This window comes from Bacillus sp. 2B09 (assembly GCF_003946835.1).
Taxonomy (GTDB): domain Bacteria; phylum Bacillota; class Bacilli; order Bacillales; family Bacillaceae; genus Bacillus; species Bacillus altitudinis.
Genome location: NZ_RPSG01000001.1, coordinates 799,989 through 857,659, shown reverse-complemented (window position 1 = coordinate 857,659; position 57,671 = coordinate 799,989). Strand labels below are relative to the sequence as shown.

Annotated in this window: 58 protein-coding genes (2 of these 58 cut by a window edge); 32 read left to right on the top strand and 26 right to left on the bottom strand. The window is 40.5% G+C overall.

Annotated elements, in window-relative coordinates:
- From EBQ12_RS04415 to EBQ12_RS04395, 5 genes are all read right to left on the bottom strand, one after another.
- Positions 1-1,038, bottom strand: partial view of an ABC transporter ATP-binding protein gene (locus EBQ12_RS04415; protein ID WP_024719977.1) — the 5' portion only. 69 nt of this gene lie to the left of the window's left edge; only the first 1,038 of its 1,107 coding nucleotides appear in the window; the start codon lies at positions 1,036-1,038; the stop codon falls past the left edge of the window.
- A 139-nt stretch (positions 1,039-1,177) separates the two neighbouring features.
- Positions 1,178-2,053 carry a helix-turn-helix domain-containing protein gene (locus tag EBQ12_RS04410; protein ID WP_017360327.1) on the bottom strand — a complete coding sequence of 292 codons (876 nt, stop codon included), beginning with the start codon at positions 2,051-2,053 and terminating at the stop codon, positions 1,178-1,180.
- 20 nt (positions 2,054-2,073) lie between these two features.
- Complete coding sequence (locus tag EBQ12_RS04405; protein ID WP_008348933.1) at positions 2,074-2,283, bottom strand: YheE family protein; 210 nt, start codon at positions 2,281-2,283, stop codon at positions 2,074-2,076.
- Between the two features lie 145 nt (positions 2,284-2,428).
- Complete coding sequence (locus tag EBQ12_RS04400) at positions 2,429-3,787, bottom strand: YheC/YheD family endospore coat-associated protein (protein WP_125589154.1); 1,359 nt, start codon at positions 3,785-3,787, stop codon at positions 2,429-2,431.
- A complete protein-coding gene (locus EBQ12_RS04395) occupies positions 3,744-4,850 on the bottom strand; it encodes a YheC/YheD family protein (protein WP_125589152.1) in 1,107 nt (368 codons plus the stop codon). Before EBQ12_RS04395 ends, EBQ12_RS04400 begins: the two co-directional genes overlap by 44 nt.
- A 214-nt stretch (positions 4,851-5,064) precedes the next feature.
- Here EBQ12_RS04395 and EBQ12_RS04390 point away from each other — a divergent pair, with 214 nt between their 5' ends.
- The 5 genes from EBQ12_RS04390 (at position 5,065) to EBQ12_RS04370 (ending at position 10,953) form a co-directional block, all read left to right on the top strand.
- Entirely contained in the window at positions 5,065-6,198 is a 1,134-nt protein-coding gene (locus tag EBQ12_RS04390; RefSeq protein WP_017360325.1) for a DUF445 domain-containing protein, read from the top strand.
- 122 nt (positions 6,199-6,320) lie between these two features.
- Complete coding sequence (locus EBQ12_RS04385) at positions 6,321-6,677, top strand: YlbF/YmcA family competence regulator (RefSeq protein WP_007497132.1); 357 nt, start codon at positions 6,321-6,323, stop codon at positions 6,675-6,677.
- 446 nt (positions 6,678-7,123) lie between these two features.
- Positions 7,124-7,990, top strand: coding sequence for a Cof-type HAD-IIB family hydrolase (locus tag EBQ12_RS04380; RefSeq protein ID WP_008348923.1), 867 nt, complete (start codon positions 7,124-7,126; stop codon positions 7,988-7,990).
- A 113-nt stretch (positions 7,991-8,103) separates the two neighbouring features.
- On the top strand, positions 8,104-9,603 hold the full coding sequence (locus EBQ12_RS04375; RefSeq protein ID WP_125589150.1) for a coproporphyrinogen III oxidase: 1,500 nt from the start codon (positions 8,104-8,106) through the stop codon (positions 9,601-9,603).
- 75 nt (positions 9,604-9,678) lie between these two features.
- Positions 9,679-10,953, top strand: a complete 1,275-nt coding sequence (locus EBQ12_RS04370; RefSeq protein WP_125589148.1) for a lysine N(6)-hydroxylase/L-ornithine N(5)-oxygenase family protein — start codon at positions 9,679-9,681, stop codon at positions 10,951-10,953.
- Between the two features lie 36 nt (positions 10,954-10,989).
- Here EBQ12_RS04370 and EBQ12_RS04365 read toward each other — a convergent pair whose 3' ends face one another.
- Positions 10,990-12,213 (bottom strand): cation:proton antiporter, encoded by a 1,224-nt coding sequence (locus EBQ12_RS04365; RefSeq protein WP_048001733.1) that lies wholly within the window; start codon positions 12,211-12,213, stop codon positions 10,990-10,992.
- A 3-nt stretch (positions 12,214-12,216) separates the two neighbouring features.
- Positions 12,217-12,714: a cation:proton antiporter regulatory subunit gene (locus tag EBQ12_RS04360; protein WP_017366937.1), complete on the bottom strand. Its 498-nt coding sequence runs from the start codon at positions 12,712-12,714 to the stop codon at positions 12,217-12,219.
- 573 nt (positions 12,715-13,287) lie between these two features.
- Between EBQ12_RS04360 and EBQ12_RS04350 the strand changes: the two genes are divergently transcribed.
- Positions 13,288-14,055 (top strand): enoyl-CoA hydratase, encoded by a 768-nt coding sequence (locus EBQ12_RS04350; RefSeq protein WP_125589146.1) that lies wholly within the window; start codon positions 13,288-13,290, stop codon positions 14,053-14,055.
- Between the two features lie 35 nt (positions 14,056-14,090).
- On the opposite strand, the gene EBQ12_RS04345 is transcribed toward EBQ12_RS04350, so the two are convergent.
- A complete protein-coding gene (locus EBQ12_RS04345; protein WP_125589144.1) occupies positions 14,091-14,279 on the bottom strand; it encodes a YhzD family protein in 189 nt (62 codons plus the stop codon).
- A gap of 173 nt (positions 14,280-14,452) precedes the next feature.
- Between EBQ12_RS04345 and EBQ12_RS04340 the strand changes: the two genes are divergently transcribed.
- The 4 genes from EBQ12_RS04340 (at position 14,453) to EBQ12_RS04325 (ending at position 19,825) form a co-directional block, all read left to right on the top strand.
- A complete protein-coding gene (locus EBQ12_RS04340; RefSeq protein WP_125589142.1) occupies positions 14,453-15,667 on the top strand; it encodes a metallophosphoesterase family protein in 1,215 nt (404 codons plus the stop codon).
- 16 nt (positions 15,668-15,683) lie between these two features.
- Complete coding sequence (locus EBQ12_RS04335) at positions 15,684-18,470, top strand: ATP-binding protein (RefSeq protein WP_125589140.1); 2,787 nt, start codon at positions 15,684-15,686, stop codon at positions 18,468-18,470.
- A 62-nt stretch (positions 18,471-18,532) separates the two neighbouring features.
- A complete protein-coding gene (yhaM, locus tag EBQ12_RS04330) occupies positions 18,533-19,486 on the top strand; it encodes a 3'-5' exoribonuclease YhaM (protein WP_007497151.1) in 954 nt (317 codons plus the stop codon).
- Positions 19,487-19,594: 108 nt separating this feature from the next.
- Positions 19,595-19,825, top strand: coding sequence for a sporulation YhaL family protein (locus tag EBQ12_RS04325; RefSeq protein ID WP_017360318.1), 231 nt, complete (start codon positions 19,595-19,597; stop codon positions 19,823-19,825).
- A 55-nt stretch (positions 19,826-19,880) separates the two neighbouring features.
- Here EBQ12_RS04325 and EBQ12_RS04320 read toward each other — a convergent pair whose 3' ends face one another.
- Entirely contained in the window at positions 19,881-20,756 is an 876-nt protein-coding gene (locus EBQ12_RS04320) for a peptidylprolyl isomerase (protein ID WP_007497153.1), read from the bottom strand.
- 161 nt (positions 20,757-20,917) lie between these two features.
- On the opposite strand from EBQ12_RS04320, the gene EBQ12_RS04315 reads away from it, so the two are divergent.
- On the top strand, positions 20,918-21,004 hold the full coding sequence (locus tag EBQ12_RS04315) for a YjcZ family sporulation protein (protein WP_008361129.1): 87 nt from the start codon (positions 20,918-20,920) through the stop codon (positions 21,002-21,004).
- Positions 21,005-21,149: 145 nt separating this feature from the next.
- Positions 21,150-21,239, top strand: coding sequence for a YjcZ family sporulation protein (locus tag EBQ12_RS04310; protein WP_017360317.1), 90 nt, complete (start codon positions 21,150-21,152; stop codon positions 21,237-21,239).
- A gap of 53 nt (positions 21,240-21,292) precedes the next feature.
- Here EBQ12_RS04310 and EBQ12_RS19490 read toward each other — a convergent pair whose 3' ends face one another.
- A complete protein-coding gene (locus EBQ12_RS19490; RefSeq protein WP_072368131.1) occupies positions 21,293-21,478 on the bottom strand; it encodes a hypothetical protein in 186 nt (61 codons plus the stop codon).
- Positions 21,479-21,560: 82 nt separating this feature from the next.
- Positions 21,561-22,079, bottom strand: coding sequence for a DUF3267 domain-containing protein (locus tag EBQ12_RS04300; RefSeq protein WP_007497155.1), 519 nt, complete (start codon positions 22,077-22,079; stop codon positions 21,561-21,563).
- A gap of 234 nt (positions 22,080-22,313) precedes the next feature.
- Here EBQ12_RS04300 and EBQ12_RS04295 point away from each other — a divergent pair, with 234 nt between their 5' ends.
- Positions 22,314-22,658 (top strand): YhaI family protein, encoded by a 345-nt coding sequence (locus tag EBQ12_RS04295; protein WP_048002577.1) that lies wholly within the window; start codon positions 22,314-22,316, stop codon positions 22,656-22,658.
- Here EBQ12_RS04295 and EBQ12_RS04290 read toward each other — a convergent pair.
- Positions 22,636-23,250, bottom strand: coding sequence for an HTH-type transcriptional regulator Hpr (locus EBQ12_RS04290; RefSeq protein WP_048002576.1), 615 nt, complete (start codon positions 23,248-23,250; stop codon positions 22,636-22,638). The genes EBQ12_RS04295 and EBQ12_RS04290 overlap by 23 nt on opposite strands.
- A gap of 187 nt (positions 23,251-23,437) precedes the next feature.
- Positions 23,438-23,794, bottom strand: coding sequence for a YtxH domain-containing protein (locus tag EBQ12_RS04285; protein WP_007497160.1), 357 nt, complete (start codon positions 23,792-23,794; stop codon positions 23,438-23,440).
- Positions 23,795-23,922: 128 nt separating this feature from the next.
- Here EBQ12_RS04285 and yhzF point away from each other — a divergent pair, with 128 nt between their 5' ends.
- Positions 23,923-24,114, top strand: coding sequence for a membrane protein YhzF (gene yhzF, locus EBQ12_RS04280; RefSeq protein WP_008348888.1), 192 nt, complete (start codon positions 23,923-23,925; stop codon positions 24,112-24,114).
- Positions 24,115-24,368: 254 nt separating this feature from the next.
- On the opposite strand, the gene EBQ12_RS04270 is transcribed toward yhzF, so the two are convergent.
- The 3 genes from EBQ12_RS04270 to EBQ12_RS04260 all read right to left on the bottom strand — a co-directional run bounded on the left by EBQ12_RS04270 (position 24,369) and on the right by EBQ12_RS04260 (position 26,679).
- Positions 24,369-24,887 carry a tryptophan transporter gene (locus EBQ12_RS04270; protein ID WP_017360314.1) on the bottom strand — a complete coding sequence of 173 codons (519 nt, stop codon included), beginning with the start codon at positions 24,885-24,887 and terminating at the stop codon, positions 24,369-24,371.
- A 125-nt stretch (positions 24,888-25,012) separates the two neighbouring features.
- Complete coding sequence (gene serC / locus EBQ12_RS04265) at positions 25,013-26,092, bottom strand: 3-phosphoserine/phosphohydroxythreonine transaminase (protein WP_007497164.1); 1,080 nt, start codon at positions 26,090-26,092, stop codon at positions 25,013-25,015.
- Positions 26,093-26,250: 158 nt separating this feature from the next.
- Positions 26,251-26,679, bottom strand: coding sequence for an HIT family protein (locus tag EBQ12_RS04260; RefSeq protein WP_008348883.1), 429 nt, complete (start codon positions 26,677-26,679; stop codon positions 26,251-26,253).
- A gap of 487 nt (positions 26,680-27,166) precedes the next feature.
- Between EBQ12_RS04260 and EBQ12_RS04255 the strand changes: the two genes are divergently transcribed.
- The 3 genes from EBQ12_RS04255 to EBQ12_RS04245 are packed head-to-tail and all read left to right on the top strand — an operon-like array spanning position 27,167 to position 29,874.
- The gene (locus EBQ12_RS04255) at positions 27,167-27,907 is read left to right on the top strand and encodes an ABC transporter ATP-binding protein (RefSeq protein WP_008348877.1); all 741 of its coding nucleotides are present in this window, start codon (positions 27,167-27,169) and stop codon (positions 27,905-27,907) included.
- Positions 27,900-29,120 carry an ABC transporter permease gene (locus EBQ12_RS04250; RefSeq protein ID WP_017360312.1) on the top strand — a complete coding sequence of 407 codons (1,221 nt, stop codon included), beginning with the start codon at positions 27,900-27,902 and terminating at the stop codon, positions 29,118-29,120. The genes EBQ12_RS04255 and EBQ12_RS04250 overlap by 8 nt, the downstream gene beginning before the upstream one ends.
- Positions 29,121-29,166: 46 nt before the next feature.
- Positions 29,167-29,874 (top strand): EcsC family protein, encoded by a 708-nt coding sequence (locus tag EBQ12_RS04245; protein ID WP_125589138.1) that lies wholly within the window; start codon positions 29,167-29,169, stop codon positions 29,872-29,874.
- Between the two features lie 32 nt (positions 29,875-29,906).
- On the opposite strand, the gene EBQ12_RS04240 is transcribed toward EBQ12_RS04245, so the two are convergent.
- Positions 29,907-31,091: a M20 family metallopeptidase gene (locus EBQ12_RS04240; protein WP_125589135.1), complete on the bottom strand. Its 1,185-nt coding sequence runs from the start codon at positions 31,089-31,091 to the stop codon at positions 29,907-29,909.
- An 80-nt stretch (positions 31,092-31,171) separates the two neighbouring features.
- Between EBQ12_RS04240 and EBQ12_RS04235 the strand changes: the two genes are divergently transcribed.
- Complete coding sequence (locus tag EBQ12_RS04235) at positions 31,172-31,528, top strand: hypothetical protein (protein WP_125589133.1); 357 nt, start codon at positions 31,172-31,174, stop codon at positions 31,526-31,528.
- A 58-nt stretch (positions 31,529-31,586) separates the two neighbouring features.
- Here EBQ12_RS04235 and EBQ12_RS04230 read toward each other — a convergent pair whose 3' ends face one another.
- Positions 31,587-32,072, bottom strand: coding sequence for an antibiotic biosynthesis monooxygenase family protein (locus tag EBQ12_RS04230; protein WP_125589131.1), 486 nt, complete (start codon positions 32,070-32,072; stop codon positions 31,587-31,589).
- Positions 32,073-32,199: 127 nt separating this feature from the next.
- Here EBQ12_RS04230 and EBQ12_RS04225 point away from each other — a divergent pair, with 127 nt between their 5' ends.
- The 7 genes from EBQ12_RS04225 (at position 32,200) to EBQ12_RS04195 (ending at position 42,246) form a co-directional block, all read left to right on the top strand.
- Entirely contained in the window at positions 32,200-34,335 is a 2,136-nt protein-coding gene (locus tag EBQ12_RS04225) for a transglycosylase domain-containing protein (protein ID WP_125589129.1), read from the top strand.
- 124 nt (positions 34,336-34,459) lie between these two features.
- Positions 34,460-35,518 carry a uroporphyrinogen decarboxylase gene (hemE, locus tag EBQ12_RS04220; RefSeq protein ID WP_007497181.1) on the top strand — a complete coding sequence of 353 codons (1,059 nt, stop codon included), beginning with the start codon at positions 34,460-34,462 and terminating at the stop codon, positions 35,516-35,518.
- 32 nt (positions 35,519-35,550) lie between these two features.
- Complete coding sequence (gene hemH / locus EBQ12_RS04215) at positions 35,551-36,489, top strand: ferrochelatase (RefSeq protein ID WP_017366949.1); 939 nt, start codon at positions 35,551-35,553, stop codon at positions 36,487-36,489.
- Positions 36,490-36,511: 22 nt separating this feature from the next.
- Positions 36,512-37,924: a protoporphyrinogen oxidase gene (hemY, locus tag EBQ12_RS04210; protein WP_125589127.1), complete on the top strand. Its 1,413-nt coding sequence runs from the start codon at positions 36,512-36,514 to the stop codon at positions 37,922-37,924.
- Positions 37,925-38,099: 175 nt separating this feature from the next.
- The gene (locus EBQ12_RS04205) at positions 38,100-38,678 is read left to right on the top strand and encodes a TetR/AcrR family transcriptional regulator (protein ID WP_007497184.1); all 579 of its coding nucleotides are present in this window, start codon (positions 38,100-38,102) and stop codon (positions 38,676-38,678) included.
- A gap of 64 nt (positions 38,679-38,742) precedes the next feature.
- A complete protein-coding gene (locus tag EBQ12_RS04200; protein WP_125589125.1) occupies positions 38,743-41,052 on the top strand; it encodes a YhgE/Pip domain-containing protein in 2,310 nt (769 codons plus the stop codon).
- Positions 41,053-41,196: 144 nt separating this feature from the next.
- Positions 41,197-42,246, top strand: coding sequence for a M42 family metallopeptidase (locus EBQ12_RS04195; RefSeq protein WP_025207042.1), 1,050 nt, complete (start codon positions 41,197-41,199; stop codon positions 42,244-42,246).
- A gap of 32 nt (positions 42,247-42,278) precedes the next feature.
- On the opposite strand, the gene EBQ12_RS04190 is transcribed toward EBQ12_RS04195, so the two are convergent.
- Entirely contained in the window at positions 42,279-43,568 is a 1,290-nt protein-coding gene (locus tag EBQ12_RS04190; RefSeq protein ID WP_113747672.1) for a cation:dicarboxylate symporter family transporter, read from the bottom strand.
- 339 nt (positions 43,569-43,907) lie between these two features.
- Complete coding sequence (gene yhfH / locus EBQ12_RS04185; protein WP_008359029.1) at positions 43,908-44,045, bottom strand: protein YhfH; 138 nt, start codon at positions 44,043-44,045, stop codon at positions 43,908-43,910.
- Between the two features lie 155 nt (positions 44,046-44,200).
- Here yhfH and EBQ12_RS04180 point away from each other — a divergent pair, with 155 nt between their 5' ends.
- From EBQ12_RS04180 to EBQ12_RS04170, 3 genes are all read left to right on the top strand, one after another.
- A complete protein-coding gene (locus tag EBQ12_RS04180; RefSeq protein WP_186366182.1) occupies positions 44,201-44,944 on the top strand; it encodes an MBL fold metallo-hydrolase in 744 nt (247 codons plus the stop codon).
- 2 nt (positions 44,945-44,946) lie between these two features.
- On the top strand, positions 44,947-45,936 hold the full coding sequence (lplA, locus tag EBQ12_RS04175; RefSeq protein WP_125589121.1) for a lipoate--protein ligase: 990 nt from the start codon (positions 44,947-44,949) through the stop codon (positions 45,934-45,936).
- 172 nt (positions 45,937-46,108) lie between these two features.
- Positions 46,109-47,662, top strand: coding sequence for a fatty acid--CoA ligase family protein (locus EBQ12_RS04170; protein ID WP_125589119.1), 1,554 nt, complete (start codon positions 46,109-46,111; stop codon positions 47,660-47,662).
- Between the two features lie 202 nt (positions 47,663-47,864).
- Here the strand turns inward: EBQ12_RS04170 and EBQ12_RS04165 are convergent, their stop codons facing one another.
- Complete coding sequence (locus EBQ12_RS04165) at positions 47,865-48,281, bottom strand: YhfM domain-containing protein (protein WP_007497192.1); 417 nt, start codon at positions 48,279-48,281, stop codon at positions 47,865-47,867.
- 177 nt (positions 48,282-48,458) lie between these two features.
- On the opposite strand from EBQ12_RS04165, the gene EBQ12_RS04160 reads away from it, so the two are divergent.
- Positions 48,459-49,742 carry a M48 family metallopeptidase gene (locus EBQ12_RS04160; protein WP_017360300.1) on the top strand — a complete coding sequence of 428 codons (1,284 nt, stop codon included), beginning with the start codon at positions 48,459-48,461 and terminating at the stop codon, positions 49,740-49,742.
- A 46-nt stretch (positions 49,743-49,788) separates the two neighbouring features.
- On the opposite strand, the gene EBQ12_RS04155 is transcribed toward EBQ12_RS04160, so the two are convergent.
- The 4 genes from EBQ12_RS04155 to EBQ12_RS04140 all read right to left on the bottom strand — a co-directional run bounded on the left by EBQ12_RS04155 (position 49,789) and on the right by EBQ12_RS04140 (position 54,886).
- Complete coding sequence (locus tag EBQ12_RS04155; protein ID WP_026050071.1) at positions 49,789-50,934, bottom strand: serine alkaline protease SapB; 1,146 nt, start codon at positions 50,932-50,934, stop codon at positions 49,789-49,791.
- A 386-nt stretch (positions 50,935-51,320) separates the two neighbouring features.
- Positions 51,321-51,905, bottom strand: a complete 585-nt coding sequence (locus tag EBQ12_RS04150) for a histidine phosphatase family protein (RefSeq protein WP_017360298.1) — start codon at positions 51,903-51,905, stop codon at positions 51,321-51,323.
- 61 nt (positions 51,906-51,966) lie between these two features.
- Positions 51,967-53,328: a globin-coupled sensor protein gene (locus EBQ12_RS04145; RefSeq protein ID WP_370539267.1), complete on the bottom strand. Its 1,362-nt coding sequence runs from the start codon at positions 53,326-53,328 to the stop codon at positions 51,967-51,969.
- 25 nt (positions 53,329-53,353) lie between these two features.
- Positions 53,354-54,886 carry an FAD-dependent oxidoreductase gene (locus EBQ12_RS04140; RefSeq protein WP_125589117.1) on the bottom strand — a complete coding sequence of 511 codons (1,533 nt, stop codon included), beginning with the start codon at positions 54,884-54,886 and terminating at the stop codon, positions 53,354-53,356.
- Between the two features lie 142 nt (positions 54,887-55,028).
- On the opposite strand from EBQ12_RS04140, the gene EBQ12_RS04135 reads away from it, so the two are divergent.
- Positions 55,029-55,889, top strand: a complete 861-nt coding sequence (locus tag EBQ12_RS04135) for an SDR family oxidoreductase (RefSeq protein ID WP_017366957.1) — start codon at positions 55,029-55,031, stop codon at positions 55,887-55,889.
- A gap of 58 nt (positions 55,890-55,947) precedes the next feature.
- Here the strand turns inward: EBQ12_RS04135 and EBQ12_RS04130 are convergent, their stop codons facing one another.
- Positions 55,948-56,184: an IDEAL domain-containing protein gene (locus EBQ12_RS04130; RefSeq protein WP_008348804.1), complete on the bottom strand. Its 237-nt coding sequence runs from the start codon at positions 56,182-56,184 to the stop codon at positions 55,948-55,950.
- 289 nt (positions 56,185-56,473) lie between these two features.
- On the opposite strand from EBQ12_RS04130, the gene EBQ12_RS04125 reads away from it, so the two are divergent.
- Both EBQ12_RS04125 and EBQ12_RS04120 read left to right on the top strand, forming a co-directional pair.
- Complete coding sequence (locus EBQ12_RS04125; RefSeq protein ID WP_017366958.1) at positions 56,474-57,052, top strand: competence protein ComK; 579 nt, start codon at positions 56,474-56,476, stop codon at positions 57,050-57,052.
- A gap of 143 nt (positions 57,053-57,195) precedes the next feature.
- A protein-coding gene (locus EBQ12_RS04120; RefSeq protein ID WP_046526643.1) for a D-TA family PLP-dependent enzyme crosses the window boundary here: on the top strand, positions 57,196-57,671 show its 5' end (the start). It continues 631 nt past the right edge of the window; only the first 476 of its 1,107 coding nucleotides appear in the window; its start codon is at positions 57,196-57,198; its stop codon lies beyond the right edge, outside the window.

The following is a 57,671-nucleotide window of genomic DNA, read 5'->3' as shown; positions in this document are numbered from 1 at the left end:
AAGAGGGATCGTCTGACCTGCCTGAATATCTGTGCGAGAATCAACACGTGCAATAAACGTTTGACCAGCGAGAGAAGAATAAAGCATCGTTTCGGCTCCCATTAATTCAGCCACTTCTACGTTTGCTTCAATTTTTGTTCCTTCAGAAGCCTCTATAAACACAGGTTCATCATGGAAATCTTCTGGCCTGATGCCTAGAATCACATCTTTTCCGATATAGCCCTGACTGCGTAATACTTTCATTTTTCCTTCTGGTACACGAATGTGCGTATTCCCAATGGCAATGGCTCCGTCAGACAGTTTTCCTGTAAAAAAGTTCATCGCTGGAGAGCCAATAAATCCTCCTACAAAGACATTCTCTGGGTTTTCATACACATCCTTTGGTGCGCCAACCTGCTGAATAAAGCCATCTTTCATGACAACAAGCCGAGTAGCCATTGTCATGGCTTCTGTTTGATCGTGTGTGACATAGATGAATGTCGTCTGCAGCCGCTGATGAAGTTTAGAAATTTCGGCACGCATCTGAACTCGAAGTTTAGCATCTAAATTAGAGAGAGGTTCATCCAAAAGAAAGACTTTGGCATCGCGCACAATGGCCCTTCCAAGTGCAACACGCTGTCTTTGACCTCCAGACAATGCCTTAGGTTTTCGATCTAAGTATTGTTCAAGCCCTAATATTTTTGCAGCGTTTCGTACCCGCTCATCAATTTCTGCTTTAGGAAATTTTCGAAGCTTTAATCCAAAAGCCATATTATCGTACACATTCATATGAGGGTATAAGGCATAGTTTTGGAAAACCATCGCAATATCCCGATCTTTTGGTGCCACATCATTCATTCGCTTGCCGTCTAATAGAAAATCCCCTTGTGAAATTTCTTCAAGGCCTGCAATCATGCGGAGGGTTGTTGATTTTCCGCACCCAGATGGACCAACAAACACAATAAATTCTTTATCTTCAATATGTAGATTAAAGTTATCTACTGCTGTTACTTTGTTATCGTACACTTTATAAATTTGATTCAGCATCATTTCAGCCATAGGTGGTAGCCTCCCAGTCCTTTTTTTGAAAGCGCTTTACTTATAAATGAAGTGTATAAAAAGGAAGGGTGTCTGTAAATGGACAACGTGCACAACATCTTATTTTCATTTTTAGGCAAGGTGCTCATGATAGGATCATTTAAGAAAGATCGAGAAGATTCATCATGAAATAAGCAGCTGACGCTTCTTGAAAATGCCGTATATCTAGCCCTGTCCGTTCAATAAATTTATCAATCCGATACTGAAGGCTGTTTCGATGAACATATAACGCTTTTGCTGCCTGCGATGCATTTAAATTACACTGCATATAGGTCGTGAGAGTCCGGTAAACGTCCCGATCAAAGATTGTTTCTATAAATGCATCTGAAATAGCGGCAGAAACCATGTCTGTATCATGGCGAATGAAAGCAGGTAGACATTGATAAAATGTTGCAACCCCTGACCTAAGTTTTCCTTGCTTCAGATGCCATAAAAAGAGCTGATGTTCATTTAATAATCTCATTTTTAAATTTCCATTCGGCAAATGCAGCTGTCCTTGCATGAAGACAACGTCTGTTAAAAAATCACTTGTGATGGCTTGAGACAAATCATGTAGCTGTTCAAGTTGACCATTTTCTGATGTAGCATTTGTTTGAATGAGCATAGCTGTTTCAGTGCCTGTCCATATGAAATGAATATGTTCGAGGCTGCTGTTCACAGCCTCTTTTATTTGCTGCCTTTGTTCTGCTTGGTGCTCCATTTTAAAAAAATGAACACGGACAGATTGATCAATGGTGATTGATTTGTTTTCAAAGAGATAGCTGTACCATTTCTGTTCTTCTTCCGTCTCCTGCGTATGAGGTACATCAATTGGTGTGAGGAATGAATTGAGAAGAAGCGTTTCTCTTTCTGTTAGCTCCGTTTTGTTTACTCCGAAAATTTCGCCTTCGTCTGTTTGATACCAGAGAATTTGTTTATCATTTGTTGGTGAACTGATGATATGGTGTCCGTAAACAAGTTTTAGTTTTTCTAACATGGCGAGGCTCCTTAAACAGTTTAATCATACACATGGAATAGCATTAATTCGTGGATTTCTTCTTTTAAGGTTGGTTCAACTTCATGAGGCGGAAGCTGAGAGCCCCATTCAATATCACCCGTTTTGTGATAAATGCCTTCATAGTGTGAACCATTATGAAAAAAGGATATTTTCCAGCCAGGTAATTGCGCTTTTTTAAAGAGAGGTTTCCATTGAAAATGAGAAATCATATCATCATTGCCTCCTTGCTTTTATTGATGAAACAATAAATACACACGACAATCCGGAAACAACCTTGAACTTGGTTTTATTGTATCTCATCTGATGAAAAGAGCATAGGGAAAGCTCAGATTTCAGAGACATGAAAAGAAAACATCAGTAGGCGTTTGCATGGTCTATAGGAGTAAGAGCCATTTCTGTTAGGTAAGATGCGTATTCAACGATTCTTTTCCCAATCAGCCATTCTGAGTTTTTCAATGGTGCATGCAGAAAAATCTCGCGGCCTGGACGAGAATTGGCTTCAAACATCCAGATAGCACCCAAGTGATCAATACCTAAGTCAAAGCCAATTTCCCCAATCAGACCAGGCATTTTTTCATCTATCACACGACTAAGTGCTAGGGCAGTATCAGAGAGCTCTTGCAAAATCTCCAAACATTTCTCTGCATCAGGAAAGATATCATACAGTGTTTTTACTGAACCACCATGCAGTTGATGGGTTGTGACAGTGTGATCTCCTGAAACTTTTCCAGCAACGGCTGTAACAGTCCAATGACCATACTTATTTTTATTCGTATGAATTCTGAAATCCAGTGGTTGATTGTCTATTTGAAGAAGCTCAATGCCTTGTTGTGCAATCAAGTCTTGCATTGCACAATCTTTTCGCATTTTTTTCACGAAATGGTCTACGGAATGATATGAAGTGGATTTCCCTTTATTTGAGCAGACAGTGATCCCGTTTTCCGTCTTCTTTAACTGATAAATACCGTCTCCGTGACTGCCGTTTGTTGGTTTTAAATAAATCACATGATGCAGATGAAGGAGTGTTTCTATTTTAATTAAAGCATCAAAAGGATCTAATCGTATGGAATGTGGTAAGAAAAAGCTTGTTTTTTCATCTGTTAATAGCTGTTCATGAATGTCCCATTTATTAAAAAAATAAGGGTTGAACCAAGGGATATCGTAGTCTTGAGTGAGTTTTCGTTTTGTTTCTTGAATGAATGCCGACTGAGCAGCCTTTCTATTAGGCAGCCGGTCATAAACAACGGATGGGAGGGGCATCTGCTTTTTTACCCAGCGCTCCTCTTGGTAAAGCAAACCGTCTACTATTCCTTTATCCCAATCGATAGAATGAGTACCAAAAAGATATGCAAAACCAGCATGCTGCCTGCAAGATTGCAACAGTTTCATAAAATAGGAAGACCTAGTGCCTAAAGGTGCTGTATTTTGTTCGAATCCTGCAGTGAAAATGCCGATGAGAGGTCCTATATAGAGTGTATGTTGAACTAATATGACCTCAGCTTTCGTTTTGTATGGAATGAGTAAAGCGCGATAAAGGTCTTCTGATAATAAAATCCTTTGTGATTGATGATGATAGGAAATGGTGAAATCATCTATTAAACAAGAACCTAAAGCAATAGATAAAATTGCCCCCTGCTCTTTAAACTGGACAGGGAGATGTACTGTATTTTCACTTGCTGAATGAGGAGCGATGCTGTAGCGTTTTCTCTTCATAAGGAACCTCCTTTTCTTCAGCCATCATCGATTTGGCATGTTCAAGTATGGTCTGAATCAATTGATTCTCCCTCTCAGGATAAGCTTTTAAAAAAGAGGATCGTCCTGGCTTTGATCTTACGTTTGAGATGAAAAGTCTGCCTTCATTTGTATGAAGCAAGTCTATAGCGAATTCAATACACGGTGAGAAAGTTTTGTCTATAAACGCTGGAAGAGATGACTGAATGGAGGCAATATCATCTAACAATAGCTCCTTGATGTGTGGCTTTAATGAGTTTAAATAGTGATCAAAGGCTACCACATGAATGGAATTTTGTGTATTGCTTAAAAGGCTGTTTTCTACTGATGGTTTTGTATGAATCCCCATGCTATTCCATTGATTTTGTGAATTTTTTATAAGAAAAATCCTAATTTCATTGAATATAACGTCTTTTTGATCATTCGTGTTAAAAAATTGAAGGAAAGATCGGCCGATATACTTTTTGCACCAGCGCACAACCTCTGCTGAATGTGAAAAGGTGATGATTTGCTTAGCGTTTAGCTGCACAGTAATGAGTGATTTGTCTCTTAAAGAAATGAAGCAAGAGGGTGCTGCGTGCTGTTGAGAAAGCGGCTGTATTTTACAATATCCGCCCTTTCTGACCAAGTTGAGAAGGTCTGAAGGCTCTGTCAATAGAGAGCAGACAGGTAAGTATGGTTGTAAAGAAGGGAGGAGACGGAGTTGCTCGAATAGCCGCATTTTATTTGAAATTCCAGTATTCAAAAAAACGGTTTTTGGATACTTTTTTAACCAATTCATGATAGGTTTTGCTTTTTTAGATTGTGCGTCATGCTGATAAAGACAACGATCATAAATCAAGTCAGGAATCTGAAATTCTGACGCTTCAAATCCTTTGCCAGTCTTAAATTTTTGACCGTGAATGACATTTGAAGCAGGCTTTAAATCTAGAGGTGAAAAACGAACAACTTCTAAATCAAAAGAAGAGGCTGCTTTGGCAAGCTGATGTGTGAATGCTTCTTCATGCTTCGGAGAAAGAGTGACAATGCCGAGCGTTGACGTCATGAAACAACACCTACTTTTCAAATTCTTTTTTTAACATCTCAAAAACACTTTTTGTTGATTTTACATAAACTTGGCGTTCCTATATCATTACGACAGATCGTTGTCTCATATGTCACATTGAATGCTTCATTTGCTTGGACTCTTGACAACAACTATAATACGTATAGATAAAAACAATAAACTTCAGGTGTTGTTTGAAAGGTAGATGACGACTTTGGATATATTCACAACGTTTATCTTTATGATTGTGATAGGTGCAGTGATAGGGGCAGCAACAAACCATCTCGCAATTAAAATGCTCTTTCGTCCGTATAAGCCATATTATTTATTTGGGAAGCAGCTCCCATTTACACCAGGTCTTATTCCTAAAAGGAGAGATGAAGTAGCCAAGCAGGTTGGCGTCATGGTGATGGAGCATTTACTAACGCCAGAGGGTATTCAAAAACGATTTGAATCATCGGAGGCAAGGCAAGAGATATTGCAGACAGTGCACCGATATATTGATAAAGGTGCTGATATGGAAATGACGGTTTTCTCCATGTTAGAAAGATACGGTTTTTCACAGGCTGACGTTAAAGCTGACGCATGGCTTCATCAGTGGACTGATCATAAGCTCCACTCACTGCTTGAAAAGTATGATCAGCAAACGTTGTCTGAGCTGCTGCCACAGGATGTAGAAAATAAGCTTGCATCCAAAATTCCAGATGCCGCAGATTATATTTTAAAGAGAGGCATTCATTACTTTGAAAGTGATGAGGGAAAAGCAAGACTCGGTCATATGATAGATGATTTCTTAAAAGAACGAGGAATGCTTGGCAGTATGGTCCAAATGTTTTTAGGGAATTCAAGCTTAATTGATCGCGTACATCCTGAAATGATGAAGTTCTTAAAGAATGCAGAGACAAAAAGGTTTTTATCAGATTTACTTGTTCAAGAATGGGACAAGGTAAAGCAATTTTCTTTACATGAGCTTGATAAAAAATGGAATGTGAAAGAGCTTCTATTTAGTGTGAAAAAGCAATTGCTTTCACATTTTTCTACAAAGGTTCTGTTAGATAGACCAGTAGGAGTTTACATCAGTGCAGTAGCGGATGATCTTAAGACCAAGTTTGCTCCATCTCTCATTGATAAAGGGATTGAAGCCGCATCTAATGCGCTTGAGGGACTGCTCGCAAAGCTCCAATTTGAAGAAATTATTCGTGAACAAATTGAACTTTTCCCGCTTGAAAAAATGGAAGAGCTTGTGATCAGCATATCTAATAAGGAGCTGAAGATGATCACATTTTTAGGCGGTCTTTTAGGTGGATTGATCGGTGCTGTCCAAGCGATTTTTGTCACCTTATTCTAAGGCAAGATCGAGAAATTTCGATGAATTTATTGTATATATGTGAAACGAAAGCCATAGTTTGTTATAGTGGAGTGGTGTCCGCCGATCCATATCGGTGATAACGGATAGAAAGGAGACATAACATGTCTGTAAATCTTTATGATGTTGCATATGACCTTGAAAAAGCACTGCGTCATAGCGAAGAATATTCAGCGTTAAGAAATCTTTATGATGAGGTAAACGGGGATGAGTCCTCTAAAAGAATGTTTGAGAACTTCCGTGACATTCAAGTAAACCTTCAACAAAAACAAATGACTGGTCAAGAGATTACACAAGAAGAAGTAGAGCAAGCGCAAAAAACGGTTGCACTTGTGCAGCAGCACGATAAAATCTCTCAGTTGATGGAAGCAGAACAACGCGTAAGTGTTCTCATCGGTGAATTAAATAAAATTATCATGAAGCCTCTTGAAGAGCTTTATGGAAATGCAGAAGAAAATTAATTGAAAGGGCGATCATATTCGCCCTTTTTTTCATTCATATCGCCGCTTGTATATCTTTAAAAAAAGGGTTGTCGAAGCTCGTAAATTCTGCGATAATACTTATTGAAAGTGCTTTCAAAAAGCGCTATCGTGATGAATTGGGTGCGTTCCACTTTGGATTTACGACGATGAGTCAAATGAGAGAGAAGCGCTTCTGGGAGAAAAGCAAAGCATAAGGGGATATGATATAAGCAATGCTTTGGTGTGTGAAAGATGAGGGGATCATGGGGAGCTTCATCACGCCATTGTTACGCATCCAAACCATACATAAAAAAAAGCCTAGGGGTAGGCTTTTTTTATTTGCGATTGAGGCATAAAACAAGGGCTGCTTCAACTGCATGTTCTAAAGCGATAAGCTAGGGCATATCCTCATCGTAAGTACAGTCATCAAGAAGGGGGATGCCTCAGTGTCAAAAAAGCTACTTGCACTCAATATAGATGGAACGTTACTTCGTTCCAATGGGAAAATCCATTCCGCTACAAAAGAAGCTGTGGAATATGTTAAGAAAAAAGGGGTTTACGTGACGATTGTCACCAACCGTCATTTTCGATCTGCACAAAAAATTGCCAAGGCGTTGAAAATACCAACTTCAACTCTTGTGACGCATAGTGGTGCATTTATCGCTGATAAGCTTGATGAGCCGCTCCATGTGAAGAAATTAACGGAAGAGAAAACATTTAATCTTGTGCAGATCCTTGAAAGCTTTGATTGTAATGTTCGCTTGTTACATGAAAAATTCTCAATCGGCAATCGGAAAAAAACACAGTCTCAATTGATGGGAAAAACGTTGATTCATCCGTCTGATCCCATTTTCTATCCCGTTCAATTTGTTGAATCATTAAGTGATATGCTCATGGATGAACCGGTTAGCACACCTGTCATTGAAGTGTATTCGACGGCAGCACTTCAACCTGAAATCCACACAACCATTCAACAAGCATTCCCATCTGTTGATCTGATTAAGATCAGTGATGAGAAAATGAACATTGTATGCAAAGGGGTATCGAAAGAAGCAGGACTTTCTCTTTTAACTTCAGCACTAGGTTTTACATTAGAAGATACGGTCGTGATCGGTCACGGGACAGACGACATCCCGATGCTTGAGTTAGCTGGCTTAGGCGTTGCGATGGGGAATGCACCTCATTCGGTCAAACGTAAAGCCGATTGGGTGACACGTTCTCATGATGAACAGGGTGTTGCTTATATGATCAAAGAATACTTTAGAATGCAGCAAAGGGAAGGTTTTTTACATCAATTTGATATTAAACGATAATACAGTGAAGGCCCTGTCTATTAAGAAATGGCAGGGCCTTCGTCTGTTCTCTTCATTGCTTTTCCTAGATGAATTTTGTAAAATGAAACAAGTTTGAAGATAAAGGTGATACGATGCGAATTTTAGTTAAAGGGCTGTCTGATGAACGATTTCATCGACCGCTTGTCAATATAGCCAATTTATTCGAGGAAGATAGTGAAGTGCTGTTTGATTCAGGTGAAGCAAACGCTGGCCTGGTCATGGTGTTTGATTGGAAAGAAACTGGCGGTATGGTGGAGGCTTCTGGCCATATTGCTGGATCAGATATGACGAGTCGTTTTACAAGAGAGATGCCAGAGGGCTTGAACGATAAAGAGCGCTGGAAGCAAATCAAAAACACTGTGCTGTCTGTTTATTTACATCTGCTTCAGGAATATACAGGAATGACGCAAAAATGGGGGATTCTTACGGGGATACGCCCTACGAAATTACTTCATAAGATGCTAAGAGAAGGCATGACAAAGGAAGAAGCACATGCTGCGTTAAAGCGCGATTACTTGATTCATGATGAAAAGATCCATTTGATGCAGGAGATTGTTGATCGTCAAATCAAAGCCATTCCAGATCTGTACGATCTACAGGAGGAAGTGAGTATTTATATCGGTATTCCTTTCTGTCCAACAAAATGTGCTTATTGCACGTTCCCTGCTTATGCCATTCAAGGACAAGTTGGAAGAGTGGGAACGTTTCTTTTTGGGCTGCATTATGAGATGCAAAAAATGGGCGAATGGTTAAAGGAACATGGGATTAAAGTGACGACTGTTTATTTTGGCGGAGGTACTCCAACGAGTATTACAGCAGAAGAAATGGATTTGCTATATGAGGAGATGTATCGCTCTTTTCCAGATGTGAAACATATTCGGGAAGTCACTGTAGAAGCGGGACGACCTGATACGATTTCACCTGATAAGCTGGAAGTGCTCAACCGTTATCATATTGACCGGATTAGTATCAATCCGCAATCATATGAGAATGAAACATTAAAAGCGATTGGCCGGCACCATAGTGTGGAAGAAACGATTGAAAAGTATCATTTATCAAGGCAGTATGGCATGAATAATATTAACATGGACTTAATCATTGGGCTGCCAGGAGAAGGGCTAAAGGAATTCCAACATTCCTTGAACAAGACAGAAGAACTGAAGCCTGAATCTTTAACGGTGCATACCCTTTCCTTTAAGAGAGCGTCTGAAATGACCCGCAATAAGGAAAAGTATCAAGTGGCAGACCGAGAAGAGATCACACGTATGATGGATGAAGCGGTTGCTTGGACAAAGGCACATGACTATCATCCGTACTATTTATACAGACAAAAAAACATTTTGGGGAATCTCGAAAATGTCGGGTATTCGTTAGATGGACAGGAAAGTTTGTATAATATTATCATTATGGAAGAGGTGCAGACGATCATTGGCATTGGATGCGGCGCTGCGAGTAAATTCATTGATCCGCGAACCGGAAAAATTACGCAGTATGCCAATCCAAAAGATCCAAAGTCTTATAATGATCGTTATGAGCACTATACGGAGGAGAAGATTCAGTTTCTTGAGTCATTATTTGTTTCTCACATGTAAACACTGCGGTGACGCAGTGTTTTTTTCATTTGTAAAAGGGTATATAGGGGGTAAAAAGATAAAGCAGGTGTACATATGATGGATGTGATCGGAATTGGGATTGGGCCAGCAAATTTAGGATTGGCCGCTTTATTAGAGGAGTATGAAGATGTGACATGCTGTTTTTTTGAACAGGAAACCGAATTTGCTTGGCATCCTGGTATGCTCATCAAAGGAACGGACTTACAAGTTTCCTTTCTAGCGGACCTTGTGACAATGGCTAATCCAAGGAGCAAGTATACATTTTTAAATTATTTACATGAATCAAACAGGCTTCACCGCTTTTATACATTTGAACAATTTGATATCCCCCGGAGAGAATTCAATGAGTATTTATCATGGGTTGCAGGTGAATTGGATAGCTGTCAGTTCGGGATGAAGGTGGAAGAAGTGACCGACTGTGAAGACGGGTATCTTGTAAAAGTTCGGCGGTTGAAAGATGGGGTGCTTTCTGAATATCGTGCAAAGCATGTCGTCCTTGGTACTGGAAGCAAGCCGATGATTCCTGTCGATGTGCCAGAAGTTGCGTTGCCGCATGTGACCCATAGCAGCCGTTATGTGGATCAACAAAAAGAACTTCATGAAGCTGAAACGGTGGCGGTGATTGGTTCAGGTCAGAGTGCAGCTGAAATTTTCTTAGACCTGCTTCAGCATCAGAAGAAAGGACAGCAGCTTTCGTGGTTTACACGTTCAAGTGAATTTAGAGAACTAGAGACAGCGGAGCTTGGTCAGGAGCTATTTACACCTAAGTATGTTGAATATTTTCATTCCCTTCCTTATGAAGAACGGATGAACACATTGCCTAGACTGGCAGGATTAAGGAATGGTATAGATGCATCGACGCTTTCTCGTATTTATCAGGAATTGTACCATCGCTCCGTTTCAGGAGAAGAGCCATCTGTACTCATTCAGCCAATGACGGAGCTTGAAGCGATACATATGGAGGATGAGCAGCAGGTAGAGCTGCATTTGAAACAATGGCAGCTCAAGAAAGAAAAGAAAATCACAGCCGATCATGTGGTATTGGCTACAGGATATACGCCTAATATTCCGGAATGGTTTAGCGCATATGAACCATTGATTGAATGGGAGAGCGATAAGCATTTTAAAGTGACAGACGACTTCAGGCTTGTGTTTAAAGACAAACGGTCTCATCATTTCTTTACATTCACGAACCTCGATCACTCTCATGGAACAGCGGCGACCAATTTAAAACTATCGATCTACCGCAATCAGAAAGTCATCCGAACCATTCGCGGGGATACGAAAGAACAAGTGAAGCAAGAAACGGCATTTCAGCAATTTGAATAGATATAAAAAAGGGCCCCAGCAAAGGGCCCTTTTCAATTAAATGGTTGTTTCTCTTTTTACTTTTGGTTTTTCAGTTTTCCATTTGAAGATTTTGTTTAGGATTTGATAGATACGCTTTGATTCTTTCGTCACTAGCGGTCCTAAAATCGCAAGGATTAATACATATAATGCAGCAAATGGCTTCAATGTAGCGGCAAGCCCGCCTGCAATCCCAAGTTCGGCTACAATGATGGAAAACTCTCCTCTTGATACGATGGTTAATCCAATATTAGATGAAGCTTTATGAGAGAAACCGGCTCTTCTTCCAGCAAACATCCCGGCGGTGAAGTTCCCGATCAAGGTGAGAATGACAGCACCGATCGCAAGCCAGAAGGCATCTCCTAATGTAAATGGATCAATACTCAATCCGAAGCTGAAGAAGAACATGGCGCCAAAGAAATCTCTAAAAGGAACAACGAGATGTTCAATGCGGTCTGAGTGCTCTGTTTCTGAGAACACAAGACCGAGTAAGAGAGCGCCAATGGCCTCTGCGACATGAATCGTTTCTGAAAAACCAGCCACGAAGAACAAAGCGGCAAAAATGACAATGATAAATACTTCATTTGAACGGATATCGAATAGTTTGTTTAATAGTTTTGGCAGCTTACGCGCGATGATAAAGAAAATCATCATGTAACCAAAAGCGATTAAAATAGATAATAAGGCACCGCCAACGGACGTGGCATCTCCAAGGACAAGACCGGATACGACAGATAAATAAACGGCGAGAAAAATATCCTCAAACATAATAATCCCAAGAATTAACTCTGTTTCAGGGTTCGCTGTCCGTTTTAAATCGACAAGGACTTTGGCGACAATGGCGCTGGATGAAATGGTGATAACGCCTGCCATAATGAGAACTTCGAGGAATCCAAAGCCTGTGATAAACCCATAAAGCAATCCTAAGCTAAAGTTGATCAAAATATAAATAGATCCGCCGACTGCAATGGATTTACCCGATTTTATGAGTTTGCCGACAGAGAACTCAAGCCCGAGGTAGAATAGAAGGAACAGGACACCCATTCTACCAAAAAACGAAATAATCTCGGTGCTCTCGATAAACTTCAAATCAATGATCCCGATGGTTGGTGCATGCGGACCAACAACCATCCCGAGGACAATGAGAAAAGGAATGATAGAAAATTTAATTTTATTGGCGATTAAGCTGGCAATGGCGATGAGAATAAGCGCCGTTCCAACTTCAAAGACTAAATGATCCATTCATCACTCTCCCCCTCTAGAAAGAAAATCACGTATCAATCGCTTCAAGTGTTTTCTTTCGCCTGAAATGACCATCGTATCATTTGCTTGAATAATCGAATCGGCACCGGGGTTGAGTAATTTTTCATTTGTATGTTTAATGATCGCAATGACGGTGACTTCATAATTTTGTCTCACATCTAAATCGCCGAGTGTATGTCCAACCGCTTTTGCGTCTTTTTCTACCTTAAACCATTCAATGATCAAATCATTGAACGCCATTTCAATCGTTTCAAGTGCTTGCGGCTTATACACCATACCGCCAATAATGGCAGCAATTTGCCGGGCTTCAGCATCATCGAGAGAAATGGTGGACAGTACTTCATCTGGATCTTCATCGTCGAAACGATAAATCTCCCGTCTGCCATCATCATGAATCACAATCGTCATCTTTTCTCTATTTCTCGTTTCAATTTCAAATTTCTTTCCAATCCCAGGAAGATCATTTTCTTTAATGTTCATTTTATCCCTCCGAATATGATAGGTTTTGTTTTTCATATAGTGAGTACGGATGAAATAAAATGAATCAGTCGAGGTAATTTGATTGGTACATAATGGGGATTGCACACTTCATTTCTAAAAAACATAAATCAATGGATAACGCTGTAGTTGATGCAAACTTTACAAGAAAAGCTTTTGAAGCGCCCATTGATAACCTCTGTTTTAACAGAAGAGATGATGCATGTTTTTTTGAAAATGGAGGTGTCTTCACAGCGTTGATTTCTTCATCATAAATCGATGGAGAAATCAGGCTGGGTGTGCTCGCTTCTGCTTGTGAAGCAAAAACGACATTTGAAAAGGGAGAAAACATGACGATGCAGCTAATCAATATACATATGGAACTTCTTATCAATCATTCTCCCCCTTTCATATGATGTTTTATTTCTTATTTTACTATATAAAAATATATTTCTCGTTTCAACAATTATGCTTATTTTAGTATCAGTTGATCTTGAAATTTTTTATGTGGAGGAAAAGGAATTGTTTGATGGAAATTGAAGTAAGTGATGAGCTTGAAAAGAAGAGGGGGAATGGATGATGACATATATCAATTGTCAGGTAGATGGGGATATTTTTGAGATCGCTTTCAATAGACCTGAAGCGTATAACTCGTTCCATGTTGACATGTTTGCTGAATTTAAGGAAGCGTGTGATACAGCGAGTGAGAGCAGTGCAAAAATTGTTGTACTCAAGGGGATGGGCAAAGGGTTTTCAGCAGGCGGAGATATTGGCATGATGCTAAAGCAAGATCGTGAAGAAGATTTTCATCGCGTGATGGATCTGATCGAGGGAATTACACTTTCTTTAGCCAGTATGAAAAAAGTGACGATTGCAATTGTCCACGGGGCAGCGGCTGGTCTTGCTTTTAGCTTTGCCCTTAGCTGTGACTATTTGTTTATGCATCAAGATGCTAAACTTGCCATGAACTTTAATGGAATCGGGTTAATCCCAGATGGCGGAGGGCATTTTTTCCTCACCAAAAGAGTTAGTGAACAAACCGCTAAACAATTGATTTGGAGCGGGCAAAAGCTGCCGGCTGAAGAAGCGCTCAAGCTTCGCCTTGCAGACGGCGTGTTTCAAGATGAGGTGGATACGTATCAAAAAGCGTGCGTCAAGCCATTTTTAAATATGCCACTCCAAGCCTTTGTTGAAACAAAGATGATTTATTTTCAGCAGTCAGAATCACAGCTGTTAGCCGTTCTTCAAAAAGAGCGTGCTGCACAAGCTAGACTGAGACAAAGCCGTGATCATCAGGAAGGTGTTCAAGCGTTTTTGGAAAAAAGACGTCCTGTGTTTCATTAAATAGAAGAATGAATGGCCGGCGGATGCCGGCTTTTTTAACGTTCAAATAAAAGCAGTTTACCTGCATCATTGACGAGCCGGTGAGAGTACTTTGTGTATTGTTGTTCGATTAAACGATGACGTCCTAATTCTTTTGCTTTTTCATCACTATCTGTGGTGATTTTTTCGTTTAATAAGGTTTCACCTGACGAATCAAATACAGTCAAAAAGTATGTTTTCTCCATCTCTGATCTTCCCTTTCTTCTTGTTTTTTAATGAATTATACAAGGAGGAAGTTAAAACCTCTTTTTTCGCCCCTAAAAATGTGTTTTTTAGAATGAGAGCGATAGAACGTGCATTCGTAAAAACGGCGTGATAAAATATGGACAACTACAGTAACGTACAAGGAGATAGACGTTTGACGAAGCTCACTTTTATTCATGCCGCAGATCTTCATTTAGATAGTCCGTTTGCGGGAATGTCCAATATACCGAACCGAATTTTTAAGAGGTTGAAAGAAAGTACATTTCAAAGTGCCAAGAACATGTTTGAACTTGCAATTGATCGAGAAGTAGACTTTATGCTGCTTAGCGGAGATCTATTTGACGAATCGAATCGTAGCCTAAAAGCACAGCTTTTTTTAAGAAATCAGTTTCTTCAGCTGCAATCACACGGGATTGAAGTGTTTATTATTTATGGTAATCATGATCATTTAGGTGGTGAATGGACACCAATTGAATGGCCAGAGAATGTTCACGTTTTTTTGAGCAGTACGCCAAGTGAGCAAACCTTTTATAGAGAAGGTCAGCTTGTGGCAAGTATTTATGGGTTCAGCTACAAAGAGCGAGCTGTCCATGAAAATATGACACCTTATTATGAAAAAACAACAGATGCCCCCTATCATATTGCCATGCTTCACGGCACATTAGCAGGTCAAGAAGGGCATGATGCATATGCACCATTTCAGCTACAGCAGCTTCTAGCGCGGGATTTTGATTATTGGGCGCTTGGACATATTCATAAGCGGGCTCTTCTGCATGAAGACCCAATGGTGATCTACCCTGGAAACATGCAAGGAAGACATATAAAAGAAACAGGAGAGAAAGGCTGTTATGTCGTTTACCTATCTGAAGATGCTCAAAGAGCGGAGTTTATGAGCTGTTCAGATGTCATCTTTGAGACATTGACAATAGATATCACACATACCGCTCATATGACCGATCTTGTGATACTTGTGGACAAAAAGATGAGTGGACTGAAAGAGAGAGGTGTTCCTCATTTTGTGAAAATCGAACTAACTGGCGATGCTCCTGCTTATATGGAGCTCACGCAGCTTGAAGTGCTTGAGGAGCTGATGGCTGTACTTCATGAACAGGAGGAAGATGAAGACTTGTTCGTTTGGGTGATGTCGATTGACTGCCGGACACATGAAGATGCCGTCTATCCAGAAGATTCTTTTTTGACAGAACTAACAGCAGAAATTGCCGAGTTTGATGCGTATGATGAGCTGCTTTCACCGATCAAGCGTCATCCAACCTATAGAAAAGCAGGAAGAGCTTTTACAAAAGAGGACGAGATCGATATTAAAGAAGAGGCACAAAGGCTGCTGGCAGAACAGCTGAAGCAATTATGAGAAAAGGAGAGGCATGATGAAAATACGTTCACTCCATATTGCGAATTTCGGGAAATTTTCCAATCAAACCTTCCACTTTTCTGATGACGGTTTTCAGTTAGTTTACGGCCTGAATGAATCGGGGAAAACGACATTGAAGGCGTTTATTGAATCGATGTTATTTGGTTTTTCCAAAAGCCATATGTATAAGCCAAAGCATGGCTCATTTTATGGCGGGTCTCTTACATGTTTAGATGAAGAATTAGGTGTGATTCATATTGAAAGAACATCTGATCATGGCGGACAAGCTCAGGTGTTGCTGCCAAATGGTGAAGTGAAAGATGAAGCGTTTCTACATGCGATGTTAAAGGGAACGGATCGCAGATTATACCAATCGATCTATTCTTTTGACGTGTTTGGTCTGCAAAATGTACAAGCATTAAATCAAGATCAAATAGGGGAATTTCTACTCTTTTCAAGTTTGTTTGGCTCAGATGCGGCATCCAAAATGGACAGCAGGCTGCTAAAACAGCAGGAGCAGCTTTTTAAACCGAATGGACGTAAGCCTGAATTAAATCAGCAGCTTGATCATGTAAAAGAGCTGTCAGGTAAGTTAAAACAGGCCAAATTGGTAGAAAGTCGTTATACCGCAAAGAAAAAAGAACAAGCTGAATTAACCGAAAAGGTAGAAATGCTTCAGCATGAAATGAGACAGACTGAAGAAGAGATTCAGCTTTTGACGGAACATATTCGACTTTATCCTATGATAGAAAACAAGCTAGAGTTAAAAAAAGATTTGGCTAGTTATCCAGAACGAGTCAAACGGTTTAGACCGGAAACCGCGCATGAACTTGATAAATTAGAATCACACCTTCACCCAAAAAAGGCGCAAGTGACGGCACTGAAACAAAAATTAGATCATTTGCAAACGTCGCTCACGCAAGTTCAGCCACTCTATGACAAGGATACGGTATTGGAGATGAAGCGAGTCATAGCTGAATCATCTGATGCTGAACTTGTGAAGAAACGCTTAGCAGAAGGGAAATCAGAGCAGAATTCTTTGAAACAAAAAATAGAAGAAGCATCAGCGAAGCTGAAGTGGCAGCGTCCAATCAAGCTTGACCAGCTGGATGATTCACTTGACTTTGAGTGGGAATTAAAAGAGGCTGTGAGCCAATACGTTCGTTTAATGGATAGGAAAACACAGCTCGATGACCGGTTTGATCATGCAAGACATGAGCTTGAAGAAGCGGAAACCGCTCTAAAAGGATTAAAGGAACAGCCCGTTAATCAGCAAGATGCAGAAGATGTCAGGGGCACAAGGGCTACAGTGAAACAGAATCATTCCAGAGTGTGGTTATTCCCGCTGATGTTCGTGCTATGTGCTGTCACTCTCACGGTCTTATTCGTTTTAGCAGAGAGCTGGGTGACGTTACTGTTTGCAGGATTTTCCGTATTTATCTTGATCGCTATTTATCCAGTGCTTAAACAGACTCAGATGAAAGAAGCAAACGACAGTAACGCCTATCATTCTTTTCAAGTTCAAACAGCTTCAGCTGAAACGCTAGTGAAGCAAAAGGAGCTTTTATACGAAAGAATGATACAGCAATATGAAGACTGGGAGCGGGAACTGGAACCTGTACAGCAGCAAGTAGAAGATATGAGAAGGCAGCTGGGTTTGTCCTCAGAGCTCTCATTCCTTGTGGAAGCTTTCCATATCTTAAAACAATTAAAAGCGAATACAGCGGCATATGAGGCGCTTAACAAGGAAATAGAGATGCTCACACAGCAGCAATCGACCTACGAGCAAAGAGTTTCAGCGCTCATGAGTCTCCTTCAAAGAAAAGAAGGGACCATTCAAGAGAATATCTCAGCCTTTCAAGAGATATTGAAAGATGAGGAAAAAAGAGAAAAAGAACGTCAGACATTACACGTATCCATTCAACATGTAGAGCAGCAGCTGACAACATTAGAAGGAGAAGTTCAATATTATGAAAAACAAACGGACGAGCTTTTTCGAAAAGTAGAAGCAGCGTCAAAAGAAGATTATCATGTCCTATCTCATCTATCCAAAGAATACCGGGAGCGGCTGTACAATTTGCAGCAGCTGAACCAAGAGCTGCACAAAAGCGGTTATATAGATGAGGAAGAGGTCATTGTCCGTAAAGGTTTACGCACCCTTGAGGAGCAGTGTGCACAAGCAAAAAGACGTCTGAATGACATGCAAGAGAATGTGACGAATATGAAAAAGCGCTTGGCAGAATTAGCAGTAGAAATACGCCAAATAGAAGCATCAGGTACGGTGTCTGATTTGACTCATCAGCTTGCTGTAGAGCAGGAGCAGGCAAAGCACCTAGCGAAAAAATGGGCGGCTATTCAGCTCGTTCGTTCCGTCATTCGAGAGAAACTCAATGAGCATAAAGAAACGAGGCTACCAGCACTCCTCCAAACAGCTTCCCGATTTATTCAGCCGTTAACGAATGATCGATATGAAGTGATTTTATTTTCTGCCGAAGATGACCGGCTGATTGTGAAACGGAGGGATGGACGCCTATTCCGCCCGGAGGAGCTTTCACAAGCAACATGTGAGCAGATTTATCTCTCGATTCGTTTTGCACTTGCTTTGTCCCACCAGCAAGATTGTCAGCTCCCATTTATGATGGATGACAGTTTCGTTCACTTTGATCATGTCCGTCTAGAAAGGGTACTGGAGCTGATGAATGAACTCACTCGTTTTGAAACACAGCTGTTTTATTACACTTGTCATCATTATATGAAACAAGCAGCGGAAAACGGGCAGATTACGAGTTTAGCAGTGGAATGATTGACAAATTATGACTTATGTTATACTTATATGAGCAGAAACATGGAAGGAGCATTTATTGAATGGCTAAAGGGATCATGACCTATGACGTCGGCGAACAAGTTGACCTGCATTTATTAATTAAATCATCTACTAAAGGGATTGCGAGTAATGGCAAACCATTTTTAACGTTAATTCTTCAAGATCAAAGTGGAGATATTGAGGCGAAGCTATGGGATGCAAAGCAGAATGATGAACTCACATATGCCGCACAAACCATTGTAAAGGTAGTAGGTGATATTCATCATTATCGCGGAAGGAATCAGCTGAAGCTTAGGAATATACGTCCTGTTGCTGAAAACGAGCAAATCCGCATTGATGATTTTCTAGAAACAGCTCCTATTCCAAAGCACGATATGATGGATACCATCATGCAATATATTTTTGATATGAAAAACCCTAATATTCAGCGTGTCACAAGACATTTGCTGAAGAAATATGGACAGGAATTCGCTGATTACCCAGCAGCTACGAAAAACCATCACGAGTTTGTTTCGGGTCTTGCCTATCACGTGGTATCGATGCTTCATTTAGCGAAATCCATTGTTGATCTATACCCATCACTTGATCGAGATCTTTTATATTCAGGGATCATTCTACATGATTTAGGGAAAGTCAAAGAGCTTTCGGGTCCTGTCTCCACCACATATACAGTAGAAGGGAACTTAATTGGCCACATTTCTATTATGGTGACAGAAATTGCGAAAGCCGCAGAGGAGCTTGGCATTGATTCTGAGGAAATTCTGATTCTGCAGCATTTAGTGCTGAGTCATCATGGAAAAGGGGAGTGGGGCAGTCCTAAACCACCAATGGTGAAGGAAGCGGAAATTCTCCACTATATAGATAATTTAGATGCAAAAATGAACATGATGGATCGTGCGCTTGAGCATGTGAAGCCAGGAGAATATACAGAGCGTATTTTTGCACTAGAGAATCGTTCGTTTTATAAACCAACCTTTCACAATGAATCATCATGATAAAACGCCCGTTTGATGCGGGCGTTTTTTTTCATAACTTGTCTTCTTTTCGCATAAGCATGTAACACAAAGGGAGAGAGGTTTGTCCTAAAAAAGGAGGCGAAGACGATGTTGTTTTTTCCATGGTGGGTATATGCATGTATCATTGGCATTATTTTTTGTGCCTATAAATTAATGACGACAGCCAAAGAGGAGCAAGAGATTGATCAATCCTTTATTGAAAAAGAGGGAGAAATCTTTATCGAACGAATGGAGCAGGAGAGAGAGCGTAGACGTCAAGGACAGCAAATGAAACGATCACAGGAAACGGCGAAGCATGAGGACCATTCGATTGCATAATCAATAAGAATAAAAAAACCCCTCTACAAGTTCATGTAGAGGGGTTTTTCGTTCATTATTGGTTTGTTGTTTGTTGTGTGGTTTGCTCAGATTTTTCTTTGAATGTATTTTCAAGTTCTTTATCTTTTACTTTCACATCAGCATCTTTCACCAATTTGTTTAAGATCGTCTGAATTTCATTGTTATCTGCTTGTTTTTGATCAAGCAGTTCTTTTTTCAAGTCTGCTTTCATGTCATCGTATTTACCGCGTTCTTCGGTCTTTTTAATGATATGGTAACCAAATTGAGATTTTACTGGTTTGCTGATTTCATTTACTTTTAGTTTGAAGGCAGCTTTACTGAAGTTCTCATCCATTTGGCCATCTTTTGCGAACCAGCCTACATCGCCGCCTTGTGCTGCTGAAGCAGTGTCAGTTGAATATTCAGATACAAGGTCATCCCATTTTTCGCCTTTATCTAATTTCTTTTCTACTTCATCTGCTGTTTTCTTGTCAGCAACTAAAATGTGGCTTGCACGGATTTTCCCTTTTAGGTCATCATAATACGCTTTTACTTCTTTGTCAGTGATTTTGATGTTAGCTTTGGCAGCCTTTTGAGTCAGCAGCTCATATTTTACTTGATCTTTGATGTAATCTTTTCCGAATTCATCTTGAAGTTGTTTTAAACGATCTTCACCAAGTGTCTTTTTATATTCTTCCAATTTCTTATCAATTTCTTTATCTGATACTTTGTATTTGTCAGCAAGAACCTTTTGTTGAACAAGTAGGTTTAAAGCATCTCCACCTGCTTGTTTTTTAAGTGTTGTGTAAAGCTCTTCTTTTGTGACATCTCCTGATTTTGTTGTTGCGATCACTTCTTTGTCACCGCTACTGCATGCGCCAAGAGTTAAAACACTTACTGCTGTTACAGCTGCTAAAGCCATTTTTTTCATTCAAAAAACACTCCTAATCTTTCCAATTTATTTATCATTGCTTGTATCATAACATATTGTGACATGCTGTAAAAAGAAATGCAAATGGGAGGGCATTCGTCTAGTCAAATTTTTGCGACCAACATACACATATATTGATCACAAAAAGGAGGCTGAATTATATGGGAGCAGGATATTCTAATGGGTTTGCTTTATTGGTCGTGCTATTCATTTTGCTGATCATCGTTGGTGCAGCATATCTTTATTAATTAAATCGCTGTGACAGAAAGGAGCCGTCCTGCCATGCGTGCGGGCGGTTCTTTTTTAAAACGATGACAAGTGCCTAAACGTTTTAAAATTTTCTGCATACACTGAGCTTAGAACAGAGGAAGAACTGGCAGGAGGTGTTTTCACATGGGAGGAGAAGTCTTTGCTGGCGGTTTTGCACTAGTCGTCGTATTATTCATCTTATTGATCATTATCGGTGCATCTTGGATTTGCTAATAGATCATCATACACAAAAAGCTGCCATCAAACAGGCAGCTTTTGCTTTGATCTTAAATAGATATGGTAATTTCAACAAATGATGAGATCAGTAAGATCAGTATCGATACATTGATAAAGCGAAACACCTTATCTTGCCGTTCTTCAGGAATCTCTCTGACAAGGCATAATGTATTAGTAAGCCTGTTTATTGAATACACAATAAACGCGGCAAAGACGATGAAGTAAAATAAAACTATCGGAGATCCCCCCTCTCTATGCTATTCCCATACTACATTACCAAATTTTTTATGAAAAAGATAGAAGTTGGCTTTAAAAACCTCATGATGAGGAAGTTGGGTCAACTAAAATATCAAACTCGTCTTGGGCTTGATCAATGATGCATGATTTTGGCGCTTTGAGCAGTTTCCAAGCAAATAAAAAGTCAGGCAAACAATAGCCTGCATGAATACTTGCGATCATGATAAAATAGTGTGCGTACATTGGAAACGCCATTCCTAAAACAAAGTAAACAGGTGAGATGACACAAAACGGGCTGAGCAGTGAGAAAAGCATCACTCTCTTAGGCACGCGCTGCCAGCAATTTCGTTTAAATAACGTCATTTTTTTCTTATGTTTCATGACTGGGATCAAGTGAACCACGCGGTGGACAAGCAATGTCGCAAGTAAAAGCACGACAAAAAGTGGTGCATTGTGACTGCTGAGTCTCGTTTCAGGATGAGTCAGTTGAAAACATAAAAATGCCATAATGAAAAAAAATACAGTAAGACATATGGCTGAAATCATCATTCTCGTATAACCATAATCCTTTTCAAGATTAATGGTCTTCCAACAATTCATTTTTCATCCTTCCAATCTCAAAAAAACTAATTGAATATCTCAAGATAATTTACTCTTCCTGAGGATAAAAATCAATGGTTTTCATGAAAAAAAATAAATTGTTACATTCATATGGAGTAAAGAGAGGAAACTTTGGGTTTTTCAAGAAAAAAAGACATAAGAGGGAGGTTCGTCTCTTTCGTCAATGAGTAATTTCGGCTAAAATAGAGTGACTAAGAGAAAGAGGGAACGTACATGAGTATTGAGGAACGAATGAGCCAGCTCGAATATTATATGGAACTGTTACTGACGGCGACAGATATGAGCCGTTATCCATATTATGCGCTATTGATCCGGCAGCGTGTATCGAAAGAAGAGGCAAAGGACATTGAGCGTATTTGTGTTGAGCTCTCAGATGAAATGGACAAGCAAAAAGCACAAGGCTACGTCATGTTCGACGATCTCCTTGCGCTGTTTGCGGGACAGTTAATTGAAAAGCTGGATGTTCATGAGACGATTTTTGCTTTGCATGATCAAGGGCTGTTTCAGCCGTTAATGAATGAATTTATAAAGATCATTAAACAATTTGATTTGCTTTAGCCGCTTTTTCCTCTGCTGTGTCTTCAAGTTCTTCAGGCTTTTTCGTGACTTTCCCACGTTCATTCAAAAAGTCCTTCTCAATGTTTGAAAACGATTTCTCAAAAATCTCCATGAAATCCTCACCATAAATGTTTCGGATAATACACATCATTTCTAAAATTTCAGGGAACTTTCCGTAAATGTCATGAAGCGGCTGTGCGCCTTTGACAATACCAGTTCGGGCCGGGTCGTAATCTTCGAGTAGTTTATGGAATGTCTCTTCGCCTTTTGGCGTTAGCTCAATATACGTATTGCGTTTATCGTTTAACTTTTTAGAAAATTTTAAAAATCCTCGTTCCTCCAGTTTCTTGGAGAAGTTAAACGCCGTTGATACATGCATGACGCCAAACTTTGCAATTTCTGATATTGAAGCTCCTTTTAATTGATACGCAATCCACAAAATATGATGTTCATTGATATTTAGGTTATACGGTTTGATCCACTGCTGCCAGTCCTTTTCAATGGATTTCCAAAGAGCTTTGCTCAATTGGGCCATTCTTTGACTGAATAAAAGTGCTTCTTTTACATCGAAAGGCTGTTCCGAATGATTCATCCATTTCACCTACTTCTCTTTTTCTTGTAATTCTATTATGCCAATAAAATAAAGATTAATAAAGCTGAAAATTCAAGAATTTTTAAAAGTCATGAAAAACATTGACAAAATAACCTTTTTTCAACAAAAAAAGTGCGGGATACGCACCCCGCACACTTTTGTAAACGAATATTTTTTTGTGAGTATATTAGTTTTGTAAGGTTTTCTCCAGTTGTTTGAGCTTTTCCTCAATTTCCTGAATTTCCTTTTGTAAGTCCTGCTGATGAGGTTTGATTTCCTCGCGCCATTGCTGAATGGATGTTTGCAATTCAGTTCCGACCTCTTTAATGACCTCAGCACTTTCTTTTGCGGTTTCAACAATCTGCTCTTTTAAAGCTTGTCCATCTCTTTTTAATCTTGTCAGCGTATCTTCGAATTTGTCATAGCCGTCTTTCATCTTTCCGCGTACATCTCTGCCAGAAGAGGGAGTCGTCAGGAGCACTGCCGCACCTCCGAGGAGACCGCCTACAAATAATCCTGTTAATAAAGAACGTCCACTAGCCATTCCAATCACCTCTAGTCAAATTTTACACATTCGCATGTTCTCTCTGAGCTGACGATCAGCTTCATTGAACTTCCATACATAGCTTGCTTTATTTTAGCATACTTTTGAAGAAAAGGGAGGGGAGAAGGTTGTCTGTCTTTCTGTTCGTTTTTACGTGTATGTGTGTGATTTTCGCAGGTGGTTCTATTCATTATGTAAGGCAGCTTGGGTATGCAGGGTCTTATCCGCCAAAACATGTATTAAGACAAAAAGCAATTGTGTGTGCTGCAGGTGCAGGGATTTCGCTCTCCATTTTGCTGCTTACCCTTTTTCTTTTATAGAAGCATGAAATAAAACTCTTCATCTAATGAAGAGGTTCCAGCATGTAGACAAACCCTCGCATTCGTTGTCAGTCCTGCGTGCAGGTGCTCACGAATGTCAAATTCGCTCCGCGCCAGTACTCGTCCTTCCTAGACTTCAAGGGCTTTCAATCATGCTGAAAAGAAGACAAAGGGCTAAAATAAAGAATCATTTTAGCCCTTTGTCAACAATATGAAAAAAACCTCTTCATCTAATGAAGAGGTTCAGTTATTCGTTAAGCGACTTCAATCATTCTTGCGCGCTTTAATATGGACTGAGCAATCGGGAAGACAAATACCATAGCTATCGTATTGATCACAGTTGCTGGCAGGACAACACCTACAAGAAGTGCTGGTAACGCAGCCGGCAGTCCAGTAATCAGTAAAGCGGCAGATAGGAAAATCACGCCCGATACGACGGTCCCAACAGCGGTGAGTACAGCGGTCAGAACGACTTTGTTCTTGATCTTCAGGCAAGATAAGAAAAGGGCTAAGAAGATAAAGGCTGTCACCGGTTTATCAATCATATTTGGAATTTGTCCGCCTGGAAAACCTGTTGTCAAAGCGGAAATGACCCCAGTAACTAGGGCGATCACAACGACATGCTGTACTTTCGGAAAAAGGATGATGCTTAAAAACATCATAACCAGCATCATATCAGGTTTCATTCCAAAAAAGATGGGCGGGAAAATCGTATGCAAAACAGCTCCCATTGCTGCAAGCAATGACATAATCACTAATTCTTTTGTTTTCATTTCTATGCTCTCCTCTGCTAAGCTCTTAGAACTCTCCAATAATATGGCTGATCATTTATTGCAAGAGTCATGACTTTATATTTCTCGTTATTATAACAAATTTATTTCACGATAGAAAAGCCTTTTTACTCATTTTCTTGCTGGAACTTTTTCATAAAGTCCGCAAGCTTTTGGCAGTCTTCTATAGAGACGGCGTTGTAAATCGAGGCTCTGCATCCGCCAACAGAACGGTGGCCGGCGAGTCCAACCATTTGTTCTTGTTTTGCTTTCTCCACAAAGGATGCAGTGAGTGCATCATCACGCAGGGTAAACGTGACATTCATATGTGAACGGCTGTCAGCACGTGCATGCCCTTTGTAAAAACCGCCACTTTGATCAATCGTATCATACAGAAGCGCTGCTTTTTGTTCATTGCGTTTTTCTGCTGCTTCTACACCGCCCGCCTGTTTCACATGCTCCAGGACAAGGGACAGCATATAAATCGCAAAAGTTGGTGGTGTGTGATAAAGAGAATTGGCTTTGGCATGTGTTGAATATTTTAAAATTTTAGGTGTGCCGCTTTTTTCTTTCTCTAATAAACGTTTGCGCGCGATCACAATCGTGATACCAGAAGGCCCTAGATTTTTTTGTGCCCCGGCATAAATGAAATCAAATGAAGACACGTCTATTTTTTTGCTGAGAATATCACTGGACATGTCGGCAATAAGCGGGAGTGACGTGTTCGGGAACGTTTTCCACTGAGTACCGAAAATGGTATTGTTCGATGTGATGTGCAAGTAAGCACCGTCATTTAAAACGGACGCATCTACATCTGGAATATACGAATAGTTGTCGTCTTCACTTGAGGCAAACACTGATGTTTCACCAAACCCTTTTGCTTCTGACAAGGCTTTCTCTGACCAAGCACCTGTTTGGATGAAATGAGCCGTTTCGCCTTCATGTAAGAAGTTCATCGGAATCATTGCAAATTGAAGACTTGCCCCGCCTTGTAAAAAGAGGACCTCATAATCTTCTGGAATGTCCATCAATTCTACCAAGAGTGCTTTCGCTTTATTGTGGACTTCTTCATACTCACCGCTGCGATGAGAAAGTTCCATCACAGACATCCCGGTTTGTTTAAAATCAACAAGTTCTTCCTGTGCTTTTTGAAGCACTTCTAGCGGCAGCGCCGCCGGACCAGCATTAAAATTCGTCGTTCGCTTCATCACAATCTCTCCCTATTTCTCGCGTTAATGGATCAAAAGATAAAACCATCCTATCACAAATTTGAAGCATTTGGACAAAAAATTTGAATCGTCCTAAATATCTTACGATTCAGAGGATAAGCTCAGAAAAGAGGCGAAAAAAAGAAAAACCTCATCAATTAAGATGAGGTAAGGCGCGTATGGATGGCAGAAGAAATGTCTTTTAAATCCTCTGATGTATATTGATCTTGGTGAGATTTCCATACGGCACCAAAGCCGTCGCCTTTGCCATAACGCGGAATAATATGCATATGGTAATGGAACACAGATTGTCCGGCTTTTTCACCGTTGTTGTTCAGAAGGTTTAAACCAATTGGTTCAAATTCTTGTTTGATGGCTCTAGCGATTTTTGGAATCGCTTGGAAGTAATGATTAGACACTTCTGGTGTCATGTCATAAATGTTTTCTTTATGTATTTTCGGGATTACAAGGGTATGTCCTTTTGTTACTTGGCTGATATCAAGAAAAGCCAATACATGCTCGTCTTCATATACTTTTGCACATGGAATGTCTCCATCAATGATCTTGCAAAAAATGCAGTCGCTCACGCCATGTCACTCCTCATTATTTTTCCTTTATCGTATCACAAAAAGAAGAAAAAAAGAAAACAGGACAAGCGAACTCCTTTGGTCGCTCATCCTGCTCCTGCAGAAGAAATGCTGATGCTTTCATTTGATATGCCTTTTGAATTCTTTATTTACTGAAATAAAGAATTCATATGCCTGCTATTTCTGCCGTAAACACCTCATTTGACGTTTTGGTTCGTCGTATACATATTTGTATAGGACACAAAAATCAAGAATCAGTGAAGCAAAACAGAAGCTAAGGTTTTTAGATGAAAAACCAACTTGTCATGCGGTTATTGCCTTTAACAAACACCTCATTTACGTATTGGTCATCAAGTTCATTTCTTCTACATACATTATGATGACCAGTATGCCGATGTTTTATTCATGAGTTGTCTATAGGTAAACATTTCAAATTGTCTTTCGTTTTTGGTACTATAAAGGAAAAAAGAAAGAAAGGAACGAACTGATGTCCCTTCTAACTGTAAAAGATGTAACGGGTGGATATACAAAGAATCCCGTTCTGAAAAATATTTCATTTGAATTAGAAAGAAACCAAATCGTTGGTCTCATTGGCTTAAACGGGGCGGGAAAAAGTACAACCATTCGTCATATTATTGGATTAATGAAACCTCATAAAGGGGTCATTGAGCTGAACGGACGAACCCTTCAAGAAGATCAAGAGGCGTATCGTTCACAATTTACGTTTATTCCAGAGACACCTGTCTTATATGAAGAATTAACGTTAAAAGAGCATTTAGAGCTGACAGCGATGGCTTACGGCCTTTCAAAAGAACAATTAGAAGAACGTCTGCCGTCTTTGCTGAAGGAATTCCGAATGGAGAAGCGATTGAAATGGTTCCCTGCTCATTTTTCTAAAGGGATGAAGCAGAAGGTGATGATTATGTGTGCGTTTCTTGTGGAGCCAGAGTTGTATATTATCGATGAGCCGTTTTTAGGGCTTGATCCGCTTGCGATCAACGCATTATTAGAACGGATGAATGCGGCGAAACAAAACGGCGCAAGTGTTCTGATGTCAACGCATATTTTAGCCACAGCGGAACGTTATTGTGATTCCTTTATTATTTTGCATGAAGGGGAAATTAGAGCGAAAGGAACACTGACAGAACTAAGAGAGCAGTTCAACATGAGAGATGCGACACTCGATGATCTTTATTTGGAATTAACAAAGGAAGAAAGCTATGAGTAAAACAACGCAAACCATTTGGAAATCTCGATTAGAAGAACACGTACAAGAAACAAGAAAATATTTAAAATATATGTTCAACGATCATCTTGTGATTGTGCTCATTTTTTTCCTTGCAGGCGGGGCGAGTTGGTACAGTAATTGGCTGAAGCATATTCCAGCTCACTTCCCATCCTATTGGGTCATGGCAGTTGTTTTCTCATTGGTACTGACTAGTTCTTACGTGCGAACGTTGATCAAAGAGGCAGATCTTGTGTTTATGCTTCCTTTGGAAGCTAAGATGGACCCTTATTTAAAACAAGCGTTTAACTTTAGCTTCATTTCTCAGTTATTTCCTTTGATTGCCGTGTCCATTATTGCACTTCCGCTATATTCGGCTGTCTCCTCAGGCGATCTGATGCTATATGTGCTCATTTTGGCGCAAATGATCTTAATAAAAGGTCTGAATACAGCGATTCAATGGAGAATCACTTATTTTCAAGGGAAACATGTCAGATGGATTGATGCAGTGATTCGTTTTCTGCTCAATACAATGTTAATGTATACCGTTTTACAAGCAGCTTATGCCATTGCCATCGTTTTTTATCTTTTATATGCTGTCTATCTCATTTACTTAACAAATGCAGTAAAAAAACAGCCTTTTCAATGGGAATTGCATATTTCTGATGAGTTAAAACGAAAACAGCGTTTTTACCGCTTGGCAAACTTATTTACGGATGTCCCTCATTTAAAGAAACAAGTGAAAAGAAGGGCGTATATGGACTGGGTCTTGCAGTTTGTCCCTTATGAACAGCGTAAAGCTTTTTCTTATATGTATGTGAGGGCGTTTTTACGTTCAAATGACTATTTTGGTCTTGTGTTTAGGTTAACGGTCGTGTTTGTGCTCATCCTCTTGTATACAGGTGCAGCAGGCTGGGTGGGGGCATTACTTGTCTTGTTTACAGTCTTTATCACAGGTGTACAGCTTGTCCCGTTAACAAAGCACTTTGCTCATCTGTCGTTACAGGCACTTTATCCTGTGTCTCAGCAAGAAAAAGATCGAAGCTTTTTTGTTCTCGTACGAAATGTGCTCATCATCCAGTCAATTTTACTGAGCTCCGCCGTTTTCCCAGCAGGTGGATGGAAGGGAAGCGGACTTGCTCTTCTCATTTCATTGGTATTTGTGCTTGTCCTATTCAAGCCTTACGTACAAAGCAGATTAAAAAAGATGAGATAAGCGTTTTTTACAGCGAGCGTATGATGTCACCAAGGAGGGAACTGGGATGAATGCAGCTGAACGGGAACTGTATGAAGAGGCCATTTTTTTTCAAATGCGTTTTTTAAGAAAACCATCCAAGATCGAGCGGTTTTCAAAAGGCGTTCAGCAGCAAGTGAATCGCCGAATCCCTGCTCGATTTCATCAAGTCATCACAAGTGCGGTGAAAACAATGGTTGAATCCACCGTATCAGGAAGCCATTTTACTTCATTTACAGTCATTAATGAACAATTGTCTCTTGTAGAGCGAAATGAGCTGGCAAAGGAAAAGGTGACATATTATCAAAAGGCCGCTGCGATTGAAGGAATTGGCACAGGTGCGGGTGGATTGTTTCTCGGAATGGCGGATTTCCCTCTCCTTTTAAGTATCAAGATGAAATGTCTTTATGAGCTTGCCTGTATATATGGATTTGATTTGTCTCAAAAAGAAGAAAGGCTCTTTTTGCTTTGTATTTTTCAACTCGCCTTTTCAAGCAGTGCACACCGTCAAAAAATGATGAAACTCATTGAAGAATGGGAAACAACCCGGGAAGAAATGGATTGGTATAGCTTTCAGCAGGAATATCGAGATTATATTGACCTTGTGAAGCTGTTTCAATTAATGCCTGTGGTCGGTGCCGCTGTTGGCGGAGTGGCAAATCATCAGCTGACAGGACAGCTTGGTGAAGTCGCACGCCATGTGTTTCACTTGCGTGTGTTGAAAGAATTGAAATAGAAAAGCCGCTGTTGGGCAGCGGCTTTTTTTCATTAATCGTAGGAAAGGACGGCATGAGCGAGTACCTTTGCTGCGACAGGCATTGCGTTTTCGTTAATATCAAATTTCGGATGGTGGTGTGGATACACATCTTGGCTGTTTTCTGGCATAGCGCCTGTGTAGAAGAAAGTACCAGGAACATGCTGAAGGTAGTAAGCAAAGTCTTCTCCGCCCATTTGGGTTTCGGCTTCTTTTACTTCTGTGACTCCTTCTGTCTGTTTGGCTATTTCTGCTATATATTCAGTCGGTGCAGGGTGATTTTTGACTGCAGGATAGCCTCTTACATATTCATAAGTATAAGAGGCATCGTGCATGTGGCAGACACCTTTCACCACCTGTTCAATTTCACGTTCAATGATATGGCGTGCACTCTCTTCAAAGGAACGTGCAGTACCTGTTAGCACGGCCGAATCTGCAATGACGTTAAAGGCATTTTCAGCGACAAATCCCCCTACAGATACCACCGCAGAATCAATCGGATTGACTTTACGGGCCACGACCTGCTGAAGATTGGCTACAATTTGTGAACCGATGAGTACGGCATCTTTCGTCAGGTGCGGCTGTGCGCCATGTCCACCTTTCCCTTGCACTTGAATAGAGAAACGATCGGCGGCTGCCATAAAGTTCCCGCTTTTATAAAGAACAGTGCCGCATGGCTCTGAGGACCAAAGGTGGGTGCCGAAAATGACGTCAACACCGTCTAAACAGCCATCTTCAATCATTGGTTTTGCACCGCCGGGGGCATATTCTTCAGCGTGTTGATGAATGAGGACGATTTTTCCTTTTAATTGATCTCGGTGCTCATGTAAGATCTTCGCTAAGACGAGAAGTGTTGCTGTGTGGCCATCGTGACCGCATGCGTGCATGACGCCAGGTTTTGTTGAACGGTAAGGTACATCCTTTTCATCATGAATGGGAAGTGCATCAAAATCAGCTCTCAGTGCAATGGTCGGTCCAGAGGAAGCTCCTTCAATAAAAGCGAGTACACCATGTCCACCTACATGTGTGCGTGTTGGGATATGTAATCTGTCATAATATTGAGCGATGTAAGCAGCTGTTTCCTCTTCCTGAAAAGAAAGTTCTGGATTCATATGGAGATGGCGTCTAATTTCAACCATTTCCTCATAATGTTCATCAAGACGTTCATTGATCCTTTTGTGTAAAGTGGATACTGTCATTGATCCGAAAACCTCCTTTATACTCTTTTACTGATTGTATGGTAATTGTTAGAATCTTTCAACAGAAGAGGATGTCGAGAATGACAGAAAAGGTCATTTTACATAAAAGTCGAAGGTTAAGTATGAAGCTTGCAAAAGGGGGAGTGGCATTGGGAAGCTGTCCAAATTGTTCAAAAGCATTTTCTTTCGTCGAAAAATTTCATTTATCGCATACGAGAATGATGCTTTGTCCAAGCTGCCGGCATCAAATCAAAGAAACGTTCGTTTCGAAAATGAGCTTTTTAATGATTTGTTTGATTCCACTGTTGGTACTACTTATTCAGATGAAAGGTGCTTCACCTATGTTCAAATGGCCCATCTTATTAGGATGGATCTTGCTGAATTTTTATGTGCTTCAGCCAATCATTCATCGGTACGAGCTTAGAGAAAAGCGTTGAAAGCCCAGCAGAAGGGCTTTTTTTTATGAAAAAAAGAAGTGCGAAGAGTAGCACTTCCTTAATGGTCTATGACGGCATGATAGGATGTCAGATAGGCAGGACGAGAGAAGATGGAGCCAGTATCCTCGTGCGGCTGAAAGAATGCTTCTGACTCTTGAAAGTCTTGAAATAAGTCTTCAGATTCCCAAAGGGTCAAAATTAAGTACACTTCTTCATCCTTTTTTGGTCTTAACACACGAAGCGCCTGAAAGCCGCGCTGGTGCTCTGATATGTTTGTTTTTTTCTGAAAGGTGGATTCAAAAAGTGCTCTGCTTTCGAGCTTTACAGGGATATGATTCAGCGTGACAAAGCCAGATTGGACGAGCTCACCTTTTGTATAAATCACATCATAGGAATGGGGTGCTTTAAAGACTGTCTCACCCTCCGTTTCATGAAAAAGAGCCGCTTGTTCCTTACCGACCGTATAAAGCAGATTTTCAAGATGATGTTTTTTTGCGATTTTTTGCAAAAAGTCTGCTGTTCCATATGTAATATAGAAATTCATCTAAACCGCCTCCTGCTTGATAGTATAACAAAAGAATGATATATAATTCTTTGGTAGTCAATCCATAAAACATATTATGAAGCAATACATCCCATACTATCCGTATAAAGGAATGAGGTGACCTAATTTGAAGAAAAAGAAGATAATCATTCCATTAGTCATTGCAGGAAGTACAATCGTGCTTTCATTTATTGGCTATCTGACCATTTTATTTTTAGGACATTATGTCATAGATGAGAAGAAGCTCGTTTTTCACGCTTCCTCGAAAATCATTGATCAGAATGGAAAAGAACTCACAAGCATGTATTCAGAAAATCGGGACCCTGTGTCATTAAAAGAGGTCCCAGATAAAGTGGCGAAAGCTTTTGTTGCTGTAGAGGACAAGCGCTTTTATGAGCACCACGGAATTGATGCACAATCGATTTCAAGGGCGGTTTATCGAGATATATTAGCAGGTGGAAAGGTAGAAGGCGGCAGTACCATCACCCAGCAGCTCGCCAAAAATATCTTTCTCACAAATGATAAAACGTTTCTTCGAAAAACAAAAGAAGTCATTATTGCGATCAATTTAGAAAGAGATTATTCAAAGGACAAGCTGCTTGAAATGTATTTGAATCAGCTTTACTTTGGTCATGGCGTCTATGGGATCCAAGCAGCGGCCAATTACTATTTTAGTAAAGATGTAAAAGATCTCACTGTCAGTGAAGGAGCTACACTTGCTGCCATGCCAAAGGCACCTTCAACGTATTCCCCTGTTCTACACCCAGATAAAAATAAACAAAGACGGGATACCATCCTGAATTTAATGAATGAACAAGGATATTTGTCTTCTACAGAAACAGTTGAAGCAAAAGGAAGAACACTTGGTATTCATTTAAAAAAGAAATCAGAAACCCCTTGGGTGGACAGTTATGTAGATCTCATGATTAAAGAAGCAGAATCACAGTATTCGATTTCGCATGAACAATTGCTTCAAGGCGGCTATACCATTACGGTACCAATCGATATGAATTTGCAAAAAGTTGCCTATGATGCGATGAAAAACAATCGTTATTTCCCGGGAAAAAGCGGGTCACCTGAAGGAAGCGCTGTGTTTATTGACAACGCATCTGGTGGTGTAAAAGCAGCAATAGGTGGACGAGAATATCAGGCAAGAGGCTATAACAGAGTCACAGCTGTTAGACAGCCTGGTTCTGTCTTTAAGCCGATCGCAGTATATGGTCCAGCGATTCAGGAGAAAAAATTCAGACCATATTCACTGCTTGAGGACAAGGAAAAAAGCTATGACGGCTATTCTCCAAAGAACTACGATGGACAGTACGAGGGCAGGGTCACGATGGTAGAGGCTCTCATGAAAAGTAAAAATACATCTGCCGTATGGACGTTAAGCCAGCTTGGCATCGATACGTCTAAATCCTATCTTGAGAAAATGGGGATGGATATTTCGGATAAAGGACTTGCCATAGCGCTTGGCGGTTTAGAAAAAGGGGTTTCTCCGTTGCAGATAGCTGGAGCATTTCATACATTTGCAAATGAAGGCGTCTATAAAAAGCCGTTCTTCATTCAAAAAATCACGAATGATGATGGTGAAACCGTTGAAAAAAATCGAAACAAAGAAGAACGAGTGTTTAGCGTACAAAATGCTTGGAATATGACAAGAATGCTTCAACAGGTCGTCAAAGGCGGAACCGCTCAGAGCGGATCATACGCTGGAGATTTGGCTGGTAAAACAGGCACAACTACGTATTCCGGTGTCAAAGGGGCAACGAAAGATGCTTGGTTTGCTGGCTACACGCCTAGTACAACAGGGGCAATCTGGATGGGGTATGACAAAACGGATAACAGTCATTATTTAACTGGCGGCAGTCAGTATCCAGTGCAGTTAATGAAAGATATTTTAACGACCGCTCAAATAACCAATGAAACATTCCAAAAACCAGAGGGAATTAAAGAACTTCAATCGCCAATCCATTTAGAAGGACTGTCAGGCTTTGAAGCACGTTATGCATTTAAAATCAAAGGGCTCTTTACATTGGAGCTGTCATGGGATGAACAGGAAGACAAACGCGTTGAATATCGTATTTATGAAAAGAGAAATGGAAGCGAGACCCTGATCGACTCAGTAACAGGAACAAACAGCTACACAATGCCGTATGCAAATGTGTTTTCAGATGTGCAGTATAAAGTTGTTCCATACAATACTCAAACACAAGAAGAAGGCGAAGGTAGTGCTTATATCAAGCCAGAGGCTTTTGGACGTTAATATTCGGCGATTTTTTGAACATTGAGCCGCTTTAGTATACCGAGCCTTGAAAAAGCGGTATAGTAAAAGCAGTGTTTGAGCCTTATACAAAGAGAGTGTGAGGCGAAAGGTGGAATGAAAGGTAATGGGAAAAACGAAGGCTTTTAATGACACGTTCTTAAAGGCGTGCAAAGGGGAAAAAACAGACCATGTACCGGTTTGGTATATGAGACAGGCAGGACGCTCGCAGCCTGAATATCGTGCCCTTAAAGAAAAATACGGGCTATTTGAAATTACGCATCAGCCAGAGCTATGTGCTTACGTAACAAGACTTCCTGTAGAACAATATGGTGTAGATGCCGCTATTTTATATAAAGATATTATGACTCCGCTTCCAGCTATTGGAGTGGATGTTGAAATTAAAAATGGAATTGGACCAGTGATTGACTCGCCTATTCGGACAAAGGCAGATATCCAGCGTCTTGGAGAGCTTCATCCTGAAGAAGACCTGCCATATGTGCTTGATACGATCAAGCTGTTAACAGAGGAGCAGTTGAATGTTCCGCTGATTGGTTTCGCAGGTGCACCTTTTACGATGGCAAGCTATATGATCGAAGGCGGTCCATCTAAAAATTATCATAAAACAAAGGCGCTCATGTACAGTGAGCCAGAGACATGGATGCTTTTGATGAATAAATTAGCCGATATGACGATCACATACATACGCGCTCAGGTAAAAGCAGGCGTCCGAGCATTTCAAATCTTCGACTCTTGGGTTGGCGCTTTAAATGCAGCAGATTACCGGACCTTCATTAAGCCTGTCATGCAGCGTATTTTCACAGAGCTGAAGTCTGAAAACGTACCAATGATTATGTATGGTGTCGGTGCGAGCCATCTGGCGAAAGATTGGCATGACTTGCCGCTTGATGTCGTTGGACTGGATTGGCGTATGAGTATAGACGAAGCGCGAAAAGAAGGCTTAACAAAAACGTTACAAGGAAACCTTGATCCAACGATTTTACTTTCTCCTTGGGAAGTGATTGAAGAAAGAGCAAAAGCGATTTTAGATCAAGGGATGAAATCAGATCAATTCATCTTTAACTTAGGTCACGGGGTATTTCCTGATGTCTCACCAGACACGTTAAAGAAGCTGACAGATTTTATTCACGATTATTCAGCTAAACATAAAAAGACATCCATCTAAATGATTTCAAATGATCTGAAGGAGTGTTGGTTGTGGAGAAAAAGAAAATGGGGCTACTTGTCATGGCATATGGCACCCCATATAAAGAAGAAGACATTGAACGTTACTATACACATATTCGTAGAGGCAGAAAGCCAGAGCCGGAGATGCTGCAAGATTTAAAGGACCGCTACAAGGCAATTGGCGGCATTTCTCCTTTATCAAAAATTACAGAACAGCAGGCAAATGGCTTGTGTGAACATTTGAATGAGATCCAAGACGAGATTGAATTTCATGTATACATTGGGTTAAAACACATCGAGCCTTTCATTGAAGATGCGGTCGCTGATATGCACCGAGATGGCATCACAGAAGCGGTGAGTATTGTCCTAGCACCGCACTTCTCCACATTTAGTGTGAAATCGTATAACAAACGTGCACAAGATGAAGCAGAAAAGCTTGGCCATCTGAATATTACTTCTGTTGAAAGCTGGTACGATGAGCCGAAGTTTGTGGACTATTGGGTGAAACAAGTGAAAGAGACGTATGCATCCATGAGTCAGGAAGAAAGAGATTCAGCAGTGCTGATTGTGTCTGCACACAGTCTTCCTGAAAAAATTATTGCAGCAGGGGACCCATACCCTGATCAGCTTGCACAATCTGCAAAAATGATTGCTGAAGGTGCAGGAATTGAGCATTATGAAATTGGCTGGCAAAGTGAAGGCAATACGCCTGATCCGTGGCTCGGACCAGACGTACAGGATCTCACACGTGACCTATTTGAACAAAAAGGCTATAAAACATTTGTATACGTGCCTGTTGGATTTGTCGCTGATCACCTTGAAGTGTTATACGACAATGATTATGAATGTAAAGTCGTCACGGATGAAATTGGCGCAGCCTACTATCGTCCAGAAATGCCAAATGCGAAACCAGCATTTATTGATGCACTGGCAGCAGTCGTATTAAAGAAACTGAATGAAAGCAAGTAATCATATAAAAGAAGGCGATCCTATGCATGACAATCAAAAACACCTTGTCATCATTGGCGGTGGCATCACAGGTTTGGCCGCCGCCTTCTATTTGGAAAAGGAAATTGAAGAAAAAGGCCTTCCTATCCAAATATCTCTTATTGAAGCGAGTCCTAGGCTAGGTGGAAAAATTCAAACATTATATAAAGACGGTTATATCATTGAACGTGGACCCGATTCATTTTTAGAAAGAAAGGTCAGTGGACCCCAGCTGGCAAAAGATGTTGGCCTATCTGATCAGCTCGTCAATAATGAAACAGGGCAAGCGTATGTATTAGTCAATGAAACCCTTCATCCGATGCCAAAGGGGGCTGTCATGGGCATTCCAACTCAAATCAGTCCTTTCATTACAACTGGGCTTTTTTCAGTTGCCGGAAAAGCACGTGCAGCGATGGATTTCGTTTTGCCAAAAAGCAAACAGACAGAAGATCAATCTCTTGGGGAATTTTTTAGAAGACGTGTGGGTGATGAAGTGGTGGAGAATTTAATTGAACCGCTACTATCAGGCATTTATGCTGGTGACATTGATCGCCTGAGCTTAATGTCTACCTTCCCGCAGTTCTATCAAACAGAACAGAAGCATCGCAGTTTGATTCTTGGGATGAAAAAATCACAGCAACATGCAAAATCGCAACAAGTGACAGCGAAAAAGCAAGGACAGTTCCAGACAATCAATCAAGGGCTGCAAGCACTTGTTGAAGCGGTCGAAAGTAAACTCAAGCTGACGAAGATTTACAAAGGGACAAAAGTGACCCAGATCGAAAAAGCCGAGGGAGGCTATAGCGTTCAATTAGACAGCGGTCAAACGCTTTTTGCAGATTCTGCCATTGTGACAACTCCTCACCAATCGATCTATTCCATGTTTCCAAAAGAAGCAGGGCTTGAGTACTTGCATGACATGACATCGACTTCTGTTGCAACAGTTGCACTCGGATTTAAAGAAGAGGATGTTCACAATGAATATGATGGTACTGGTTTTGTCATCTCAAGAAATAGTGATTTCTCCATTACAGCATGTACGTGGACAAATAAGAAATGGCCTCACACTGCACCTAAAGGAAAAACATTGCTCCGTGCATACGTTGGGAAAGCTGGCGATGAATCAATTGTCGAACAGTCTGATCATCAAATCGTGAGCATCGTGCTGGAGGATTTGAAGAAAATCATGGATATTAAAGCAGATCCAGAGCTGACGACAGTGACTCGCTGGAAAACAAGCATGCCGCAATATCATGTGGGTCATCAAAAAGAGATTTCGACGATGAGAGAAACGTTTAAGCAATCATATCCTGGTATTTATATCACGGGTGCTGCATTTGAAGGTGTTGGGATTCCTGATTGTATTGATCAAGGAAAAGCTGCCATCTCAGAAGCTGTATCTTATCTATTTTCATAAAAAACAAACTCCCTTTTCTGTCATGGAAAGGGAGTTTTTCATGTTCGTATGTTTAGAAAAGAGTGGTGAATAATAAAATTGAACAAAGTTGTTGCATCTGACGAAAAAGATGTGGTATATTACTTTCTGTACTTAATGACCGAAACGTTCAAATAGTCATTTTGGGAGTGAGATCATGAGTGTTGATAGGAGACAAATGATTTTAGATGGAGCAACAAAGGCGTTTACCCAGTTCGGGTATAAAGCCACGACAATGGACCTTGTAGCAAAGCTTGCCAACGTCGGAAAAGGAACGATTTATACCTTTTTTAAAAACAAAGAAGAGCTGTTCGATGAAATTTTCACATCACTGTTAATGGAGATGAGGAAAATTGCAGATGAAGCAATAGATGAGAAGAATAGTTTCTCAGAAAATCTTCACTTAGCACTCTTTGCAATATTAGAATTTCGAAAAAACCACCAACTTACAATTAAAATCTTTCAGGAAAATGCGGAGCTTGGCACATCAGCAGTGAAAGAAATGATTGAAAAAATGGAGCAGATGATCATTCGCTATATTAAAACAAAAGTAAAAGAAGCGATTGAAAAAGGCGATATTAAGCCCTGTGATCCTGAATTGACGGCATTTGTGATGGTGAAACTATATATTGCACTTATTTTTGACTGGGAAAAGCGATATGAGCCTTTAACAAAAGAAGAGGTCGCTGAATCGCTCGAGCTTTATGTACTAAAAGGACTGTCTGCAACAACATAATTTTTTTTAAGTTCAAATGACCGAATTCTTAATTTAGTCATTCATCAATGGGAGGAAAACAGCAATGAATTTAATTCGGAATCAATGGAAAGACATTGTGACGAGCAAAAAACTACTGATCCCGATTTTAGCTGTCTTATTTATTCCACTGATTTATAGTGGTGTATTTTTAAAAGCTTACTGGGATCCATATGGTACAGTTGATCAATTACCTGTAGCGGTTGTCAACTTGGATGAAGGCAGTCATTATGACGGCAAAACCCTTCAAGTGGGCGATGATTTAGTGAAGGAATTGAAGAAAAACGATAGTTTTAAATGGCATTTTGTTGATAGTGAAGAAAAGGCCATCAAGGGGTTAAATAACGAAGACTATTATCTCGTCGTCGAGATTCCGAAAGATTTCTCGAAAAATGCGAGTACAGTACTAGACAAACATCCGAAAAAATCGAATCTGAAATATTATACGAATCCAGGCGCAAACTATGCTGCGTCTCAAATTGCGAATAACGCCATTATCAAATTAAAAGATTCGGTTTCAAAGGAAGTCACAGAAAATTATGCAGAGGTCATCTTTGATAACTTCAAAACGATTGCAAAAGGATTAGATCAAGCAAGCGATGGAGCGAAGAAAATTGATGACGGAACAAAAAGCGCAAAAGACGGTAGCCAAAAGTTAAAAGACAATCTGGCGAAATTGGCAGAAGGAACGTTAACGTATAGCGAAGGTGTTCATCAGTTTGCAGGAAAAATGGGTGAACTGAACACTGGAATTCAATCTCTTGATAGCGGTCTTGGTCAGCTCTTAACAGGCTATCAAACGATTGATCAGAAATTTGGTGAGCTTGGCACAGGAATTGATACATTGACCGAAGGGTTAAACACAAGCCGTGAAGGACATGAGCAGCTTTCTTCTAAAATGCCGCAATTCACAGCAGGCATTGAGCAGCTGAACAATAAAGCACAGTCATTTTCAGAAAAAATCGCTGCTGTGGAGAAAGTATTGTCTTCACCTGAATTAGCGAATCTTGAAAAGATGGCGCCTAAGATTGATCAGGTGAAAAAAGATGCAAAAACGTTTAGTACCAAACTTGCTTCTTTAAAAGAAGCATTATCTAATCGAGATGCAAAAGTAAAAAGTATCATTCAAAACAGCTCGATGACAGATGAAGAGAAAAAGGCGGCAATGGATCAGCTAGACAGTCTGCCTACAATCGAACTGCCTGATTTGTCTGGTCTTGAGCAAAGCTTAGCGGCGCTGCAGGAACTGCCTGACGCAAGTGAAGTTCAGTCTGCGGTTGCATCTGCAAAAGCACAGCTACAGCAAGTCAAGCAGCTGCCAGAGAAAACAGAACAGCTGTATACATCAACAGTCGCCATACAAAATGCGATTGATCAAATGACATCCGGTACGAATAAATTGTATCAAGGTGCACTGAAGCTTCAAACGGGCCAAGGGAAATTACAAGATGGCCTGCAAACAGCAAATGGAAAGCTTGATACAGCGAAAAGTGGTGCGGATAAACTGGCAAATGGTTCAAGCCAGCTTAGTGCAGCATTGAATAAACTAGAAAGTGGATCAGCGAGTATCCAAAGCAACTCATCTAAACTGGCTGAAGGGTCAAAATCCCTTGATAAAGGATTAGGTGACTTAAAAAGTGGGACTGGAAAGCTTTCTGATAAGCTAAAAAGCGCTGCAGATGAAACAGGAGACATTGATGCGGGGCAGGACAACTACAATATGATTGCAAGCCCAGTCAAAACAGAGAATGATACAGCGAAAAAAATTGATAACTATGGAACAGGGCTCACACCATATATTTTATCAATGGGACTCTTTGTTGGAGCTCTTATGCTGACTGTTGTATTCCCAATGAAAGATCCTGCAGGACGCCCTAGAAATGCGTTTGAATGGTTTGTCAGCAAATATAGTGTGCTTCTCTTAGTCGGTATCTTGCAGGCAGTGATTGCAAGCACCATGCTGATCTTTGGGCTTGGACTTGAAGTGGAAAGCCTCTGGCGCTTCTATCTCTTTGCAATCATCGTCAGTCTGACATTCCTAGCGATCATTCAGCTTCTTGCGACGACGATGGGGAATCCAGGACGCTTCATTGCCGTCATTATCTTGGTTCTTCAGCTTGCAGCAAGTGCGGGTACATTCCCGCTTGAGCTTGTACCAAAATTCTTCCAAGTCATTCACAGTCTGCTTCCAATGACGTATACCATCAACGGATTTAGAACGATCATTGCAAGCGGTGATAACAGTTATTTATGGCACCAAGCAGCGATTCTTGGAACAGTAGCCATCATCATGATGGCTGCAACAACAGCATACTTTGCTTGGAACATAAGAAAAATGAAACAAGAAGAAGCATAATCAAAAAAACCTTTCTCTTCCATGAGAAAGGTTTTTTTGATTAGAAATTAGACATCAGGAACCCGAAGCGATATATTTTAAGAAGGATGCTGAAAAAAGGCATGCTTGGAAAGAATTTCTTTTAGATGAAGGAGGATATGCCGAATGACAACGGAAGTAAATGAAACGGTTCAGCTTATTCAAAAGCTTGTGTCAATCCCAAGTCCATCAGGAAATACTGAGAAAGTGATTGGCTTTGTCGAACGTTTTTTACAAGATTTACATATTGAAACGAAGCGAAATCGAAAAGGCGGATTAATTGCCACCCTAAAAGGAACAGATGACAAGGAACACCGCATGCTGACAGCACATGTCGATACGCTCGGTGCGATGGTCAAAGAAATTAAATCAAATGGCCGGCTGCGTCTTGCACTCATTGGAGGCTTTCAATATAACTCGATAGAAGGCGAGTATTGTGAAATTGAAACAGTAACAGGCCGTACATACACAGGTACCATTCTGATGCATCAAACGTCCGTTCACGTATATGAGGATGCTGGAAAAGCGAAGCGAAATCAAGAAAATATGGAGATTCGCTTAGATGAGAAAGTGAAAAATGCAGACGATGTGCAAGCACTGGGCATTCAAGTAGGAGACTTTATCTCATTTGATCCTAGAGTGGAAGTGACATCTTCAGGTTTTATTAAATCAAGACACCTTGATGATAAGGCAAGTGTGGCGCTGTTGCTGAGATTGATTCACCGCATTCAAACAGAGAACATCACATTGCCGCATACGACACATTTCTTAATTTCAAATAATGAAGAAATCGGATACGGTGGGAACTCGAATATCCCGGAAGAAACGGTGGAATATTTGGCTGTTGATATGGGAGCCATCGGTGACGGTCAATCAACCGATGAATACAGTGTGTCGATATGTGTGAAGGATTCTAGCGGTCCTTATCACTATGGTCTGCGCAAACATTTAGCAGCATTAGCTGAGGCAAATAAGATCGATTACCGCCTTGATATATACCCTTATTATGGCTCAGATGCGTCGGCAGCGATTCGAGCAGGGCATGATATCATTCATGGACTGATTGGACCTGGCATTGACTCTTCGCATGCCTTTGAAAGAACCCATGAAGACTCCTTGATTCATACAGCCAATCTTCTGTACCACTATGTTCAAAGCAAATTAATCACAGTATAAAAAAAGAACCCCCATCGCGGGGTTCTTTTTGATTAGCTTGAAAGTTGTGTTGGCTCAGGTACATCTTGTCCAGTCATCACGCGGTGTCCTTTTTCAGGGTCATATTGCCCTTCCCATTTAGACATCACGACAGCTGCAAGTGCATTACCAGTTAAGTTGACAACGGTTCTTGCCATATCCATGATACGATCAACACCTGCAATAAAGGCTAGACCTTCAGCAGGAACACCGATCGTTCCAAGTGTTGCAAGTAATACGACAAAGGATGTACCAGGAACGGCAGCCATTCCTTTTGATGTCACCATCAATACAAGGATTAGTGTGAGCTGCTGTACGATCGTGAGGTCAATGCCATATACCTGCGCTAAGAAAAGCGCCGCAATGGCTTGATACAAGACGGAGCCGTCCAGATTAAACGTATAACCAATTGGGATAACAAAGGAAACAATTCCTTTTGGACACCCGATGCGCTCCATTTTATCCATGACTCTCGGTAAAACTGTTTCAGAGCTGGATGTACTAAAGGCGAGAAGCATTTCGTCTTTCATGTAAGCAAGAAATCTGAAAATATTGACGCCAATCATCTTTCCAATAATTCCGAATACAACGATAAGGAAGAGAGCGAGCGCAAAATAAACAAGACCTACGAGCTTACCTAATGAAACGAGAGATTCAAGACCAAATTTTGATACTGTCACACCAATGAGCGCGAACACACCAAATGGTGCAGCTTTCATCACAACATTGACGACATGGAACATCGCATGTGACACACCTTCAAAGAAGGCGAGCACTGGTTTGCCGCGTTCACCAATCGCTGAAACGCCAAGTGCGAATAATACAGTGAAGAAAATAATCGCAAGCAAATCACCTTCCGCCAATGATTGGAAGAAGTTCGTCGGAACGATATGAAGGAACGTATCAGCAACTGATTTACTGCTTTGTTCTTTTTCCGTTTCAACATACTGGCTAATATCCTGTTTTTCTGTATGTCCAAAGTCAACGCCTGCACCTGGTTGAACAAAGTTCGCAAGCACAAGACCAAGGATGATCGCAAACGTTGTGATAATTTCAAAATAAAGAATGGTTCTAAAACCAAGCTTCCCTACTTTTTTACCATCACCCGCACCTGCAACACCTAAAATTAAGCTAGATACGACAATCGGAATGACAATCATCTTAATGAGTCGTAAGAAGAAGTCTCCAATTGGTTTTAAATATGTCTCAACACCAGGGTTACCGAAAAAGATCGCACCAACCAAGACACCGAGAATAAGACCGATTAGGATTTGAGTAGCTAATCCAAATTTTAATTTTTTCATAGATTTCCTCCCTAACTTATTCATTAAAGGAATATTCCCATTATATTAAGTTTTAATATATGAATTAAAGTATAACTAAAATTAAAGAGGTTCGTCCACGATTAAATTATATTAAGAAAATACAAAATTATTTGAAAAAATGGACACTTCGAACCCCCTTCGTTGTTTTAAGTCAATAAAAAGTGCCTTCCGAACTAAAAGTCATCATATGAAAATACTAAAAAACCCTTTTGTATCAAGGGTTTTACCTTTTTACCTATTTTTCAGAAAAAATAAAAAGCACTTTTGACTCCAACTGACGACGGAGGAAAAAAGTGCTTTTTTATTCTATTTATTTCCTTATTTAAGATAACTTACTTGTGAGCATTCCTCACATTCATTACCGTAACACTCGTGCTGTTCCATTAAATCATTTCCACATTTTGTGCATTTTTTTGAAGGCAAATTTCTAAAAAACTCAGTGATTTTTCCTAGCATTTGTCATCCTCCAATACGTTTTATTGATATCATTGTATTATAACAGATTGATAATTGTCAATCTGTTTTGTAACAATAGGCAAGAAGAATGCTTTTTTTATGAAAAATGGGTATATTGTAAGAAGGGGATTTTTTGAAAAGGAGGAAATATGACGATGAAATTAACCGTGATTGGCTGCTACGGAGGATTTCCAGCAGCTGGTGAAGCCACATCAGGTTATCTTTTTGAATCAGATGGTTTTCGTCTGCTTGTCGACTGCGGGAGCGGAGTTCTGTCAAAGCTTCAGCAATACATTGATATAGAAGAACTAGATGCTGTACTCCTTTCTCATTATCATCACGATCATATTGCAGATATCGGACCTCTCCAATATGCGAAGCTAGTGGGTTATCATTTAGGAAAAAGCAGTGGTCCGCTGACGATCTACGGACATACCGGGGATCAAGCAGCATTTCAGCGGCTCTCTGATGATGTACATACAAAGACAAAACCTTATCACCCGGAAGAGGGCATTCAAATCGGACCATTTCAAATTGATTTTTTGAAAACGGTTCATCCGGCAGAATGCTATGCGATGAGAATTCAGGCAAATGAGGCTGTGGTGGTGTATACAGCTGATTCCAGCTATCAAGATGCATTTATCCCTTTTAGCAAGGATGCAGACTTACTTATTGCCGAAAGCAACTTTTACGCTGGACAAGACGGAACGGGTGCAGGACATATGAACAGCACTGAAGTAGGGAAGCTGGCAAGTGAAGCAAATGTTGGAGAGCTCATCATCACCCATCTGCCTCATTTCGGTCGGCATAAAGACCTAGTCAATGAAGCACAGGCGTTATATACTGGCAATATACAGCTTGCCCAATCAGGGCTTAGATGGAACAAGGAAGGAAGATAGAGATGCTGTTTATCGATAACGAGCAACATTATGACCCAATGATTAATTTAGCAATTGAAGAGTATTGCTTAAAATATTTAGATCCAGAAGAAACGTATTTGCTGTTTTACATCAACCAGCCATCCATTATTATTGGAAAGAACCAAAATACAATAGAAGAAATCAATACAAAATATGTAGAAGACAATGGCATCAAAGTCGTTCGCAGGTTATCTGGCGGTGGTGCAGTTTACCATGACAAAGGAAACTTGAACTTCAGTTTTATTACAAAAGACGATGGGGACAGCTTTCATAACTTTAAAAAATTCACCGAGCCAGTCATCAAAGCGCTTGAAAAGCTTGGCGTCAAAGCGGAATTAAGCGGCAGAAATGACATCATGGCAGATGGGCGTAAAATTTCGGGGAATGCTCAATTTGCTACACGAGGACGTATCTTCAGTCATGGCACCCTATTATTTGATTCAGAAATCGAACATGTTGTCTCGGCATTAAATGTGAAGAAAGAAAAGATCGAATCAAAAGGCATTAAATCCATTAGAAGCAGGGTTGCGAATATTAGTGAACTGATGGATCAAAAGATGACAACAGAAGAATTTAGAAAAATTCTTTTAAGCTATATTTTTGACACGAACGGAGACGTGCCTGAGTATCAGCTGACAGAAAAGGATTGGGAGAAGATTCATGAGATTTCTCGTGATCGATACCAAAAATGGGAATGGAACTACGGCCGTTCACCTAAGTTTAACTTGCAGCACTCTAAGCGTTTTCCAGCTGGATCGATTGATCTTCTATTAGAAGTGAAAAAAGGCATCATTCAAGACTGCAAAATTTTTGGTGACTTCTTCGGTGTAGGGGATATTGCTGATATTGAGAAACGACTCATTGGGCAGCAATATGATCGCAAAACCATTAGTGATGTATTAGAAGACATGGATATGCGCCATTATTTTGGTAACGTATCAAAAGAAGATTTTCTGGATTTGATTTATTAAGCAAGGACAAGCACGGCTAGAGATAGCGGTGCTTTTTCTAATGAAAGAGATGAAAGCGGTTTACATTTGATCTTGTGAATTTTTTCGATTGTCTATTATAATAGAAAGGAGGAATGTTTGGTCATAAAATGAATGGCTATTCATTCATTGATGAAGTATAAGGGGTGGGAGAATGGATTTGTTCAAAAATCTTGAGCAGACTGCGATGACCAAGGGAGAGAACGTCGCACTGATCTTTGAAGGGAACAAGTGGACCTATCAAGAACTGATGACAAGTATCGAACGTTTTGCAGATGGTTTAGTGAGCGAAGGGTTTCAAGCGGGAGATCATATCGCGCTGATTTTAGGAAATTCACCGCATTTTGTGATTTCATTTTTTGGTGCATTAAAGGCAGGACTTGTTGTTGTACCTGTCAATCCAACATATACGCCAAGTGAAATCGGCTATATGCTGGTCACTGGTGATGTAAAAGGGATTGTTGCACCGGATCAGCTTCTGCCGATATACGAGCAGGTGTATGAACAGCTTCCAGCTATTGAACGAGTCATTATTTGTGCACAAAATGAATCTGCGTGCAGGTCAAGTTTAAAAGAAGTATCTGATCGTCTTGTTTTCTTCGGAAAGCTTGTGTCTGGAGATGCGCCGGAAACTGAGCATCCTTCCATACAACCTGACGATACGGCCGTTATTTTATTTACATCTGGCACAACAGGAAAACCAAAAGGGGCAATGCTCACTCATGTTAACCTATATTCAAATGCAAGAGACATTGCGGAGTACCTGTCAATTGATGAGAAGGATAAGGTGATTGCTGCATTGCCGATGTTCCATGTGTTTTGTTTGACCGTCTGTATGAATGCCCCCTTGATTCATGGAGCGACCATCTATGTCCTGCCGCATTTCAGCCCATCAGAGCTTTTACGAATGATGGAGAAAGAAAAACCAACGCTATTTGTTGGTGTTCCAACCATGTATAACTATTTATACCGCCAGGACGGTCATGAGGAAGCGATGAAGTCGGTGAGGATTTGTATATCAGGCGGTGCGTCCATGCCTGTTGCTTTACTTCACGGTTTTGAAGAAAAGTTCGGTGTCACGGTGCTAGAGGGTTACGGATTATCAGAGGCTTCCCCAGTGACGGCATTCAATCCCCTTGATGGAAAAAGAAAACCAGGCTCGGTCGGCACTGATATTATGAATGTGAAAAATAAGATTGTGAATGAACTTGGAGAGGAAGTTGGACCAAACGAAGTCGGAGAACTGATCGCAAAAGGGCCAAACATTATGAAAGGCTATTATCAAATGCCAGAAGACACAGAAGCAGCACTGAAAGATGGCTGGCTGTACACAGGAGATTTGGCGAGAAGAGATGAAGACGGATATATTTATATCGTCGATCGAAAAAAGGATATGATTCTCGTAGGCGGGTATAATGTCTATCCAAGAGAAGTAGAAGAAGTGCTTTATCAACATGAAGCTGTAGCAGAAGCCGTTGTCATCGGTGTGCCCGATCCAAACACAGGAGAGGCTGTTGTCTGTTACATTTCCCCTAAGAAACATGCTCACATCAATCAAGAAGACATCATCACACATTGTTCACGCTATTTGGCGAAATATAAGCAGCCCCAAACGATCCATTTCATTGATGATATTCCAAAAAACACGACTGGTAAAATTTTAAGAAGAGCGCTAAAGGATAAGTACCAAGCAGAAACAAGTAAATAAAAAAGAGTCTCTTCTTATGAGGCGGCTCCTCAGCGTGTAGACAAACCCTCGCATTCTTTGTCAGTCCTGCGTGCTGGTGCTCACGAATGTCACATTCGCTCCGCGCCTCCTAGACTGCAAAGGTTTTCTATCACGCTGAAAAGAAGACAAGGGGGTAAAATCAAGTTCATTTTATCCCTTTGTCAACAATCTAGGGAGTCTCTTATGAAGAGGCTCCTTTTTGAATCGCTTCTTGTACCTGTTTTCGAAAGGAATTTGACTGTTTTTGATTTAATTCATAATAGGTGCCGTCTACTAAAAAAACAACTTGAGAGCGGTTGGTCCATAGCTGAAAAGAAGTGCCATTTGTCCGTCCGAACATGACCTTGGCGATATAATCTGGCTTCTTTACATTCTTTTTGAGATGGCTGCTTGTTTGTTTCCCTTTGTTTAATTGTTCAATTAGATCCTCAGTTGTATCTTTATCATCTATTTCATAAGAAATGGACTGGTTCGTCGGTGAAAGCAATAATTTCTCTGCTCGATTTTCATCGAAGATGTCACTTGTCCGGCTGAACACATAAAAGAAGGTAATCAGTAAAAGCCCAAAGATCACAATTCCTGCAAGGATTTTCTTCATGATGAACCTCCAACTCACTTTTTTATAGTTAGTTTCTCCGATTTTTGAACAGCATAATCATTTTTTTCACTCAAGCTTTTTCAGATAGGGCATGCTATGATGGAGCCACATGAGACAGGTTCTAAACAAAAACGTGCGTGATTACAATAGAGAGAGAAATGGAAAGGAGGCTGACCAGTGCGAGTACGCAAATGGATAGCTCTTGCAACGGTAGCATACATATTGTATGGTCTTTTTATTTATTCTTACTTATTTCTAATGGGGGATTCATCTGTCCCTGACAGTGTGAAAGGGACAAGTGCAGACCCGCATACATTTATGACAAGCCATGAGCTTTTGATCAGTGGAAATTACTCGAACATTCGTAACCTGTTGTACTTTATGACAATTCCTTTAGATTGGTATGTCTTTTTCCTTTTGCTCATTTCAGGGTTTTCAAGGAAATTAGCAGATTGGAGCTTGGCAGCAGCTCGTTTTCACCTTGTGAGCAAACTTGTGTATGTGTTTGTGCTGTCACTTTTGACGATGCTGATCACATTGCCGGTCAAGTGGGTGAGCTACCAGTTGTCCTTGTACTACGGTGTTTCAGCACAAAGCACAGCAAGTTGGCTAAAAGACCAAACGCTTGATTTTTGGATTCAATATCCACTGCTTGTTCTATGCGCGATTGTGTTCTTTTGGCTCATTCAAAAGAAAAGGAAATATTGGTGGCTGTATGCTTGGTGTTTAACCGTTCCAGTTACACTATTTCTCTTCTTTATACAGCCGGTCGTTATTGATCCACTCTACAATGATTTTTACCCATTGAAGGATCAAGCGCTTGAGAAAAAGATATTAACTCTTGCAGAGAAAGCACACATTCCAGCAGATCATGTATATGAAGTCAACATGTCAGAGAAAACAAACACGATGAATGCTTACGTCACAGGAATTGGTGAAAATAAGCGTATTGTTTTGTGGGATACGACACTTCAAAAGCTGAAAGACCGTGAAATCTTATTTATCATGGCGCATGAGATGGGACATTACGTGATGAAGCATGTGTATATCGGTTTAGCAGGATATTTAGTGTTGTCTCTGGTTGGATTTTTTGCCATTGACCGTCTTTATTTTTCCCTTTACCAAAAAGGCGCTTCTCCATTTCGTCTGAAGGCACCACATGACGTTGCTGCTCTTCCGCTTCTGTTGATCATTGTATCTATGCTGTCATTTGCTGCTTCTCCTTTTACAAATGCTGTGTCAAGACATCAAGAACGTGCAGCTGATGAATATGCCGTGAATTTGACGAAAGATGGAGAGGCGGGGGTGACGTCATTTCAAAAGCTTGCAAAATCAGGGCTTTCCCAAGTCAATCCGCCACTTTTAGTGAAAATATTCCGCTATGGACACCCAACGATGATGGAGAGAATCATCGATATGGAAAAAGCCGCAAAAAAAGAGGAAACATCGAAAAAGCAATAAATAAAAAATCCGGCTCAGTTCGCCGGATTTTTTTGTCACACTTATTTTAGTTAGAAGCCGCTTGAACGTTAATTAATCCTTTTCCATAATAGAACGAATTACCAAGCGGTGTTGCCGTATTTTCTAAGCGCTGACGAACCTGAGACGTTGATAGATTCGGATACTTAGAAAGGATAAGCGCTGCTGCTCCTGCTACATGAGGAGATGCCATCGATGTTCCCGTATAAGATGTATATCCACTGCTTGGTACTGTACTTAAAATCGATGTACCAGGTGCAGAAACATCTAATTCAGGACCTGCGCTAGAAGACGAGTTTCTGACATTGTTGCTGTTCACGTTGGCAACAGCAATTGTAGAGTCGTATTTTGCAGGATAGCCAACGGTGCTAGTAGAGCCAGTTGAACCTGAATTCCCTGCTGCGGCAACGACAACTACTCCGCGGTTATTCGCTGTGTCTACAGCATTTTTAAGCGCTGTGGAGCCGTTTGGTCCGCCTAAGCTCATATTGATGACATCCATGTTATTGGCAACAGCCCATTCAATACCGCTGATAATCCAGCTGTATTGTCCATCGCCGTAACGATCTAATACTTTAACGGCATACAAGGAGGCGCTTGGCGCAACCCCAAGAACACCAATCGTGTTATCAAGGGCAGCAATGGTTCCGGCTACGTGAGTTCCGTGTGATTGAAAGTCTTGTGTGGCATTTGGCTCTGAAGGGACGAAGCTAGCACCGCCTGCAACATTTAAGTCAGGGTGTGCGGCGTGGATTCCAGTATCAAGGACAGCTACTTTGACGTTAGCACCTTTATAACCTTGAGCGTGTACGGCTGGAGCTTTGATTTGAGGGATACCATAAGGGACGGTTTGGGCATATGCTTCTGCTTTGTGGTCTTCTTCTACATAAGCAATGCTAGGGTCGTGTTCAAGTTTTTTTGCGGCTTGTTCAGACATCTTCACTTGTGCAGCATTAATGAGGCGGTATTGTTTTTCTAATTTCCCACCATTTTGTGTCACTGCTTGTTTCTTAGAGCTGTTTGTGGTGGCAGAAGCTTTAAAGCCAACGATATAGCTTTTTTCGCTTTCTGACTTTGAGGCAGTCTCGGCATTTGCTATCGAGCCTCCAAACCCTGCTGAAAACAGAAGAGGGACAGCCAATAAAACACTTGTCATCACATTTTTCTTTTTCACGCACATTCCACATCCCTTTTTCTTATTTCAGAATAATCATCCGTAGTCTATTAGAATGATCCGTTTGATTATTCTGTATTTTCAGTTTAATAGAGATAGGCAAATAAGAGTAGACCTGAATTTTTGTGGAAGTCCTAGCGAAAAATAGGGAATTAAGTCGCTTGGAATTGATGGTAAAATATGTTTATTTTATATTTCTAACGGTTTTCTATTAAAAAGGAATCGTGCTTTTTTTCTCATGATCCATTTGAGGATAAACATTCGATACCCGAAATGCCATAAAATAGGTAGAAAAGGCTATCATCTATTTCGAATTTCGATATAAAAAAATATTATTTTATCATTGTTTTTGACATGAAAAAGAACCTGTTATGAAAACAGGTTCTTTAAGAAGGAGCAGATTGTGTTAAGTGGTTGACCACGTTGTAATCGTTCACCTTCCATTGACCATCTGTCCATTCCACATAATTTAAGCAGGCATTCTCAAGTCTTGTATCCTTAATACCCATATGTTCGTCAGCTAGTGAGGTGAGTAAGGCATGGATGGCAGCACCATGTGCTACGATTAGTACCCGTTGATCTGGGTAGGTTGCTCTCACTTTTTCGATACCTTCTAGCATTCGATCTTGAAGTGCCGATAGTGGTTCCATATTTGGATACTGTTTATTTGGAAACAGTTTCTGACGTTCCTCAAATGACATGCCTTCAGCGTCGCCATAGTCACGTTCAATAAAATCGTCCATGATCACGAGCGGTGCATGTACATGCTGTAAAATCAAATGAGCTGTTTCTTTTGCCCTTGATAGCGGACTGGAAATGACAACATCCCAGTGGGCATCTTTTAAGTAAAGACCGGTTTGTTCCGCTTGCCATTTACCAGTGTCATTTAAAGGGATATCTGTTCGTCCTTGAATTCGTTTTGCTGCATTCCAATCGGTTTCTCCGTGTCTGACTAGGCAAATTGCTGTCAATCAAATCCCGCCTTTTCTATCTTTTCCTCTATTATACTAAAACTGAAGAAGAATGACTGGATCAGTGATTTGTCAGACTCGTTAAGGACTCGACCGAACTTGCCACTTGGGACACTGTTTGTTTGACTTCTTTCAATTCGTTTAGGAATGTTTGCAAATCTATTTCAATTTTTCCGTTTTGGTTTTTGCTTAAGTTCATGCTGCTGACGATATCATCGAATAGCGAGTTGATTTGGGTCATTTTTTCTTTACTGTCTGTCACAAGTAAATTCACATCAGCAATATGCTGTGACACAATGGCGATTTGTGAATTTGTGTTGTTGACGAGCTCAGATACAGTTGAAACCGTTTTCTTTGTATCCTCTGATAATTTGCGAACCTCGTTTGCAACGACAGCAAAGCCTTTGCCATGTTCACCTGCTCGAGCTGATTCGATTGAAGCGTTTAAAGATAGTAAATTCGTTTGCTCCGCAATACCTGTGACGATCCCAAAAATTTGTTCAATTTGTTTCGCAATTTCTTCTAAGCGTTTAATTTCTGTTTCAATCTTTGTCATACTGCCGTCAATTTGGTTCATTTGCGTCTGCTGAATTTCTAACTCTTTTTTACCGCCAATTGATTTCTCTTCAACTTGTGCTGAGATCTTTGTGCCAGCCTGTGACATATCCGCCATCTCATCAGATTTTGATACAAGTTTGTCCACTGCATTTGTTGTGTTTGAGAAGAGAGAAGCAAGTGAATTAGATGTTTCTGTAATTTTTGTATGAAGCTCTTTTTGCTGTAGTTCTGCTTCATCACGAACTTTAGAGTATTCATTTTGGAACGTATCTAGGACAAGCTGTTGCTCTAGATTTAAAATTTTCGTCGTCGCCTTCACTGCCGTCTGATATTCTTTGAAATCTTGGATATGCTGGGCAAATAAATCCATTATGGATAGCAATAGGTCTTGGAAGGCTGCCATATACCATTTAGGTTGAAGTCCAATTCTTAAATGAACTTGTGCAATTTTAATTCTTTTGGCCACATAAGATTCGTCAATCACACCGGCAAACATTTCACTAATATGAATGCGTAGTGTTTTCTTTAGACGCTCGACTGAGCTGTTATCTTGAATGATGTGCATCAAGGAAGACTCGACTTCTAGGTTTTTATAAAATTTATCGACGATATGTTCAATTTCATCTTGAACGATTGGATTCAGCTGTTTCAAGATAAAAAGGTCTTGCTGCGTCAAATCAATCATTTTAATTTGTTTGGCAATGTCCGTATTCTCCGGAAAATTGATTCGTTTTATCCCATCATCCTGCTGTGTGAAAAAAGCAGTGTTTTTCTTTTTACTCTCTTTTTTAAATAACAATGTGTTTGTCCCCCCATGATCATCAAAAATATCAGACTTTATGTTTTTTATCGGATAATATTGGATTTTTTAAAGGGGAAACAGTGAAATTTTACTGTTCTTTATATGACCTTTTTAGTGGTTTTTTCGCCGGACCTTCTACTACTTCTCCCGTAATGGAGAAACGAGACCCGTGACAAGGACAGTCCCACGTGCGGTCACTATTATTCCACGCGACTTCGCAGCCTAAGTGAGTACAGGTTGTATCGACAAGAAAGAGATCGCCGTCCTCTGACTTAAAAGCGCCACATTTTTTGTGCTCATAAGATACAATGCCGCCTTCACCCGGTTTTAAATCATCAATTGTTTGATCAGCTCGCTTTAATTTACCGCTGATCAGCTTTGCTGCAACATTGGTGTTTTCTTTGATAAAGTCTTTTACGAATGCGTCTGACACGAGTCTTGATGGAGTAAAGAGGGATTCGTAAGGATTCGATTTTCCTTCGATCAAATCTCCGATCAGTGTCGCTGCTACGTGGCTTGTGGTCATGCCCCATTTTCTAAAGCCTGTTGCCACAAAAATATTCGAATGATGTGATGTCAGGCGGCCAATGTAAGGGATTTGATCCATTGTGACCATATCATGAGTGGACCAGCGGTAAAGGACTTCCGTTATACCAAGGGTGGCTTCACCAAACTTTTCTAGTGCTTCATAGTGTGCGGATTCATCTCCGCCTTGTCCGGTTTTATGACCTTGTCCACCGATGAGCACGACATCTTCTCCATGGAATCTCGCCGTTCTTAATGAATGGGCAGGCTGATCAATTCCTAAGTACATGCCGTCTGGGAGCGGTTTTTTTGTTTTGGCTGCGACGACATAAGATTGCTCAGGATGGATTCGAGTGAAATACAGTCCTTTGCCATCGTAAAAAGGAAAGTGTGAGCATGAAATGATAGAGCGCCCCATCAGATGATGGCCACTTTTTGTGATGACAGCAGGGTGTTTTCCTTCTTTTACATCGACTGCCGTTGTCTGTTCAAATATGCGCACGCCTCGGTCAATGAGCTGATCGATCAGTGCATGAAGATAATGAAGAGGATGAAATTGTGCTTGCTGCGTCATGGCGAGGGCTGCCTTGATGCCAGCATCAAACGGGAGCTCTGTTTTCCATTCGCGATCGATACCGAGCTGTTTGTACGCATCTAATTCCTTCTTTAACTTTTTGACGCCGTTTTCTTCTGTTGCATAAAGGTAAGCATCTTTTACCTCAAGATGACAATCAATGTCATACTCTTTCACACGTGCTTGGATGAGTTCCTTTGCTTTTTCATTTGCTTCTACATATAAACGGGCTTTCGGCATACCTATATGCTGAATCAGCTCATGATAGTACACATCATGCTGGGAGGTAATTTTCGCTGTCGTATGTCCGGTGGTTCCTTGCAATACTTGATCAGCATCTATGATGATGACATTCAGTCCGCGTTCTGTCATTTCAAATGCAGTAGCGATACCGGTAATACCGGCACCGACAATGATGACATCTGCTGTAAGATCTTCGCTGACAGTAGGAAAAGAGGGCTTCTCACTATCAGCTAGCCATAACGACTTTGCTTGCTCCGATCCTTTATGTTCTTGTTCCATGTTGTCGCCTCCAGTCACTTGTTGTGTATAATTTTTCCACGATGCTGAAAATCATACATTTTAGTGAAAACAAGAGCGAAATACATAAAAAAATGAGCAACACATAAAAATAAACGAGATAAAAAGGAAGGAGTGGACTGACGTGTCAACAAAGCAGCCAAAGAAAACGTTACCGCCTCAGCATCAGAACGAACGTCCAGGACTTGAATATAAAATGAACCCTAGACCTATCTTTGATCGAGAGGTGCAAGGCAAAAAGCTGACAGGGAAAACGGCGATTGTCACAGGTGGAGACAGCGGGATTGGACGAGCAGTATCTGTCTTATTTGCGAAAGAAGGAGCCAATGTAGCGATTGTTTATTTGAATGAACACCGTGATGCGGAAGAAACGAAGGACTATATTGAAAAAATGGGAGGCCGCGTCATCTTAATAGCAGGTGATCTAGGCGATGAAGCTTTTTCACACGAGGTCGTCAAACAAACAAAAGATGCTTTCGGTTCGATTGATATTTTGGTCAACAACGCAGGTGAACAGCATCCGCAAAAAAGCATTGAACAGATTACCTCTCACCAGCTTCTTCGGACATTTCAAACGAATATATTTGCCATGTTCTATTTAACAAAAGCGGTGCTCCCTCATTTAAAGAAAGGAAGCAGTATTATTAATACAGCATCGGTCACTGCTTATAAAGGTCATGAAACCTTAATTGATTATTCATCGACAAAAGGGGCGGTTGTAACGTTTACAAGATCATTATCTCTATCTCTGATTAAACAAGGGATTCGGGTAAATGGGGTAGCGCCTGGACCGATTTGGACACCGCTGATTCCATCCACATTTACGGAAAAGGAAGTGTCTGAATTTGGTGGAGATGTCCCAATGGAGCGGCCTGGTGAACCAGTAGAGTTAGCGCCGAGTTATTTATTTTTAGCGAGTGAAGACTCTTCTTATATAAATGGACAAATGATTCATGTGAATGGCGGAACCATATTAAATGGATAAAAACAAAAAACTTGCGGTAAAGAGACAAGTTTCTGTCTCTCTGCCGCAAGTAAAATCATCATGATTGATGTAAGCAGTGTTCTGCATATTGAGCTGACAGGTCATTAAAACGTTTTTCATCACGCTGATCTAGCGCCTTGTCAATCTCTTCTCTAAGGAAGGTTAAGCGCTGTTTATAAAGCGCCTCATCTAAAACCATTTGAATATAAATGTCTAAAATAGTAACGCCATTCTCTTCGGTTTTTTGGGTGTTGCGGGACTTCATGAGCTCAGCATACGTTTTTTTCTCTTTCATAAAGAATCCCCCCGATGCCTTTTTTATAGTATATGGATTGGCGGAGAAAAAATCAACAAGAATTTATAATTTTTAGACAATTTATTTTTGAGCCATATCGACACCCCTTGTCCAGTCGACAAGATGCGATATATCTTTAAAAATGGCTTTTAGATAGATCGAATGTACTAAAAAACATGATAAAAAGATAATTTTAAATAAATATTGAAAAAATCCTGTCGTTTCTTATACGTTGGTGATAGATTAATAGTATCTAAAATAACCAAAAATTAACACAGGAGGAAATGAAGTGTCAGGAATTAGTGAAACACCATTAGATTCATACGTCATTAATCAAACAACAATGGCGGTCCTTCCGGTTGAAGAAGGAAAACGAGTATATTCAAAAGTGATCGAAAGAGAGACAAGCTTTTATGTTGAATTAAAGCCGCTGCAAATTATAGAACGCAGTTGCAGGTTCTTTGGCTCAAGCTATGCAGGCAGAAAAGCGGGAACATATGAAGTAACAGGTATTTCCCACAAGCCTCCCATCGTGATTGACTCATCCAATCATCTGTATTTCTTCCCAACCTATTCATCCAACCGCCCTCAATGCGGATGGATCTCCCACAAATACATTCATATCTTTCAGGAATCATCCCTCGGAGACACGGTTGTTACTTTTACAAATGAGCAATCGGTCAAACTAGATGTCTCATATAAGTCATTTGAGAGTCAGGTACACCGAACAGCGTATCTCCGAACGAAATTTCAAGATCGACTTGATGGAGGTCTTCCTAAGAAACAAGAATTTATGCTGTATCCAAAGGAACAGCAGCTCAACCTTGTGTATGATTTTATCTTAAGAGAACTTCGTAATCGTTATTAGTGAGAGACCAGCGGCAGACAGCCGCTGGAATGCTTACCCATCGTCATCACTTTTTTGCAGAAAAAACCATTGATTATTATATAAAAAAATATATAATTTATCTATATCATATAATTTTTTATACAACGAAAGGGGTCATGGGGATGATGTATGAAGAACTGGATACGCCGGCACTACTCATTGATAAACGGGTGATGATGGAGAATGTAGCGGCGATGCAGCAATACGCAGACCGTCAGCATGTCAAATTGCGCCCTCATACGAAAACGCATAAAACGCCTGCACTTGCCAAGCTGCAGGAAGAGAAAGGTGCATCTGGCATTACGGTAGCGAAAGTAGGAGAGGCTGAAGTAATGGCAGCCCATGGGCTCAAGGATATTTTTATCGCCAATCAAATTGTAGGTGAGACTAAACTCAAGCGGATTCGTAAACTGGCAGAGTCGATACAGATTTCATTCGGTATAGATTGTGTTGAGCATGTGAAGCAGATTGAGCAAGTCTTTCGTGAATCAGAGAAAAAAGCGGAGGTTTTAATTGAGATAGAGGTTGGAGAAGGAAGGTCTGGTGTCATTGAAGAACGTGATTTCTGCCACATATTAGAGGCGATTCAAACAAGTGA

What these genes read in the sequence shown, in the direction of transcription:
- EBQ12_RS04360 (WP_017366937.1), bottom strand. Translation starts at nt 12,714, where the DNA reads ATGAACATTAAAGAAAATGATCTTCCTGGGATTGGAAAGAAATTTGAA.
- EBQ12_RS04395 (WP_125589152.1), bottom strand. Translation starts at nt 4,850, where the DNA reads ATGACGTCAACGCTCGGCATTGTCACTCTTTCTCCGAAGCATGAAGAA.
- EBQ12_RS04375 (WP_125589150.1), top strand. Translation starts at nt 8,104, where the DNA reads ATGCGAATTTTAGTTAAAGGGCTGTCTGATGAACGATTTCATCGACCG.
- EBQ12_RS04320 (WP_007497153.1), bottom strand. Translation starts at nt 20,756, where the DNA reads ATGAAAAAAATGGCTTTAGCAGCTGTAACAGCAGTAAGTGTTTTAACT.
- hemY (WP_125589127.1), top strand. Translation starts at nt 36,512, where the DNA reads ATGCATGACAATCAAAAACACCTTGTCATCATTGGCGGTGGCATCACA.
- yhfH (WP_008359029.1), bottom strand. Translation starts at nt 44,045, where the DNA reads ATGCTAGGAAAAATCACTGAGTTTTTTAGAAATTTGCCTTCAAAAAAA.
- EBQ12_RS04350 (WP_125589146.1), top strand. Translation starts at nt 13,288, where the DNA reads ATGATGACATATATCAATTGTCAGGTAGATGGGGATATTTTTGAGATC.
- EBQ12_RS04230 (WP_125589131.1), bottom strand. Translation starts at nt 32,072, where the DNA reads ATGAATTTCTATATTACATATGGAACAGCAGACTTTTTGCAAAAAATC.
- EBQ12_RS04255 (WP_008348877.1), top strand. Translation starts at nt 27,167, where the DNA reads ATGTCCCTTCTAACTGTAAAAGATGTAACGGGTGGATATACAAAGAAT.
- serC (WP_007497164.1), bottom strand. Translation starts at nt 26,092, where the DNA reads ATGAAGCGAACGACGAATTTTAATGCTGGTCCGGCGGCGCTGCCGCTA.
- EBQ12_RS04310 (WP_017360317.1), top strand. Translation starts at nt 21,150, where the DNA reads ATGGGAGGAGAAGTCTTTGCTGGCGGTTTTGCACTAGTCGTCGTATTA.
- lplA (WP_125589121.1), top strand. Translation starts at nt 44,947, where the DNA reads ATGCTGTTTATCGATAACGAGCAACATTATGACCCAATGATTAATTTA.
- EBQ12_RS04345 (WP_125589144.1), bottom strand. Translation starts at nt 14,279, where the DNA reads ATGGAGAAAACATACTTTTTGACTGTATTTGATTCGTCAGGTGAAACC.
- EBQ12_RS04370 (WP_125589148.1), top strand. Translation starts at nt 9,679, where the DNA reads ATGATGGATGTGATCGGAATTGGGATTGGGCCAGCAAATTTAGGATTG.
- EBQ12_RS04365 (WP_048001733.1), bottom strand. Translation starts at nt 12,213, where the DNA reads ATGGATCATTTAGTCTTTGAAGTTGGAACGGCGCTTATTCTCATCGCC.
- EBQ12_RS04405 (WP_008348933.1), bottom strand. Translation starts at nt 2,283, where the DNA reads ATGATTTCTCATTTTCAATGGAAACCTCTCTTTAAAAAAGCGCAATTA.
- EBQ12_RS04240 (WP_125589135.1), bottom strand. Translation starts at nt 31,091, where the DNA reads ATGACAGTATCCACTTTACACAAAAGGATCAATGAACGTCTTGATGAA.
- EBQ12_RS04140 (WP_125589117.1), bottom strand. Translation starts at nt 54,886, where the DNA reads ATGGAACAAGAACATAAAGGATCGGAGCAAGCAAAGTCGTTATGGCTA.
- EBQ12_RS04315 (WP_008361129.1), top strand. Translation starts at nt 20,918, where the DNA reads ATGGGAGCAGGATATTCTAATGGGTTTGCTTTATTGGTCGTGCTATTC.
- EBQ12_RS04190 (WP_113747672.1), bottom strand. Translation starts at nt 43,568, where the DNA reads ATGAAAAAATTAAAATTTGGATTAGCTACTCAAATCCTAATCGGTCTT.
- hemE (WP_007497181.1), top strand. Translation starts at nt 34,460, where the DNA reads ATGGGAAAAACGAAGGCTTTTAATGACACGTTCTTAAAGGCGTGCAAA.
- EBQ12_RS04130 (WP_008348804.1), bottom strand. Translation starts at nt 56,184, where the DNA reads ATGAAAGAGAAAAAAACGTATGCTGAGCTCATGAAGTCCCGCAACACC.
- EBQ12_RS04195 (WP_025207042.1), top strand. Translation starts at nt 41,197, where the DNA reads ATGACAACGGAAGTAAATGAAACGGTTCAGCTTATTCAAAAGCTTGTG.
- EBQ12_RS04290 (WP_048002576.1), bottom strand. Translation starts at nt 23,250, where the DNA reads ATGAATCATTCGGAACAGCCTTTCGATGTAAAAGAAGCACTTTTATTC.
- EBQ12_RS04165 (WP_007497192.1), bottom strand. Translation starts at nt 48,281, where the DNA reads ATGAAGAAAATCCTTGCAGGAATTGTGATCTTTGGGCTTTTACTGATT.
- EBQ12_RS04410 (WP_017360327.1), bottom strand. Translation starts at nt 2,053, where the DNA reads ATGTTAGAAAAACTAAAACTTGTTTACGGACACCATATCATCAGTTCA.
- EBQ12_RS04200 (WP_125589125.1), top strand. Translation starts at nt 38,743, where the DNA reads ATGAATTTAATTCGGAATCAATGGAAAGACATTGTGACGAGCAAAAAA.
- EBQ12_RS04385 (WP_007497132.1), top strand. Translation starts at nt 6,321, where the DNA reads ATGTCTGTAAATCTTTATGATGTTGCATATGACCTTGAAAAAGCACTG.
- EBQ12_RS04180 (WP_186366182.1), top strand. Translation starts at nt 44,201, where the DNA reads ATGAAATTAACCGTGATTGGCTGCTACGGAGGATTTCCAGCAGCTGGT.
- EBQ12_RS04295 (WP_048002577.1), top strand. Translation starts at nt 22,314, where the DNA reads ATGAGTATTGAGGAACGAATGAGCCAGCTCGAATATTATATGGAACTG.
- EBQ12_RS04285 (WP_007497160.1), bottom strand. Translation starts at nt 23,794, where the DNA reads ATGGCTAGTGGACGTTCTTTATTAACAGGATTATTTGTAGGCGGTCTC.
- EBQ12_RS04245 (WP_125589138.1), top strand. Translation starts at nt 29,167, where the DNA reads ATGAATGCAGCTGAACGGGAACTGTATGAAGAGGCCATTTTTTTTCAA.
- EBQ12_RS04170 (WP_125589119.1), top strand. Translation starts at nt 46,109, where the DNA reads ATGGATTTGTTCAAAAATCTTGAGCAGACTGCGATGACCAAGGGAGAG.
- EBQ12_RS04335 (WP_125589140.1), top strand. Translation starts at nt 15,684, where the DNA reads ATGAAAATACGTTCACTCCATATTGCGAATTTCGGGAAATTTTCCAAT.
- EBQ12_RS04205 (WP_007497184.1), top strand. Translation starts at nt 38,100, where the DNA reads ATGAGTGTTGATAGGAGACAAATGATTTTAGATGGAGCAACAAAGGCG.
- EBQ12_RS04250 (WP_017360312.1), top strand. Translation starts at nt 27,900, where the DNA reads ATGAGTAAAACAACGCAAACCATTTGGAAATCTCGATTAGAAGAACAC.
- yhaM (WP_007497151.1), top strand. Translation starts at nt 18,533, where the DNA reads ATGGCTAAAGGGATCATGACCTATGACGTCGGCGAACAAGTTGACCTG.
- EBQ12_RS04300 (WP_007497155.1), bottom strand. Translation starts at nt 22,079, where the DNA reads ATGAATTGTTGGAAGACCATTAATCTTGAAAAGGATTATGGTTATACG.
- EBQ12_RS04400 (WP_125589154.1), bottom strand. Translation starts at nt 3,787, where the DNA reads ATGAAGAGAAAACGCTACAGCATCGCTCCTCATTCAGCAAGTGAAAAT.
- EBQ12_RS04270 (WP_017360314.1), bottom strand. Translation starts at nt 24,887, where the DNA reads ATGAAAACAAAAGAATTAGTGATTATGTCATTGCTTGCAGCAATGGGA.
- EBQ12_RS04325 (WP_017360318.1), top strand. Translation starts at nt 19,595, where the DNA reads ATGTTGTTTTTTCCATGGTGGGTATATGCATGTATCATTGGCATTATT.
- EBQ12_RS04235 (WP_125589133.1), top strand. Translation starts at nt 31,172, where the DNA reads ATGACAGAAAAGGTCATTTTACATAAAAGTCGAAGGTTAAGTATGAAG.